Source organism: Streptomyces sp. NPDC050549 (assembly GCF_040655035.1).
Taxonomy (GTDB): domain Bacteria; phylum Actinomycetota; class Actinomycetes; order Streptomycetales; family Streptomycetaceae; genus Streptomyces.
The window spans coordinates 57282-113839 of sequence record NZ_JBFAJD010000030.1; the positions used below are offsets into that span (position 1 = coordinate 57282).

General features: G+C 69.7%; 52 protein-coding genes and 1 tRNA gene. 14 read left to right on the top strand and 39 right to left on the bottom strand.

Features of this window, described 5'->3' with window-relative positions:
* Positions 1-101 precede the first annotated feature (101 nt).
* Both meaB and AB0I51_RS33950 read right to left on the bottom strand, forming a co-directional pair.
* Positions 102-1058 carry a methylmalonyl Co-A mutase-associated GTPase MeaB gene (meaB, locus tag AB0I51_RS33945; protein WP_362981956.1) on the bottom strand — a complete coding sequence of 319 codons (957 nt, stop codon included), beginning with the start codon at positions 1056-1058 and terminating at the stop codon, positions 102-104.
* A gap of 40 nt (positions 1059-1098) precedes the next feature.
* Complete coding sequence (locus AB0I51_RS33950) at positions 1099-2301, bottom strand: acetyl-CoA C-acetyltransferase (protein WP_362981868.1); 1203 nt, start codon at positions 2299-2301, stop codon at positions 1099-1101.
* A 149-nt stretch (positions 2302-2450) separates the two neighbouring features.
* Between AB0I51_RS33950 and mce the strand changes: the two genes are divergently transcribed.
* The 3 genes from mce (at position 2451) to AB0I51_RS33965 (ending at position 8078) form a co-directional block, all read left to right on the top strand.
* A complete protein-coding gene (gene mce / locus AB0I51_RS33955; protein ID WP_033285428.1) occupies positions 2451-2891 on the top strand; it encodes a methylmalonyl-CoA epimerase in 441 nt (146 codons plus the stop codon).
* 209 nt (positions 2892-3100) lie between these two features.
* Positions 3101-6949 carry a polarized growth protein Scy gene (gene scy / locus AB0I51_RS33960; RefSeq protein WP_362981870.1) on the top strand — a complete coding sequence of 1283 codons (3849 nt, stop codon included), beginning with the start codon at positions 3101-3103 and terminating at the stop codon, positions 6947-6949.
* Between the two features lie 193 nt (positions 6950-7142).
* Complete coding sequence (locus AB0I51_RS33965) at positions 7143-8078, top strand: cellulose-binding protein (protein WP_019073154.1); 936 nt, start codon at positions 7143-7145, stop codon at positions 8076-8078.
* Positions 8079-8132: 54 nt separating this feature from the next.
* On the opposite strand, the gene AB0I51_RS33970 is transcribed toward AB0I51_RS33965, so the two are convergent.
* Positions 8133-8699 carry a TetR/AcrR family transcriptional regulator gene (locus AB0I51_RS33970; protein WP_362981872.1) on the bottom strand — a complete coding sequence of 189 codons (567 nt, stop codon included), beginning with the start codon at positions 8697-8699 and terminating at the stop codon, positions 8133-8135.
* An 87-nt stretch (positions 8700-8786) separates the two neighbouring features.
* Here AB0I51_RS33970 and AB0I51_RS33975 point away from each other — a divergent pair, with 87 nt between their 5' ends.
* The 5 genes from AB0I51_RS33975 to AB0I51_RS33995 all read left to right on the top strand — a co-directional run bounded on the left by AB0I51_RS33975 (position 8787) and on the right by AB0I51_RS33995 (position 14218).
* Positions 8787-10139: an MDR family MFS transporter gene (locus tag AB0I51_RS33975; protein WP_362981874.1), complete on the top strand. Its 1353-nt coding sequence runs from the start codon at positions 8787-8789 to the stop codon at positions 10137-10139.
* Between the two features lie 9 nt (positions 10140-10148).
* Positions 10149-11120 carry an ABC transporter ATP-binding protein gene (locus tag AB0I51_RS33980; protein ID WP_362981876.1) on the top strand — a complete coding sequence of 324 codons (972 nt, stop codon included), beginning with the start codon at positions 10149-10151 and terminating at the stop codon, positions 11118-11120.
* Between the two features lies 1 nt (position 11121).
* A complete protein-coding gene (locus AB0I51_RS33985; protein WP_362981878.1) occupies positions 11122-11892 on the top strand; it encodes an ABC transporter permease in 771 nt (256 codons plus the stop codon).
* Between the two features lie 125 nt (positions 11893-12017).
* A complete protein-coding gene (locus tag AB0I51_RS33990; RefSeq protein ID WP_362981880.1) occupies positions 12018-13349 on the top strand; it encodes an ABC transporter ATP-binding protein in 1332 nt (443 codons plus the stop codon).
* Positions 13346-14218: an ABC transporter permease gene (locus AB0I51_RS33995; RefSeq protein WP_362981882.1), complete on the top strand. Its 873-nt coding sequence runs from the start codon at positions 13346-13348 to the stop codon at positions 14216-14218. The genes AB0I51_RS33990 and AB0I51_RS33995 overlap by 4 nt, the downstream gene beginning before the upstream one ends.
* 13 nt (positions 14219-14231) lie before the next feature.
* On the opposite strand, the gene AB0I51_RS34000 is transcribed toward AB0I51_RS33995, so the two are convergent.
* A complete protein-coding gene (locus AB0I51_RS34000; RefSeq protein WP_362981884.1) occupies positions 14232-14564 on the bottom strand; it encodes an ATP/GTP-binding protein in 333 nt (110 codons plus the stop codon).
* A gap of 221 nt (positions 14565-14785) precedes the next feature.
* On the opposite strand from AB0I51_RS34000, the gene AB0I51_RS34005 reads away from it, so the two are divergent.
* Positions 14786-15814 carry an LLM class flavin-dependent oxidoreductase gene (locus tag AB0I51_RS34005; protein WP_362981886.1) on the top strand — a complete coding sequence of 343 codons (1029 nt, stop codon included), beginning with the start codon at positions 14786-14788 and terminating at the stop codon, positions 15812-15814.
* Positions 15815-15892: 78 nt separating this feature from the next.
* On the opposite strand, the gene AB0I51_RS34010 is transcribed toward AB0I51_RS34005, so the two are convergent.
* Positions 15893-16285 carry an SCO5389 family protein gene (locus tag AB0I51_RS34010; RefSeq protein ID WP_362981888.1) on the bottom strand — a complete coding sequence of 131 codons (393 nt, stop codon included), beginning with the start codon at positions 16283-16285 and terminating at the stop codon, positions 15893-15895.
* Between the two features lie 253 nt (positions 16286-16538).
* Between AB0I51_RS34010 and nucS the strand changes: the two genes are divergently transcribed.
* Positions 16539-17210, top strand: coding sequence for an endonuclease NucS (nucS, locus tag AB0I51_RS34015; protein ID WP_362981890.1), 672 nt, complete (start codon positions 16539-16541; stop codon positions 17208-17210).
* Positions 17211-17286: 76 nt separating this feature from the next.
* Here nucS and AB0I51_RS34020 read toward each other — a convergent pair whose 3' ends face one another.
* From AB0I51_RS34020 to AB0I51_RS34030, 3 genes are all read right to left on the bottom strand, one after another.
* Positions 17287-19773, bottom strand: a complete 2487-nt coding sequence (locus tag AB0I51_RS34020) for an ATP-binding protein (RefSeq protein WP_362981892.1) — start codon at positions 19771-19773, stop codon at positions 17287-17289.
* Positions 19774-20067: 294 nt separating this feature from the next.
* Positions 20068-20391, bottom strand: a complete 324-nt coding sequence (locus AB0I51_RS34025; RefSeq protein WP_362981894.1) for an STAS domain-containing protein — start codon at positions 20389-20391, stop codon at positions 20068-20070.
* A 145-nt stretch (positions 20392-20536) separates the two neighbouring features.
* A complete protein-coding gene (locus AB0I51_RS34030; RefSeq protein ID WP_019073166.1) occupies positions 20537-21385 on the bottom strand; it encodes a 3-hydroxyacyl-CoA dehydrogenase family protein in 849 nt (282 codons plus the stop codon).
* Positions 21386-21579: 194 nt separating this feature from the next.
* Between AB0I51_RS34030 and AB0I51_RS34035 the strand changes: the two genes are divergently transcribed.
* Positions 21580-22152, top strand: coding sequence for a cob(I)yrinic acid a,c-diamide adenosyltransferase (locus tag AB0I51_RS34035; protein ID WP_362981897.1), 573 nt, complete (start codon positions 21580-21582; stop codon positions 22150-22152).
* Here the strand turns inward: AB0I51_RS34035 and AB0I51_RS34040 are convergent.
* Genes AB0I51_RS34040 through AB0I51_RS34055 form a run of 4 tightly spaced genes read right to left on the bottom strand, consistent with a single transcriptional unit; the run spans position 22149 to position 24956 of the window.
* The gene (locus AB0I51_RS34040) at positions 22149-22358 is read right to left on the bottom strand and encodes a hypothetical protein (protein ID WP_362981899.1); all 210 of its coding nucleotides are present in this window, start codon (positions 22356-22358) and stop codon (positions 22149-22151) included. The genes AB0I51_RS34035 and AB0I51_RS34040 overlap by 4 nt on opposite strands.
* Entirely contained in the window at positions 22358-22747 is a 390-nt protein-coding gene (locus AB0I51_RS34045; protein WP_362981901.1) for a hypothetical protein, read from the bottom strand. The genes AB0I51_RS34040 and AB0I51_RS34045 overlap by 1 nt, the downstream gene beginning before the upstream one ends.
* Before the next feature lie 50 nt (positions 22748-22797).
* Positions 22798-24264: a HAMP domain-containing sensor histidine kinase gene (locus AB0I51_RS34050; RefSeq protein WP_362981903.1), complete on the bottom strand. Its 1467-nt coding sequence runs from the start codon at positions 24262-24264 to the stop codon at positions 22798-22800.
* Positions 24261-24956: a response regulator transcription factor gene (locus tag AB0I51_RS34055; RefSeq protein WP_362981905.1), complete on the bottom strand. Its 696-nt coding sequence runs from the start codon at positions 24954-24956 to the stop codon at positions 24261-24263. Before AB0I51_RS34055 ends, AB0I51_RS34050 begins: the two co-directional genes overlap by 4 nt.
* 341 nt (positions 24957-25297) lie before the next feature.
* Between AB0I51_RS34055 and AB0I51_RS34060 the strand changes: the two genes are divergently transcribed.
* Together AB0I51_RS34060 and AB0I51_RS34065 are read left to right on the top strand one after the other, a co-directional pair.
* Complete coding sequence (locus AB0I51_RS34060; RefSeq protein WP_362981907.1) at positions 25298-27130, top strand: glycoside hydrolase family 18 chitinase; 1833 nt, start codon at positions 25298-25300, stop codon at positions 27128-27130.
* A 230-nt stretch (positions 27131-27360) separates the two neighbouring features.
* Positions 27361-27570 carry a hypothetical protein gene (locus tag AB0I51_RS34065; RefSeq protein ID WP_362981909.1) on the top strand — a complete coding sequence of 70 codons (210 nt, stop codon included), beginning with the start codon at positions 27361-27363 and terminating at the stop codon, positions 27568-27570.
* Here AB0I51_RS34065 and AB0I51_RS34070 read toward each other — a convergent pair.
* The 27 genes from AB0I51_RS34070 to AB0I51_RS34200 all read right to left on the bottom strand — a co-directional run bounded on the left by AB0I51_RS34070 (position 27557) and on the right by AB0I51_RS34200 (position 55762).
* Positions 27557-28003 carry a DUF2550 domain-containing protein gene (locus AB0I51_RS34070; RefSeq protein ID WP_362981911.1) on the bottom strand — a complete coding sequence of 149 codons (447 nt, stop codon included), beginning with the start codon at positions 28001-28003 and terminating at the stop codon, positions 27557-27559. The two genes, AB0I51_RS34065 and AB0I51_RS34070, sit on opposite strands and share 14 nt — an antisense overlap.
* Positions 28004-28143: 140 nt before the next feature.
* The gene (locus AB0I51_RS34075) at positions 28144-28518 is read right to left on the bottom strand and encodes a F0F1 ATP synthase subunit epsilon (protein WP_355912071.1); all 375 of its coding nucleotides are present in this window, start codon (positions 28516-28518) and stop codon (positions 28144-28146) included.
* Between the two features lie 110 nt (positions 28519-28628).
* The gene (gene atpD / locus AB0I51_RS34080; protein ID WP_362981914.1) at positions 28629-30065 is read right to left on the bottom strand and encodes a F0F1 ATP synthase subunit beta; all 1437 of its coding nucleotides are present in this window, start codon (positions 30063-30065) and stop codon (positions 28629-28631) included.
* Positions 30065-30982 (bottom strand): F0F1 ATP synthase subunit gamma, encoded by a 918-nt coding sequence (locus AB0I51_RS34085; protein WP_362981916.1) that lies wholly within the window; start codon positions 30980-30982, stop codon positions 30065-30067. Before AB0I51_RS34085 ends, atpD begins: the two co-directional genes overlap by 1 nt.
* Positions 30983-31003: 21 nt before the next feature.
* On the bottom strand, positions 31004-32593 hold the full coding sequence (gene atpA, locus AB0I51_RS34090) for a F0F1 ATP synthase subunit alpha (RefSeq protein ID WP_352180585.1): 1590 nt from the start codon (positions 32591-32593) through the stop codon (positions 31004-31006).
* Positions 32594-32723: 130 nt separating this feature from the next.
* Positions 32724-33539, bottom strand: coding sequence for a F0F1 ATP synthase subunit delta (locus AB0I51_RS34095; protein ID WP_362981958.1), 816 nt, complete (start codon positions 33537-33539; stop codon positions 32724-32726).
* Positions 33540-33541: 2 nt separating this feature from the next.
* On the bottom strand, positions 33542-34084 hold the full coding sequence (locus tag AB0I51_RS34100; RefSeq protein WP_362981918.1) for a F0F1 ATP synthase subunit B: 543 nt from the start codon (positions 34082-34084) through the stop codon (positions 33542-33544).
* A 41-nt stretch (positions 34085-34125) separates the two neighbouring features.
* Complete coding sequence (locus AB0I51_RS34105) at positions 34126-34362, bottom strand: ATP synthase subunit C (protein ID WP_019060721.1); 237 nt, start codon at positions 34360-34362, stop codon at positions 34126-34128.
* Positions 34363-34436: 74 nt separating this feature from the next.
* A complete protein-coding gene (gene atpB, locus AB0I51_RS34110; RefSeq protein ID WP_362981960.1) occupies positions 34437-35273 on the bottom strand; it encodes a F0F1 ATP synthase subunit A in 837 nt (278 codons plus the stop codon).
* Between the two features lie 210 nt (positions 35274-35483).
* A complete protein-coding gene (locus AB0I51_RS34115) occupies positions 35484-35897 on the bottom strand; it encodes a hypothetical protein (protein WP_026179236.1) in 414 nt (137 codons plus the stop codon).
* Positions 35898-36191: 294 nt separating this feature from the next.
* Entirely contained in the window at positions 36192-37511 is a 1320-nt protein-coding gene (locus AB0I51_RS34120; RefSeq protein WP_362981921.1) for an MraY family glycosyltransferase, read from the bottom strand.
* Between the two features lie 129 nt (positions 37512-37640).
* The gene (gene glyA, locus AB0I51_RS34125; protein ID WP_362981923.1) at positions 37641-38879 is read right to left on the bottom strand and encodes a serine hydroxymethyltransferase; all 1239 of its coding nucleotides are present in this window, start codon (positions 38877-38879) and stop codon (positions 37641-37643) included.
* Positions 38880-38994: 115 nt separating this feature from the next.
* A complete protein-coding gene (locus AB0I51_RS34130) occupies positions 38995-39153 on the bottom strand; it encodes a hypothetical protein (protein WP_362981925.1) in 159 nt (52 codons plus the stop codon).
* A gap of 36 nt (positions 39154-39189) precedes the next feature.
* The gene (locus AB0I51_RS34135) at positions 39190-39858 is read right to left on the bottom strand and encodes a low molecular weight phosphatase family protein (RefSeq protein WP_026179237.1); all 669 of its coding nucleotides are present in this window, start codon (positions 39856-39858) and stop codon (positions 39190-39192) included.
* On the bottom strand, positions 39855-40502 hold the full coding sequence (locus AB0I51_RS34140) for an L-threonylcarbamoyladenylate synthase (RefSeq protein ID WP_019060715.1): 648 nt from the start codon (positions 40500-40502) through the stop codon (positions 39855-39857). Before AB0I51_RS34140 ends, AB0I51_RS34135 begins: the two co-directional genes overlap by 4 nt.
* A gap of 55 nt (positions 40503-40557) precedes the next feature.
* On the bottom strand, positions 40558-41403 hold the full coding sequence (prmC, locus tag AB0I51_RS34145) for a peptide chain release factor N(5)-glutamine methyltransferase (protein WP_362981927.1): 846 nt from the start codon (positions 41401-41403) through the stop codon (positions 40558-40560).
* A 55-nt stretch (positions 41404-41458) separates the two neighbouring features.
* Positions 41459-42535, bottom strand: a complete 1077-nt coding sequence (prfA, locus tag AB0I51_RS34150; RefSeq protein ID WP_093629136.1) for a peptide chain release factor 1 — start codon at positions 42533-42535, stop codon at positions 41459-41461.
* 109 nt (positions 42536-42644) lie between these two features.
* Positions 42645-42869: a 50S ribosomal protein L31 gene (gene rpmE / locus AB0I51_RS34155; protein WP_019073185.1), complete on the bottom strand. Its 225-nt coding sequence runs from the start codon at positions 42867-42869 to the stop codon at positions 42645-42647.
* Positions 42870-43038: 169 nt separating this feature from the next.
* Entirely contained in the window at positions 43039-44181 is a 1143-nt protein-coding gene (locus tag AB0I51_RS34160) for an LCP family protein (protein ID WP_362981930.1), read from the bottom strand.
* 197 nt (positions 44182-44378) lie between these two features.
* Positions 44379-46220 (bottom strand): trypsin-like serine protease, encoded by a 1842-nt coding sequence (locus AB0I51_RS34165; protein ID WP_362981932.1) that lies wholly within the window; start codon positions 46218-46220, stop codon positions 44379-44381.
* 150 nt (positions 46221-46370) lie between these two features.
* Positions 46371-48416, bottom strand: coding sequence for a transcription termination factor Rho (gene rho, locus AB0I51_RS34170; protein WP_362981934.1), 2046 nt, complete (start codon positions 48414-48416; stop codon positions 46371-46373).
* A gap of 402 nt (positions 48417-48818) precedes the next feature.
* Complete coding sequence (thrB, locus tag AB0I51_RS34175; protein WP_362981936.1) at positions 48819-49760, bottom strand: homoserine kinase; 942 nt, start codon at positions 49758-49760, stop codon at positions 48819-48821.
* A gap of 269 nt (positions 49761-50029) precedes the next feature.
* Positions 50030-51088, bottom strand: a complete 1059-nt coding sequence (thrC, locus tag AB0I51_RS34180; RefSeq protein WP_359602207.1) for a threonine synthase — start codon at positions 51086-51088, stop codon at positions 50030-50032.
* Positions 51089-51094: 6 nt separating this feature from the next.
* Positions 51095-52387 (bottom strand): homoserine dehydrogenase, encoded by a 1293-nt coding sequence (locus AB0I51_RS34185; protein ID WP_362981938.1) that lies wholly within the window; start codon positions 52385-52387, stop codon positions 51095-51097.
* 152 nt (positions 52388-52539) lie between these two features.
* Positions 52540-53937: a diaminopimelate decarboxylase gene (gene lysA / locus AB0I51_RS34190; RefSeq protein WP_362981940.1), complete on the bottom strand. Its 1398-nt coding sequence runs from the start codon at positions 53935-53937 to the stop codon at positions 52540-52542.
* A gap of 72 nt (positions 53938-54009) precedes the next feature.
* Positions 54010-55104, bottom strand: a complete 1095-nt coding sequence (gene nrtL / locus AB0I51_RS34195) for an ArgS-related anticodon-binding protein NrtL (RefSeq protein ID WP_362981942.1) — start codon at positions 55102-55104, stop codon at positions 54010-54012.
* Positions 55105-55246: 142 nt separating this feature from the next.
* Complete coding sequence (locus tag AB0I51_RS34200) at positions 55247-55762, bottom strand: response regulator (protein ID WP_362981944.1); 516 nt, start codon at positions 55760-55762, stop codon at positions 55247-55249.
* Between the two features lie 140 nt (positions 55763-55902).
* Between AB0I51_RS34200 and AB0I51_RS34205 the strand changes: the two genes are divergently transcribed.
* Positions 55903-55974: transfer RNA gene (locus tag AB0I51_RS34205), tRNA-Arg, on the top strand.
* Positions 55975-56558 lie beyond the last annotated feature (584 nt).

A 56558-nucleotide genomic window follows, 5' to 3' on the forward strand; every position in this document is an offset into this window, starting at 1 on the left:
GAAGCGGCGACCGCTGCCGTGCGCGGGCCGGGGCCGGCCCTATGCCAAGAGGAGGAACACGGAGTCAACGTACCAACGAGGCATGGCCGTTGACCATCGCGTCAGCTCTCCGTGATCCCCGCGATCAGCTCGTCCGCCGCGCGGTACGCGTCCAGCTCCCCCGCCACCACCCGCTCCGCGAGCGCGCCGACGCGGCGGTCTCCGTGCAGGTCGCCGATGCGGGCGCGCAGGGCGGTGACCGCGATCGTCTCGATCTCGCGGACCGCCCGCGCCGCCCGGCGTTCCGCCAGGACGCCGTGTTCCTCCATCCATGCCCGGTGTTTCTCCAGGGCCTCCACGACCTCGTCGATGCCCTCGGAGCGCGAGGCGACCGTCTTGACGATCGGGGGGCGCCAGTCGCCGGGACCTCGGGACTCGCCGAGGCCGAGCATGTGGTTCAGCTCGCGGGCGGTCGCGTCGGCGCCGTCGCGGTCGGCCTTGTTGACGACATAGACATCGCCGATCTCCAGGATTCCGGCCTTCGCCGCCTGGATGCCGTCGCCCATTCCCGGCGCCAGCAACACCACGCTGGTGTCGGCCTGGGAGGCGATCTCGACCTCCGACTGGCCTACCCCGACCGTCTCCACCAGGATCACTTCGCAGCCCGCCGCGTCCAGGACGCGGATCGCCTGCGGGGCCGACCAGGCGAGGCCGCCGAGGTGGCCGCGGGTGGCCATCGAGCGGATGTAGACGCCGGGGTCGGAGGAGTGGTCCGACATCCGGACCCGGTCGCCGAGCAGGGCGCCGCCCGAGAACGGCGAGGACGGGTCGACGGCCAGGACGCCGACCCGCCTGCCCTGCTTGCGGTACGCCGTGACCAGCGCGGACGTCGAGGTCGACTTGCCTACGCCCGGTGATCCCGTGAGGCCCACGACATACGCCCCGCCGGTCAGCGGCGCCAGGGCCGCCATGACCTCCCTGAGCTGGGGGGACGCCCCCTCCACCAGGGAGATCAGCCGGGCCACGGCCCGCGGCCGGCCTTCCCTGGCCTGGGCCACCAGCGAGGCGACGTCCTGCATCACGGCTCCGTTCCCTTGCAGAAATGCGGAAAAGTACTGCTCAGGCCTTGGGCACCCGCACGATGAGCGCGTCACCCTGACCGCCGCCGCCGCACAGTGCCGCCGCGCCGACTCCGCCGCCGCGCCGCTTGAGCTCCAGGGCCAGGTGCAGCACGAGACGGGCGCCGGACATGCCGATGGGGTGGCCCAGGGCGATGGCTCCGCCGTTGACGTTCACCTTTTCCGTGGACACCCCGAGGTCCTTCATTGACTGCACCGCGACGGCGGCGAAGGCCTCGTTGATCTCGATCAGGTCGAGGTCCTCGACCTCCAGGCCCTCCTTCTTGAGGGCGTGCAGGATCGCGTTGGAGGGCTGTGACTGGAGCGAGTTGTCGGGTCCCGCCACATTGCCGTGGGCGCCGATCTCGGCGATCCACTGGAGGCCCAGCTCCTGCGCCTTGGTCTTGCTCATCACGACCACGGCCGCCGCACCGTCCGAGATCTGCGAGGAGGTGCCCGCGGTGATCGTGCCGTCCTTGCTGAACGCGGGGCGCAGCTTGCCGAGCGATTCGACCGTGGTCTCCGCGCGGATGCCCTCGTCCTTGCTGAAGACGACCGGCTCGCCCTTGCGCTGGGGGATCTCGATCGGGGTGATCTCCGCTTCGAAGACACCGTTCTGCTGCGCTGCCGCGGCCCGCTGGTGGGACAGGGCGGCGACCTCGTCCTGCTCCGGGCGGGCGATGCCGAGGCGCGTGTTGTGCTTCTCCGTGGACTCGCCCATGGCGATGTTCTCGAAGGCGTCGGTCAGGCCGTCGTGGGCCATCGCGTCGAGCATCTCGATCGCGCCGTACTTGTGGCCCTCGCGGGACTTGGGAAGCAGGTGGGGGGCGTTGGTCATGGACTCCTGGCCGCCCGCGACGACGATCTCGAACTCACCTGCACGGATGAGCTGGTCGGCGAGCGCGATGGCGTCGAGGCCCGAGAGACAGACCTTGTTGATGGTGAGCGCGGGGACGCTCATGGGGATGCCCGCCTTGACGGCGGCCTGGCGTGCCGGGATCTGCCCTGCCCCGGCCTGGAGCACCTGGCCCATGATCACGTACTGCACCTGGTCGCCACCGATACCCGCACGGTCGAGGGCGGCCTTGATCGCGAAGCCGCCGAGGTCGGCTCCGGAGAAGGTCTTCAGGGAGCCCAGCAACCGTCCCATGGGCGTCCGGGCGCCCGCGACGATCACCGAGGTCGTGCTGTTCGTTCCAGACATGAGGTGCGATCCCCTTCCAGCGTGTTTCAGCTGAGGAGTGAACGAGGGTTTACTTGAAATGTACTGAGCGGTAGACCACTCCGTCATCGGGCCGTCGGTGTGATCGCGCGCACGTTGCGTAACCACCCGGCGAGCGCTGCACTACATACATGCTGACGCGAATCGACCACATCGGGATCGCCTGCTTCGACCTCGACAAGACAGTCGAGTTCTACCGGGCCACGTACGGCTTCGAGGTGTTCCACTCCGAGGTCAACGAGGAACAGGGCGTACGCGAGGCCATGTTGAAGATCAACAACACGGACGACGGCGGCGCCTCCTACCTCCAGCTCCTCGAACCCACCCGCGAGGACTCCGCCGTGGGCAAGTGGCTGGCCAAGAACGGGGAGGGGGTCCACCACATCGCCTTCGGCACGGCCGACGTCGACACGGACTCGGAGGACATCCGGGGGAAGGGCGTGCGCGTTCTCTACGAGGAGCCCCGGCGCGGCTCCATGGGGTCACGGATCACGTTCCTGCACCCAAAGGATTGCCATGGCGTACTGACAGAACTGGTCACTTCGGCGCCTGTTGAGTCACCTGAGCACTGACCCTCGTACATATGGGCCGGTAGGGTTGGGGTCGGTCGTCGCTCGCAACCAGGGCAACGGCATGCCGGGGTCCGGTTTCGGGGGGCGAGCGTCGGGGCAGCAGCCCGTGCTCCGCCGTTGATCTGACACCATTCCCCGGGAGCACCGTTCGGCGGATGGACGGAGCTCGTTGGAGTAAACCGCGACCAGGGGACGGATGGGACCGCGCAGTGCGGGGCTACGAACGCCAGGAGCGAGAGCCGGCGGCTGACGTCGACCACCTCTCTCGGTTCGAGGCCGAGATGGAGCGGCTGAAGACCGAGCGGGAAAAGGCGATCCAGCATGCCGAGGACCTCGGCTACCAGGTCGAGGTGTTGCGCGCCAAGCTCCACGAGGCGCGCCGCACCCTCATGTCCCGGCCCGCGTACGAGGGCGGCGACATCGGCTACCAGGCCGAGCAGATGCTCCGCAATGCCCAGATCCAGGCCGACCAGCTGCGCCAGGACGCCGAGCGGGAGCTCAGCCAGGCCCGCGCGCAGACCCAGCGCATCCTCCAGGAACACGCGGAGAACGCGGCCCGCCTCCAGGCCGAGCTGCACCAGGAGGCCGTGACCCGGCGCCAGCAGCTCGACCAGGAGCTGGGCGAGCGCCGGCAGACCGTCGAGTCGCACGTCAACGAGAACGTGGCGTGGGCCGAGCAGCTGCGCGCCCGCTCCGAGGCGCAGGCCCGCCGGCTCGTCGAGGAGTCCCGCGCCGAGGCCGAGCAGGCCCTGGCCGCCGCCCGCGCCGAGGCCGAGCGGGTCGCAGCCGAGGCCCGGCAGCGGCTGGAGATGGACGCCGAGGCCGCCCGCTCGGAGGCCGAGGCACTGCTGCGGCGCGCCCGCACGGACGCCGAACGCCTGCTGAACGCCGCCTCCAGCCAGGCCCAGGAAGCCACCGACCACGCCGAGCAGCTGCGCAGCTCCACGGTCAACGAGTCGGATTCCGCCCGCCGCCAGGCCACCGAGATGAGCCGGGCCGCCGAGCTGCGGATGGCCGAGGCCGAAACCTCACTGCGCGAAGCGCGCATGGAGGCCGAGAAGGTCCTCACCGAGGCCAAGGAGGCCGCGGCCAAGGCCCTCGCGAGCGCCGAGTCGGCCAACGAGCAGCGCACCCGGACCGCGAAGGAACAGGTCGCCCGGCTGGTCACCGAGGCCACCAAGGAGGCCGAGACCACCAAGGCGGACGCCGACCAGGTCGTCGCCGAGGCCAAGGCCAAGGCCGAGAAGATCATCGCGGAGGCCGAGGAGAACGCCCGCAGCCTCACCGCCGAGGAGACCGCCTCCCAGCTCGCCAAGGCCGCCCGGACCGCCGAGGACGTCCTCGACAAGGCGTCCGAGGACGCCAAGAACACCACGAAGGCCGCCGCCGAGGAGGCCGAGCGGATCCGCTCCGAGGCGGAGGCCGAGGCCGACCGGCTGCGCGCCCAGGCGCACGACATCGCCGAAGGACTCAAGGGCGCGGCGAAGGACGACACCAAGGAGTACCGGGCCAAGACGGTCGAGCTGCAGGAGGAGGCGCGCCGGCTGCGCGGCGAGGCCGAGCAGCTGCGCGCCGACGCGGTCGGCGAGGGCGAGCGCATCCGCGCCGAGGCCCGCCGCGAGGCCGTCCAGCAGATCGAGGAGGCGGCCAGGACCGCCGAGGAGCTGCTGTCCAAGGCCCGGGCGGACGCCGACGAGCTGCGCCAGACCGCGACCACGGACAGCGAGAAGGTCCGCACCGAGGCCATCGAGCGCGCCACCACCCTGCGCCGGCAGGCCGAGGAGACCCTCGACCGCACCCGCAAGGAGGCCGAGCGGCACCGCGCGGAGGTCATCGAGCAGTCCGAGGGCATCAAGGCGGACGCCGAGCAGGCCGCGCGCGATCTGCGCGACGAGACCGAGCGGGCCATAGAGGCGCGCCGCGAGGAGGCCGCCGAGGGCCTGACGCGGCTGCACAACGAGACCGAGGAGCGGCTCGCCGCGGCCGAACAGGCCCTGACCGACGCCCGCGAGGAGGCCGAGCGGATCCGCCGCGAGGCCACCGAGGAGACAGAGCGCCTGCGCGGCGAGGCCGCCGACCGCATCCGCTCCCTCCAGGCTCAGGCCGAGGCGGAGGCCGACCGGCTGCGCAACGAGGCAGCCGCCGACGCGTCCGCCTCCCGCGCCGAGGGCGAGGCCATCGCCGTACGACTGCGGTCGGAGGCGTCCGCCGAGGCCGAGCGGCTCAAGACCGAGGCGCAGGACACCGCCGACCGGGTCCGCGCGGAGGCGCAGGCCGCCGCCGAGCGGCTGGCCATCGAGGCGTCGGAGACGCTGGCCGCCGCCCAGGAGGAGGCCGTACGGCGTCGCCGGGAGGCCGAGGAGCTGCTCGGGTCGGCCCGCGAGGAGGCCGGGCAGGAGCGCGAGCGGGCCCGCGAGCAGAGCGAGGAGCTGCTCGCCTCCGCCCGCAACCGGGTGGAGGAGGCGCAGGCCGAGGCGGTCCGGCTGGTCGAGGAGGCCGACCGGCGCGCCACCGAGATGGTGTCGGGCGCCGAGCAGCACGCCCAGCAGGTACGGGAGTCCGTGGCCGGGCTGCACGAGCAGGCCCAGGAGGAGATCCAGGGGCTGCGGTCGGCCGCCGAGCATGTCGCGGACCGGGTCAGGCGCGAGGCGCAGGAGGAGGCGGACCGGGTCCGCGCCGACGCCTACAGCGAGCGGGAGCGGGCCACCGAGGACGCCAACCGCATCCGGCGTGTGGCCGGCGAGGAGACCGACGCCGCCAAGGCTCTTGCGGAGCGCACCGTCGCGGAGGCGATCGCGGAGGCCGAGCGGATGCGTTCGGAGTCCGCCGAGCACCTCCAGCGGGGGCGCACGGAGGCGGCGGACGCGATCGCGCAGGCCGACCAGGACGCGGCGCGGGCCCGGGCGGACGCCCGCGAGGACGCCAACCGGATCCGTTCGGACGCGGCGACGCAGGCCGACACCCTCATCACCGAGGTGACGGCGGAGGCGGAGCGGCTCCAGACGGAGACGGCCAACGAGGCCGAGCGGGTGCGTTCGGAGGCTGTGGCCAAGGCCGAGAAGCTGATCTCGGACGCGACCGGGGACGCGGAGCGGCTGCGTGCCGAGGCCGCCGAGACGGTCGGGGCCGCGCAGCTGCACGCCGAGCGGACCCGGGCCGAGGCCGCGCGGCTGCGAGCGGACGCGGAGGCGGAGGCCGAGCGGGTCACCACCGCGGCGCGCGAGGAGTCCGAGCGGACTCTGGACGAGGCCCGCAAGGAGGCCAACAAGCGCCGCTCGGACGTCGCCGAGCAGGTCGACACGCTCATCACGGAGACCGCGGCCGAGGCCGACAAACTTCTCAGCGAGGCGCAGCAGCAGGCGCAGAAGACCACGGCGGACGCCGAGGCGCAGGCCGACTCCATGGTGGGCGCGGCCCGCAAGGAGGCGGAGCGGCTGGTGTCCGAGAGCACCGTCGAGGGCAACTCCCTGGTGGAGCAGGCCCGTACGGACGCGGACGAGCTGCTGGTCGGCGCGCGCCGGGACGCCACCGCCATAAGGGAGCGGGCCGAGGAGCTGCGCGACCGCATCACGAACGAGATCGAGAGTCTGCACGAGCGGGCCCGCCGTGAGTCCGCGGAGACGATGAGGTCGGCCGGCGACCGCTGCGACGCGCTCATCAAGGCGGCCGAGGAGCAGCTCGGCAAGGCGCAGATGAAGGCCAAGGAGCTGGTCTCGGAGGCCAACTCCGAGGCGGGCAAGGTCCGTATCGCCGCGGTGAAGAAGGCGGAGGGTCTCCTCAAGGAGGCCGAGCAGAAGAAGTCCACGCTGATCCGTGAGGCCGAGGACCTGAAGGCGGAGGCGATCCGTGAGGCCCGGCGCACGGTGGAGGAGGGCAAGCGCGAACTCGACGTGCTGGTCCGCCGCCGCGAGGACATCAATGCCGAAATCTCCCGTGTCCAGGACGTCCTTGAGGCGTTGGAGTCTTTTGAGGCCCCGCCGGCGGCCAAGGACGGCGCGGTCAAGGCCGGCGCCGCCGCGGGCGCAACTCGTTCGGGTGGCAAGTCGGTTGAAGGCTAGCGAAGCTTAAGAACCTGCTGTGAGGTTCGGGCGTTCTGGTGCCTTTGTCCCGGTCTTTGGCAAGCGGTCGGACGGTTAGCCACTCAAAAGGGGTGTCATTCTCCAGATCAAACACGCATCCGCTCGATGACACACCGCTTCGGCCCCTAGGATTCCACCTATCACCTCACCGGTCTCATTCGACAGGAACCCCATGAGCGACACTTCCCCCTACGGCTTCGAGCTTGTGCGGCGTGGGTACGACCGCGCTCAGGTGGACGAACGCATCTCGAAGCTCGTCTCCGACCGTGACAGCGCTCTGGCTCGTATCACTGCTCTTGAAAAGCGCATCGAGGAGCTCCACCTCGAAACGCAGAACGCCCAGGCCCAGGTCAGCGACGCGGAGCCGTCGTACGCCGGCCTCGGCGCGCGGGTCGAGAAGATCCTCCGCCTCGCCGAGGAAGAGGCCAAGGATCTGCGCGAGGAGGCCCGGCGCGCGGCCGAGCAGCACCGCGAACTCGCGGAGTCCGCGGCGCAGCAGGTCCGCAACGACGCAGAATCGTTCGCTGCGGAGCGCAAGGCCAAGGCGGAGGACGAGGGCGTCCGGATCGTCGAGAAGGCCAAGAGCGACGCCTCTCAGCTGCGCGGCGAGGCCCAGAAGGACGCCCAGTCGAAGCGCGAGGAGGCCGACGCCCTCTTCGAGGAGACCCGCGCCAAGGCCGCGCAGGCCGCCGCCGACTTCGAGACGAACCTCGCCAAGCGCCGCGAGCAGTCCGAGCGCGACCTGGCGTCCCGTCAGCAGAAGGCGGAGAAGCGTCTCGCGGAGATCGAGCACCGCGCGGAGCAGCTCCGGCTGGAGGCCGAGAAGCTGCGCACGGACGCCGAGCGCCGCGCCCGGCAGACGGTGGAGACGGCTCAGCGTCAGGCCGAGGACATCGTGGCCGACGCGAACGCCAAGGCCGACCGCATCCGTTCGGAGTCCGAGCGCGAGCTGGCCGCCCTCACCAACCGCCGCGACAGCATCAACGCGCAGCTGACGAACGTGCGCGAGATGCTCGCCACGCTCACCGGCGCCGCGGTGGCCGCCGCGAGCTCGCCGGTCGAGGACGAGCCCATCTCCCGTGGGGTTCCGGCTCAGCAGTCCCGGTAGTCACGCGGTAGTTCGCACGGCTGAGGCCCGCATTCCCTTCGAGGGGTGCGGGCCTCAGCCGTGTCCGCGCAGCAACGGCAGGTAGACGTCGTCGACGATCCCGACGAGGGTGGAGTCGGCGACCGGGTCGCGGGACAGGATCATCTCGTAGCGCAGCAGCTGGGCGGGGACGGTGACGGCCCGTGGGGGAAGGTCGGCGGTGGGGATCTCGCCGCGCGCGACGGCCCGCCGAAGCAGGGTCAGCAGGATGTCGTACATGATCCCGAACACCTTCGGGTCCAGCTCGTGCGCCTCCGCGAGCAGTCCCCGGATGACGTCGGGCCCGATCTCCCGCTGCCGCTCGACCATCAGCCGCAGCACGGCGAGCACGTCCTCACGCAGGTCCCCGGTGTCGGGCAGTTGGTCGGCGAGGTAGCCGGTGCGGCGCGGCATGGCCGCCTTGACGAGTTCGGCGCGGTTGGCCCAGCGCCGGTAGAGGACCTGTTTGCCGGTGCGGGCGCGGGCCGCGACGCCCTCCATGGTGAGGCGGGCGTAGCCGACCTCGGCCAGCTCCTCCCACACGGCGTCCAGGATGTCGGCCTCCAGAGCGGCCCCGCGCCGCCGCGTGCTGTCACCGGGCACCGGCCACCTCCTTAAGAGACCTTGCGTCTCCTATCCCGTCCACCCTATCGTGCCCTTAAGAGACGCACCGTCTCCAAAGGGGGAACCATGTCGACCACCACGACCCGCCTCGACCCCGCCGTCCGCAAACTCGCCGGCATCCTCGTTCTCGGCGCCCTCGCCCCACTGCTCGACAGCACGATCGTCTCCATCGCCCTGCACACCCTCGGCCACGACCTCGGCGCCTCGACGGCGAGCCTGCAATGGGTCAGCACCGCGTATCTCCTGGCCCTCGCCACGGTCGTCCCGGTCTCCGGCTGGGCCGTCGAACGCTTCGACTCCCGACGCGTCTGGCTCGGCGCACTGCTCCTCTTCCTAGCCGGATCCCTGCTCTGCGGGCTCGCCTGGAACATCGGCTCGCTGATCGCCTTCCGCGTCCTCCAGGGCATCGGTGGCGGACTGCTGCTGCCGGTCCTGCAGACCCTGGTCATGCGCGCCGCCGGCGGCCGCGGCCTCGGCCGCCTGATGGGGGCGATCACCTTGCCCGCCATGGTCGTACCGATCCTCGGCCCGGTCCTCGGCGGCCTGATCGTCGGCCACCTCAACTGGCGCTGGATCTTCTACGTCAACCTGCCCGTCTGCCTCCTCGCCCTCGCCCTGGCCTGGCGCGGCGTCCCGAAGGACACCCCCCGCCCCGACCACCACCTGGACCTGACCGGCCTCCTGCTCCTCTCCCCCGGCCTCGCCACCCTGGTCTACGGCCTGTCCGAGACCGGCGCCGCCCGGGCGGGCGCGATCCCGGCGGGCGCCGTACTGATCGCCCTGTTCACCCGGCACGCGCTGCGCGTCCGTGAACCCCTCGTCGACCTCCGGCTGTTCCAGGACCGCGCCTTCGCCCTCTCCTCGGCGCTGACGTTCCTGAGCGGGCTCGCCCTCTTCGGCGGGATGTTCCTGCTCCCCCTCTACTACCAACAGGTGCGCGGCGAAGGCGTGATCGCGGCCGGGCTGCTGCTGGCGCCGCAGGGACTGGGCAGTCTGCTGGCCCGGGCCAGCGGACCGCTCACCGACCGTCTCGGGCCCCGCCCGGTCGTGGTGTCGGGCATGGGGCTGTGCGCGCTGGGCACCGTCCCCTTCCTCCTCCCCCACCCGGGCGCCGCACTGCTGGCCGTCGCCCTGGTCGTGCGCGGGCTCGGGATGAGCGCTGCCAACATGGCCGTCATGGTGGGCGCCTACCAGGGGCTCGACCGGGCCCGGATCCCGCACGCCAGCACCAGCATCCGGATCGTGCAGCAGCTGGGCGGCGGCGTCGGCACCGCCGTACTGGCGACGGTTCTCGTACACGGGAGCGGCACCACGGCGTTCCCGCACGCGTTCGCCTGGGCGACGGCGTTCACGGTTGTTGCCTGCGGCGTCGGGCTCTGTTTGCCCGTTCGGGTGGCATCCGCCGAACTGCCGTCTTAGCGTGGCCGCATGATCGAGCTCTCGGGGCTGACCAAGCGGTACGGCGAGAAGGTGGCGGTGAACAACCTCACGTTCGCCGTCCGGCCCGGAATCGTCACGGGCTTCCTCGGCCCGAACGGGGCCGGCAAGTCGACGACCATGCGCATGATGCTCGGGCTCGACCGGCCGACCGCCGGTGACGTGCGCATCGACGGCCAGCACTACGACCAGCTCAAGGACCCGCTGAAGTACATCGGCGCGCTCCTCGACGCCAAGGCCATGCACGGCGGGCGCAGCGCCTTCAACCATCTGCTGTGTCTCGCGCAGAGCAACGGCATCCCGAACAGCCGGGTGCACGAGGTCCTCGACACCGTCGGGCTCACCACCGTGGCGAAGAAGAAGGCCAAGGGATTCTCCCTGGGCATGGGCCAGCGGCTCGGCATCGCGGGCGCGCTGCTCGGCGATCCCCGCATCCTGATGTTCGACGAGCCGGTCAACGGGCTCGACCCCGAGGGCATCCACTGGATCCGCAACCTGATGAAGTCCCTTGCCGCACAAGGCCGTACGGTCTTCGTCTCCTCGCACCTGATGAGCGAGATGGCGCTGACGGCCGATCACCTCGTCGTCATCGGACAGGGCCGCCTCCTCGCGGACACCTCCATGGCCGACTTCATCCAGCAGAACTCGCGGTCCTACGTCCGGATCCGCACCCCGAACCGCGAGCGGCTGCTCGACGTGCTGCACCAGGCCGGGATCACCGTCGTCGAATCCGGCAACGGAACCCTGGAGGTGGACGGCGTCAAGTCCGAGCAGATCGGCGAACTGGCCGCGCAGCACCAGCTCGTGCTGCACGAGCTGAGTCCCCAACAGGCCTCCCTGGAGGAGGCGTTCATGCAGTTGACCGCGGAGTCGGTGGAGTACCACGCGCATTCCGACGCACCACTCCCCGTCGCACCTGCCGAGCAGCGGCAGGGCTGGGGCGACGGCTGGAAGAAGGACTGACATGGCGGTGACCCAGGTCATCCGGTCGGAGTGGACCAAGATCCGTTCCGTGGCGTCGACGGTGTGGACGCTCTCGCTCGCCCTGGTGGTGACGATCGGGCTCGGCATGCTGATCTCGGCGCTGTCGAAGAGCCAGTTCGACGACATGAGCGCCAAGGACAAGCTGTCCTTCGACCCGACCTTCATCAGCTTCGCCGGGATGAGCCTCGGGCAGCTCGCGATGATCGTGTTCGGAGTGCTCGTCGTGTCGAACGAGTACAGCACCGGCATGATCCGCACCTCGCTCGCGGCGGTCCCGCAGCGCGGCACCTTCCTGTTCGGCAAGATCGCGGTGGCCACCGGGCTCTGTCTCGTCGTCGGGCTGGTGACCAGCTTCGTCACGTTCTTCCTCGGCCAGGCGATGCTCGGCTCCCACAGGGCGGAGATCGGCGACTCCGGTGTGCTGCGCGCGGTGATCGGCGGCGGCCTCTACATGACCCTGATCGCGATGTTCTCCATGGGCATCGCCTCGATGCTGCGCTCACCGATGCTGTCGCTGGGCATCCTGATGCCGTTCTTCTTCCTGATCTCCAACATCCTCGGCAACGTCTCCGCGACGAAGAAGATCGGCCAGTACCTGCCCGACCAGGCCGGCAGCAAGATCATGCAGGTGGTCACACCGCTGGACGACTCCGCGCCGTACGGGCCCTGGGGCGGGTTCGCAATCATGGCGCTGTGGGTGGCGGCGGCGCTGCTCGGCGCCTACGTGCTGTTGAAGCGGCGGGACGCGTAGTCGGGGGCACAGCCACGGCCACGGCTTTACTTTCTCTTGAGCGGAACCGTCAGCGCCCCGATATCCTCCTAACCCTTACGGGGGCGTGTGCCCTGCTGTCCTGATCCTTTCGATGGGTGCGGAGCATGATCGAGGCTGTCGGCCTGACCAAGCACTACGGCGACAAGACCGCCGTGTACAACCTTTCCTTCCAGGTGCGGCCCGGTGCCGTCACCGGTTTCCTCGGGCCCAACGGCTCGGGCAAGTCGACGACGATGCGCATGATCCTCGGCCTGGACAACCCCACGTCGGGACAGGTGACGATCGGCGGCTTCCCCTACCGCAAGCTGCCGAACGCCCCCAGACAGGTCGGCGCCCTGCTCGACGCCAAGGCCGTCCACGGCGGCCGGAGCGCCCGCAGCCATCTGCTGAGCCTGGCCCAGCTCTCGGGCATCCCGGCCCGGCGGGTGGACGAGGTGCTCGGCGTGGTTGGCCTCCAGGACGTGGTGAGAAAGCGCTCCAAGGGCTTCTCGCTCGGCATGGGCCAGCGGCTCGGCATCGCCGCCGCGCTGCTCGGCGACCCGCAGGTGCTGCTCTTCGACGAGCCGGTCAACGGGCTCGACCCCGAGGGCATCCTCTGGGTGCGGAACCTGATGAAGGCGCTCGCGGCGGAGGGCCGTACCGTCTTCGTCTCCTCGCACCTGATGAGCGAGATGGCGCTGACGGCGGACCATCTGATCGTGATCGGGCGCGGACAGCTGCTCTCGGACATGAGCGTGCGGGACTTCATCTCGGCCAACTCCGCCGACTTCGCGCGCGTACGCACCCCGGACACCGAGCCCCAGTTGCGCGAGAAGCTGACCTCCGCACTGACCGAGGCGGGCGGCCATGTGCTGCCCGAGCAGGACGGCGGGCTGCGTGTCACGGGGCTGCCGCTGCCCCGCATCAGCGACATCGCGCACGACTCGGACGTACGGCTGTGGGAGCTGTCCCCGCATCAGGCCTCGCTGGAGGAGGCGTACATGCGGATGACGCAGGGCGCGGTCGACTACCGCTCGACGATCGACCAGAAGGCCGGTCTGATGCAGCCGCTGCCGCCGGGCGCGCAGCCGCCGATGCCGGTGCCGGGGCAGGGCCAGCCGGGCTGGTACGCGCCGCCGTCTCCGGCGCAGGGCGGGCAGCCGTTCGCGATGGGGCAGCCGCCGGCGAATCCTTACGGCGCGCCAAACCCGTATGCCGCTCCTGCGGCGCCCGGCGGGGGTGCGCCGGGCCCCTACGGGGCTCCGGCCCCCGTGGCCCCGCAGGCGCCGCCACAGCCGCCCCAGGCTCCGGCTCAGGGTGCGTCGGCGGTTCAGGCCCCGGCCGCCGCCCCCGCTCCGGCCGCCCCGGCTGTGGACGCGGCTGCGGCCGCTCCCGCCTCCACCGAGCCCTCCCCCGCCCCCGCCGCCGACCCGACCAAGCCCGAGGACGCCCGATGAGTACGCCCCAGCTTCCGACGCCGCAGGCAGCCGTGCCCGACTGGCGGGCGGCGGCCGGTCCTTCGTACGGCGGGTACACCTCGCCGATCCCCGTGGTGCGGACGCATCTCGGGCATGCGCTGGCCTCCGAGTGGACGAAGATCAAGTCGGTGCGCTCGACGATCTGGACGCTCGGGGTGTTCGTGGTCCTGGTGCTCGGCATCGGGCTGCTCGCCGCCGTCGTGGTCAGCAACTCCTCGTCCGAGATGAATGGCGAGAACCCGCTCTCCCTGGGCTTCTTCGGACTGCTGCTCGGGCTCATGTGCATCATCACGCTCGGCGTGCTGACCACGGCCTCCGAGTACGGCACCGGCATGATCCGCACGACGATGACGGCGTGCCCGAGCCGGGCCCGCGTGCTCGCGGCGAAGGCGATCGTGTTCTTCGCGGTCGCGTTCGTGGTGACGCTGGTGGCCACGTCGTTCGTCGCCTTCGTGGACGCCTCGCTGCTGAAGGACAACGGTGCCAAGGACCCGTCCGCCGGCGAGTGGCTGAAGGGGACCGTCGGGGTCTCGCTCTACGTCGCGCTGCTCGGGCTGCTCTCGCTGATCGTCGGCTCGATCATCCGGCACTCCGCGGGCGCGATCACCATCATGATCGGCGCCGTGCTCGCCCCGCTGGTCGTCGCCCTGTTCATGTTCTCGCAGTCCCTGGAGAACGTGCGGCAGGCGCTGTTCGAGTACTCGATCCCGAACCAGCTGAGCGTCTTCTACTCCAACTCCCTCAGCGAGTCCGGCCCTTCGGGCTGGGATCCGCTGTGGATCATCGTGGGGGTGACGGCCGTCGCGTTCGCGGGCGCCGTCGCACTGCTGGAGAAGCGGGACGTGTGACCAGTACCACTTACTAGAACTTCGGCGCGTTCCTGGACCGCTGCACCCTTGTGGTGCGGCGGTCCTTCGCGTTCCAGCACGCCTTGTGCCAGTGCCGGCGGTCGTCGACGCCCGCGTGCTCCGGCCAGGCCACGACATGCGGGACACCGGAGGGAATCTGCTGGTCGCAGCCGGGGCAGCGGTACGTCTTGCCCTCGGCGCTGGCCCCGGCGACATGGCGCACGCTCCACTCCTCGCCCTGCCAGTGCTCCGTGGACTGCCAGCCGCCGTAGCGGCCCGAGCGTTCCTCGTCGGCACTCTGGCCGGAGAGACCGGACTCCTTGGGTCGATTGCGACGCGGGGACACAGAACACCTCACGGGGCTATACAGGAGGCACGGGCTGTGTCCAGCGTACGTGCCCCACGCAGGGGTATGCGAAGGGCACCAACCCACATAAGTCCCCCTCAGGGCCGCACGTTCTGCAGACAATCCGCAAATCTCTCCGCGAGGCCGTGCCCTAGGCACGTGTCGGACGGTTATGCCCGGTGGGGGAGCTCCGTGTCGGAGCCGAGGAAGCAGGAAGAACCATGCGCGTCGGAAGTTTTGTGTTGGCGGCCCAGTTCCCGGGGCAGGGCCAGGGGGAGGCGCTGCACCGCGCGGTCCGCTCGGTGGAGCTCGCCGAAGAAGCCGGTCTCGACACGGCCTGGCTGGCCGAACACCACTTCGTGCCCTACGGCACCTGCCCGTCCGCGGTCACCCTGGCCGCCTTACTGCTGGGCCGTACCCAGCGCATCCGCGTCGGCACCGCGGTCAGTGTGCTGCCCACCGTCCATCCGGTCGCCCTGGGCGAGCAGGCCGCGCTGCTGCATGTGACGAGCGGGGGGCGCTTCTCCCTGGGCGTGGGGCGCGGCGGGCCGTGGGTCGACCTGGAGGTGTTCGGCGCGGGCCTCGCCGCGTACGAACAGGGGTTCCCCGAATCACTGGATCTGTTGATGAGCTGGCTGCGCGAACCGTCGGTCGCCGGCACCGGTGACCGCTACGCGTTCCGTGAAGTCCCCGTCGTACCAAGGCCGTCGGAGGCACTGTCGGACGCGCCCGGCCCCGAGGTCGTCGTCGCCTGCACCTCGCCCGCGAGCGTTCGGCTGGCGGCCGAGCGGGGCCTGCCGATGCTGCTCGGCATGCATGTCGGGGACGAGGAGAAGGCCGAGATGGTCGCCCTGTGGCGGCAGTTGGCGCGGGCGGCCGGGCGGCCGACGGAGGAGATCCGGGGCGCGGCCCATGTGTCGGCCGGGGTCTGCCAGATCGCGGACAGGCGTGCCGACGCCGTGGAAGCGCTCGTGAAGGCGATGCCGGGCTGGCTGAAGCAGGGGCTGGACGCCCATGTCACCGTGGACGACCGCGAGCGCCGCATGCGCGACCCGCTGGCGTACACCGAACTTCTCTGCGGGCTGCACCCGGTGGGCACCCCGCGGCTGTGCGTCGACCGGCTCGCGGCGACCTCGGAGCGGACCGGCATCTCCCGCTTCGCGCTGCTCGTCGAGGGCTCCGGGGACCTGGCGTCGACCGAGGAGAACGTACGGCGGCTGGGTGCCGAGGTGCTCCCGCACCTCGGCTGAGCAACCTGCGGGAGCTTGCCGCCCCAGTACAGAAAGCACCTCCCGCGTACGGAGCGGCAAGCAATGCGCATCGCCTCGTCAGCAGTCCCTGAACTCCGGGGACTGGTTCAGAAGTTGGCTGCGCACCGAGGTGAAGCGAGCCAGCGTGTCGTCGACCGAGCCGTCCAACGGGAACACCGCCACCCGGTGGCAGTTCTGGAAGGCCAGCCGCACACCGAAGTGCCGCTGCAGCGCGCCGCGTATCGCGTCACTCGCGAGCGCACGCAGCAACTGACCGCGTGCCTGCTCGTCCGGCGGCGGCGTCTGGTTGTCGGCGAACGCACCGCCGTCGACCTTCAGCTGAGCCACCAGGGAGCTGATCATCTCCCATGCGTAAGGCAGGGAGGTCCGGACGCAGTCGACGAATTCAGCTTCGTCGACCTCGCCTCGCTCGGCCTTTTCGAGTAGGGCCGGTGAGACGTCGAGCGACATGGGTTCTCCTCTCGCACCCCCAACACGCGGGGGTTGCCGGACAGATAAGGGAGTCCGCGATTACGAACACGCTGCGTACACGCCTCGCGACCTCCCGTTTATACGGTAGGCAACGGAAGGTGGCGGCACCAGGAGAATGCGCTCATAGGGAACTCTCAATAGGCCCACAATCGGCCATGAATGAACAAGGGGCGTCACGGGTCTTCCAGGGCGAATCGCGTGCACCCACGCCCGTCGAGTAGCGTTGCCGACCATGCGTCTCGTCATTGCCCGGTGTTCCGTGGACTACGCGGGCCGGCTCACCGCCCACCTCCCCTCCGCCCCCCGTCTGATCCTGGTGAAGGCGGACGGCAGCGTCTCGATCCACGCGGACGACCGGGCCTACAAGCCCCTCAACTGGATGTCGCCGCCCTGCACGCTGAAGGAGGGTTCCGGGGACGACGAGGGCGTCTGGACCGTCATCAACAAGGCGGGCGAGAAGCTCATCATCACGATGGAGGAGATCCTCCACGACTCCTCGCACGAACTCGGCGTGGACCCCGGCCTGATCAAGGACGGCGTGGAAGCGCACCTCCAGGAGTTGCTGGCCGACCGCATCGACACCCTCGGCGACGGCTACACCCTCATCCGCCGCGAGTACATGACGGCCATCGGACCGGTCGACATCCTGTGCCGGGACGGCGAGGGCCAGACCGTCGCGGTCGAGATCAAGCGGCGCGGCGAGATCGACGGGGTGGAGCAACTCACGCGCTACCTTGAGCTGTTGAACCGCGATCCGCATCTCGCCCCGGTGCGTGGCATCTTCGCCGCCCAGGAGATCAAACCGCAGGCCCGTGTCCTCGCCACCGACCGCGGCATCGGCTGCGCGGTCCTGGACTACAACGCCCTGCGCGGCATCGAGGACGACAAGCTCCGCCTGTTCTGACCGACACCGATTCCACTACGCCGAAAAGGGCCGGTTCCGATCATCGGAGCCGGCCCTTTCGGCATCGTACGGAGGGTCAGATCACGGTCCCCGAGGCGGCACTGCTCGCGGGGGCGGCGGAACTGGTCGTGTCGACGGGGGCACTTGAGGAGGCGATGCCGCTCGCCGAGGTTCCCGTGGACGGGGTGCTCGACGGCGTGGGCGTCGGTGTAGGTGTCACGGACTCAGAGGGAGTGCTCGACGGTGTCTGTGAAGGAGACGCCGAATGCGACGGCGTCGAACTCGGCGAATGCGACGGGGACCTGGACGGTGTCGGCGGCTTCGTCCCGCTCGTCCCGCTCGGCTTGCCCGAAGGCGTGCTGCTCGACAGCGGGGTCGGGTCGTCCGATGTGCCGTAGGTGCCGTCGGGGCCCGGGTCGGTCGGACGGCTCGAGGCCGTGCCGGTGTCGCCGTTGTCGCCCTTCTTCGCCGGGTCGGCACCGAGGCTGTCGTCGGAGTTGCCCTGGCTGGCGGACGGGTTGACGCCGACCTTGTCGGACGGGTTGTCGGCGTTGTTGTTGGACGTGGCGCCGAGGGTCACGACGGTGCCGAGGACGGCGGCGAGCAGCGCGCCCGCGCCGGCCGCGACGAGGTTGCGCCGGGCGTAGCCGCGCAGGCCGCCGCGGGCCTTGTTGTGGGGCGTCGGGGTGGACGAGGCCTGGTGGGCGACGAGGGTGTAGGTGTCGCCGGGGGGCTGGAGCGGCGGGAAGGGCGTCGGTGTCCCGCCGGGCGGCGAGGCGGACTCCTCGTAGCGGGCGTCGGGCACTTCCTCGCCGGCCGCGGCGCCGAGGCCGATGGTGATGCCGGAGCGGTCGGCGACCAGGGCGAGGGCGCGCCGGCCCGCGACGGTGCCGCGCTTGTCGGCGGCTTCGCGCAGGCCGATGGAGGACGCCAGTTCGGCCCGGGCCCGGTCGAGGTCGCCCTCACAGAGCGCGAGGACGCCCAACTCGTGCTGGAAGTAGGCCTGTTCACTCGCGTTGCCGGCGAGCTGGGCGGCCTCGGCGCCGGAGCGCAGCGCCCGTTCCCAGGCGCTCCAGTGGAGTCCGGCGGCGAACGCGGGGGCCGCCGTGCGGGCCAGTTCGACGGTGGCGCTCTCCTCGCCCTCGCCGGGCGGGGTCGTCGTCGGTACGAGGACGGTGAGGGCGGCGAGCAGCGCGTCCGCCTCGGCGCACACCCGCTCGGGAGTGACCGAGGGATGTCCGGCCCACCAGGAGTAGTGCAGCCCGGCGATGAGGGCGCTGGCCTCGATCTCGTCGCCGTATCCGGCGGCCTCCAGCTGGGTCTGTACGCCGGCGGCGAGCCGGTAGCGGGAGCCGACCGGGGAGACCAGTCCGCAGGCCGCGAGTTCGCCGAGGGCGGCGTCCGCGTGGGTGTCGCCGACGAGGGCGGGCAGGTGGGCCTGGTGCGGCACCTCGCCGCCGAGCGCGACGGCGAAGCGCAGGGTGGCGCGGGCCGAGGCGCTGAGCCGGGAGGCGAGCAGCGGGGCTGGCGCGGCTGCCTCGCCGAGGGACGGCAGGGGTACGGCGTCGTCCCCGTCGGAGTCGAGGGTCGTGATGGGGGGCGCGTCGGCCGGGACCATGTCCTGGAAGACGCCGAACTCCTCCACGGCGCTGGTGCCGATGCGCAGTTCGTCGCGCTGCCGGAGCAGGGCGCCGGCCTGGACGAAGCGCAGGGGCAGGCCCTCGGACTCGAAGTAGAGGTCGCCCGCCCAGTTCGCCTCCTCCTCGGTGAGGACGCGGCCCACGGCGTGCTCCAGGACCTCCACGGCACCGGCCCGCTGCAGGCCGCCGAGGAAGACCTCCTCGATGACGGAGTCGGCGGCCGGTGCGGGGATCTCGGGGGTCGCGGCGACCAGGAAGGCGCACTCGGGGGTCGCGTCGAGGAGTTCCTCCAGGGCGGCGCCGCCGAACTCGATGTCGTCGAGGACGACGACCGCGCCGATCTCCCGCACCAGGGCGAGCAGTTCGTCCCGGGCGGGCCGGTGCAGGGGGGCGTCGTAGACGGCGTAGAAGAGGTCGTGGAGGAGGTCGGTGGCGGTGCGGTGGAAGCCGGTGAGGCGGATCACGCCGTCGGGGGCGAGGTCGAGGCAGTCCTCGGCGACGAGGTCGAGGAGGCTGCTGCGGCCCGAGCCCGAGGGGCCGGTGAGGCGTACGGAACGGCCGCGGGCGAGCAGTCGTACGAGGCGCTCGCGCTCCTCCTGGCGTTCCAGGAGCGGGAGTGCGGGCCGGTTCAGGCCGGGCGGGGCGGGCGGTTTGGCCGCGCGGGCGGTCTCGGCGCGCTCGGCGGCGGTGAGCTTGGCAGGCAGGCCGGGCCGCCGACCGGGCGGGCAGGCCTCGATCTCGCTGCCGTCGACGGGGTTGACGGTGAGCAGGAAGTCACCGGTGACCAGCTGCACGGTGCGGGCGAGTGCGGGTGTGTGCTGGCCGAAGTCGGGTGTGAGGGGTTCCCGGGGCTGGCGCTGGCGCGACGACGTGTTGTCGCCGTCCTGGCCGTACTCCTCGGGTTCCCGGTTGATCGGGTCCATAGGTCCAAGCCCCCCAAAAGCGTCGTGTGCGGGTCGACAGGACCCAGGCCCCTCCCGGCCTTGCTGCACACCGCGCTGTCGCTTCTGGTCCGGGCCCGCTCGAAGGGTTGTCACACAGCGGGCGACCGAACCCTAAACCTTCGCACAGTATCTACGACAGCCCGGGGTACCGCGCCGTCCGAGACGTCACAGTCTCATGAGGATTGTGCGCGTCGGGTGTTTCGCGGGCGTCCGACCGGGCCTCTTTGAAAAAGTGTGCCACTTTCGGTGGAAGTGACACACTTTCAAAACTGGTCACACCCGGGGCAGGCACTCCGCCCCGATGCCGCCCTCGATGGCGAGGATGCGGTGCAGCCGGGTGGCCACGAGCAGGCGCTGCATCTGCGGCGGTACACCGCGCAGCACCAGGCGTCGGCCGCAGCGGCCGGCCCGTCGATGGGCTCCCATGATGACGCCGAGGCCGGTGGCGTCCCAGGAGTCGAGCTCGGACAGGTCGAGCACCAGATCGCCGGCTCCGTCGTCGACGGCCGAGTGCAGGACCGTACGGGCGTCCGCCGCGCTGCGGACGTCGAGGCGGCCCCCGACGACCAGCTCGACGTGGTCGCCCCTGATGTACATATGCGCTCCCCGTGAGTGCGGTGGCGTACTCCGTGATGTGGGTGATGCAACCTCTGACTGCATGAAGTGCCGAGAGGTTGCCGTCTGTGAGCGAACCGATACCGAATTCACCCCTGGGTGTGATGCCGCAGGGGCGTGTGCGGTTTCAGTGCTTGTAGAAGCCCTGCCCGCTCTTGCGGCCGATGTCACCGGCGTCCACCATTCGGCGCATCAGCTCCGGCGGGGCGAACTTCTCGTCCTGTGACTCGGTGTAGATGTTGCTGGTCGCGTGGAGCAGGATGTCGACGCCGGTGAGGTCCGCGGTGGCCAGCGGGCCCATCGCGTGACCGAAGCCCAGCTTGCAGGCGAGGTCGATGTCCTCGGCGGTGGCGACACCCGATTCGTACAGCTTCGCCGCCTCGACGACGAGCGCCGAGATGAGACGGGTCGTCACGAAGCCGGCCACGTCACGGTTGACGACGATGCAGGTCTTGCCGACGGATTCGGCGAACTCCCGCGCGGTGGCGAGGGTTTCGTCGCTCGTCTTGTAGCCGCGCACGAGTTCGCACAGCTGCATCATCGGCACCGGCGAGAAGAAGTGCGTGCCGACGACGCGCTCCGGACGCTCCGTCACGGCCGCGATCTTCGTGATCGGGATGGCGGAGGTGTTGGAGGCGAGGACGGCGTCCTCGCGCACGATCTTGTCCAGCGCGCGGAAGATCTCGTGCTTGACTTCGAGCTTCTCGAAGACGGCTTCGACGACGATGTCCGCGTCGCCGACCGCGTCGAGATCGGTGGTCGCCGTGATCCGTCCCAGGGCCGCGTCGGCGTCGTGCGCCTCCAGCTTCCCCTTGCTCACGAACTTGTCGTACGAGGCCTTGATGCCGTCGGTGCCACGCTTGAGGGCTTCGTCGGTGACATCGCGCAGGACGACGTCCCAGCCCGCCTGCGCGGAGACCTGGGCGATACCGGAACCCATGAGTCCGGCGCCGATGACGGCAAGCTTCCGTGCCACTGTGCGACTCCCCTTTGAAACGCTTACAGCGTGTATCCGTATGCCTCTCGGCGGACACTAGCGAAGGTGCGGCGCTGTGTGACCGGTAAGTAACGCGCGTCACGTCTCATCTGACGGACATCACACCGGCGCGGGTCATTCGACCGCCCGTACGGCCTAGTTGAGCGCCGCCCGGCCCTGACTACGCTGGCCGTATGGTCAATCTGACGCGCATCTACACCAGGACCGGCGACCAGGGCACCACCGCCCTCGGCGACATGAGCCGGGTCGCCAAGACGGACGTCCGGATCTCGGCGTACGCCGACGCCAACGAAGCGAACGCGGCGATCGGCACCGCGATCGCGCTGGGCGGCCTGGACGAGGAGATCGTGAAGGTCCTCGTCCGCGTCCAGAACGACCTCTTCGACGTGGGTGCGGACCTGTCGACACCGGTGGTGGAGAAGCCCGAGTTCCCGCCGCTGCGGGTCGAGCAGTTCTACATCGACAAGCTGGAGGCGGACTGCGACCACTTCAACGAGCGGTTGGAGAAGCTCCGTTCCTTCATCCTCCCGGGCGGCACGCCGGGCGCGGCCCTCCTCCACCAGGCGTGCACGGTCGTACGACGGGCCGAGCGGTCGACGTGGGCGGCCCTGGAGGTCCACGGTGAGGTGATGAACCCCCTCACCGCGACCTACCTGAACCGCCTGTCGGACCTCCTCTTCATCCTGGCCCGCACCGCCAACAAGGAGGTCGGGGACGTGTTGTGGGTGCCCGGCGGTGAGCGCTAGCGGTTCGTGTCCTGGGCCGCGTCCTTGTCGGCCTGCGTGAGCGCCGACTCGGCCGCGGCCACCTTCTGCTCCATCTGCGTGTACCCGGAGGGGGTGGCCGAAGGAGTGCCCGCGGGGGACGTGTCCGCCGTGTCCCCCCGACCCGCGCAGCCTGCCGTGAGCCCCGCGAGGAGGGCGGTCGCGACCGCCGCGGTCTTCAGGCGCATCAGCTCGCGCCCTGGTCGTTGTCCTGGCACCACGTCTTCACGTCGGTCAGGTCCTTCTGCCGCTGCTGGAGCGCCGGCACCAGGGACGTGCGGAAGTCCAGCCGGTCCTGGAGATACGTGACGATCGCGTCGTCGCCGGCCGACTTGGCGTTGTCCACACGCTTCTGCAGGCGGGCGATCGAACCGCGGGTGCCGACCCCGGCGTTCAGGCGCGTCAGCGCGCGGTCGATCCGGTTGTCGAGCTTCGGCAGCCGCTTGCAGAGCGCCCGGGCGCCGTCACCGGTCGGTGTCGGCGCGGGGGTGCTGGCGGCCGTGGCCGCCGTGGTACCGCCCACCAGCAGGGCCGCCGCGGCGAGCCCCACGAACAGGCGCCTTCCCCGTGCGTGCATGTCCTTCTCCGTTCCCGGACGGTCCCGTCGGCCGTCCGACGCCTCGGAGGCTAGGAACCTTCTTTGGGGAAAGTCTGTGACCGGTTTGTCCCGGCTGTGCCGATCAGCCAGTCGCGGCGGCCCGGCAGGTCTCCGCCGGTCGACGGCAGCCGCACCTCGAAGCGGGCGCCCACGCCGGACGGGCACTCCGTCACCGTGACGCTTCCCCGGTGCAGGGCCGCCTGCTGGGCCACCAGCGTCAGGCCGAGCCCGGAGCCCGAGCTGCCGGGACCGCGCCGGAAGCGCTCGAAGACGCGGGTGCGGGCCTCCGGGGGCACGCCGGGGCCCTGGTCGTCGACCGTGATCACGACCTGTTCCCCCGCCCGCCGCACCCCTACCGCCACCGTCGCCCGGCCCCGCGCGTCCCGCCCGTGCGCCAGCGCGTTGGCCACCAGGTTGTCGAGGAGGAGCCGGATGCCGGGCTCCCAGCCGTGGACCGTGAGCCCGGGTGCCGCGTCCAGGCTGATGCGCGCGTCGGGAGCCCGCCGCCGGGCCTCCGACACCGACGCGTCCGCCGCCTCCGTCACGTCCACGGTCCGGAAGGCCTCCGCCTCCACCAGGTCCCCGCGGCCCAACTCCCGCAACATCACCAACAGGCCCAGCAGGCGGGCGTGTTCACCGCACAGGTCGGCCAGGACCTCCGCGCGGTCCGGTTCGGGCAGGTCGGGGTGGCCGACGAGGATGTCGAGGTTGGTGCCCATACTCATGAGCGGCGTGCGGAGTTCGTGGGAGGCCGCGGCCGAGAAGGACCGGGCCGTGTCGAGTGCCTCGGCGGTGCGGGCGGCCTGTTCGTCGTAGCGGGCGAGGACCGTGCGGAGGGTGGCCGCGAGTTCGTCGACCTCGGTGACGCCGGTCGGTTCGTCGGGCGGCCGGGCGGCGCTGGTGCGCGGGTCGAGTCCGGCGGTTCGGCGGCCGAGGCGGCGCAGGGGGCCGGTCGCGCCGGTGGCGATGCCCCAGGCGAGCAGGCCGGACAGCGGTGCCGCGAGCAGGGAGGTCACGGCCACCCGCCGCCGGACAAGGCGGAGTTGGGCCTGGTCGGCCGCGTTGGGCGAGAAGACCCACAGCGTGCCCGAGCCGCGCACGGTGGTGACCTGCACCGACAGCGCGCGCCAACTGGTGCCGCCGGAGCGGACGGTGACCGGTCGTCCCGAAGTCCCCTTCGGCAGCGGGACGTCGGCGGCCGGCTGCGGTCCGTCGGTCAAGGTGGCGTCGGGCCCGACGACCCGTACGCCGACATCGAGGGCCGCGCTGAACAGCCGCCGCTCCCGGGTGTCGGCCGCCTTGGGCCGGTCGGCGGCGGAGACGCGCAACAGGGCACGGGCGTCCGGGGTCACGGCCGTGGCCCGGGCGAGCAGATGGTCGTCCTCGGCGTTGCGCAGGTCGCGGTCGACCAGCCGCAGCAGAAGCCAGCCGGAGGCCAGCACCAGCAGCGGTACGGTCAGACCGACCGCGAGGCCGATCCGGGTCGACAGCCTCATGACGGTCCGTCCCGCAGCACGAAACCCACCCCGCGCACGGTGTGCACCAGCCGCGACTGCCCGTCCGCCTCCAGCTTGCGGCGCAGGTAGCTGACGAACGTGTCGACGGCGTCCGTGCGTACGTCGAAGTCGTAGCCCCAGACCCGTTCCAGGAGCTGGTCGCGGGTGAGGACCAGCCCGGCGTTGCGGGCGAGCACCTCGAGGAGTTCGAACTCGCGCCGGGTCAGCTCCAGCGGCCGTCCGTCGCGCAGTGCCGTACGGGCCGCCGGGTCGATCACCAGTCCCGCCACCCGCAGCGCCTCTCCCGCCGGCGGACGGCGCCGCAGCAGGGCACGCAGCCGCAGCACCAGTTCCTGCAGGGCGAACGGCTTGACCAGATAGTCGTCCCCGCCCGCCTGGAGCCCGGCGATGCGGTCGGCGGTCTCGTCGAGTGCCGAGAGCATCAGCACGGGGAGATCCCGGCCGTCGTCACGCAACCGTGTGCACACCTCGATGCCGCTCATTCCGGGCATCGACACATCGAGGACGAGGACGTCGGGCGGCGCCTCCTGGACCGCGTCCAGCGCCTCACGCCCGTCGTCCGCCGTCCGCACCCGGAAGCCACTCAGCCGCAGCCCGCGCTCCAGCGACCGGCGGATGGCCGGATCGTCGTCCACCACCAGCACCGCTCCGACGCGGGTCCTGTCACTCATCCGGTCAGCGTACGGCGCTCTGCCGTGCGGATGGCAACGGTGACCGGGGCCTTCTCGGGCCGGATCGGACAGGTCGGCGCGATCGGCTCGTGGATCCCGACGACGCGTAGCGCCGCCCACGGGAAGCAGGCGTGTGGCGCGTGCGTCCTGTGGGACGGCGAAGTTGGAGCTGCGGAACCGGGCAAGCGGCGTTACTGGCCGAGGAGTTGGGGATCTAGCACACGGAAGCAAAGTGGTCCAGACCTATTGACCCGTGGTCCAGACCTTTCTATTCTCGCGGCACTGTGGGTGCGAAGGCTCAGTCGCGCCCCGACATCCCCGACACCCCGAGGAGGCGCTCAATGCGCTTCAGACATCGAGCAGTTGCCGGGTTCGCGACCCTGCTGCTTCCGCTCGCGGCTCTCGTCGGTCTGGCGGCCCCGGCCCAGGCCGCATCGACCGCCACCGCCACGTTCACCAAGTCCAGCGACTGGGGTACCGGCTTCGGCGGTCAGTGGACCGTCAAGAACACCGGTACCAGCGCGATCACTTCGTGGACGGTCGAGTGGGACTTCCCCTCCGGTACGTCCGTCACCTCGGCCTGGGACGCGGACGTCACCAACTCCGGCAACCACTGGACCGCGAAGAACAAGTCGTACAACGGCACCATCGCCGCGGGCGCCTCCGTCTCCTTCGGCTTCAACGGAGCCGGCTCCGGCGCACCCTCCAACTGCCTCCTGAACGGCGGCAGTTGTGACGGCGGCAGCACGGTCCCTGGTGACGCGGCCCCCTCCGCGCCCGGCACCCCCACCGCCTCCGGCATCACCGACACCTCGGTGAACCTCTCCTGGAGCGCGGCCACCGACGACAAGGGCATCAAGAACTACGACGTGCTGCGCGACGGCACCAAGGTCGCCACGGTCACGACCACGTCGTACACGAACACCGGCCTGACCGCCGGCACCGACTACTCGTACACCGTGCAGGCCCGGGACACCGCCGACCAGACAGGGCCGGTCAGCGGCGCGGTCGCCGTGCACACCACGGGCGGTACGACCACTCCCCCGACCACCGGCTCCAAGGTCAAGCTCGGGTACCTCACCGAGTGGGACACCTACGTGCGCAACTACCAGGTCAAGAACCTGGTGACCTCCGGCTCCGCCGCGAAGATCACGCACATCAACTACGCCTTCGGCAACGTCACCAACGGCCAGTGCGCGATCGGTGACGCCTACGCCGACTACCAGAAGACGTTCACCGCCGACCAGTCGGTCAGCGGTGTCGCCGACACCTGGGACCAGCCGATCGCCGGCAACTTCAACCAGCTGCGCGAGCTGAAGGCCAAGTACCCGAACATCAAGATCCTGTGGTCCTTCGGCGGCTGGACCTGGTCCGGCGGCTTCGGCCAGGCCGCGGCCAACCCGACCGCGTTCGCCGACTCGTGCTACAACCTGGTCGAGGACCCGCGCTGGGCCGACATCTTCGACGGCATCGACATCGACTGGGAGTACCCGAACGCCTGCGGTCTCTCCTGCGACACCAGCGGCGCCGCGGCCTACAAGAACCTGATGGCGGCGCTGCGCGCCAAGTTCGGTTCCAGCAACCTGGTCACCTCCGCCGTCACCGCCGACGCGACCTCCGGCGGCAAGATCGACGCGGCGGACTACGCGGGCGCGGCCCAGTACGTCGACTGGTACAACGTGATGACGTACGACTTCTTCGGTTCCTTCGGCGCCACCGCCACCGGCCCGACCGCCCCGCACTCCCCCCTCACCTCGTACACCGGCATCCCGACGCCCGGCTTCACCTCGGCCGACGCGATCGCCAAGTTCAAGGCGAAGGGGGTCCCGTCGAGCAAGCTGCTGCTCGGCATCGGCTTCTACGGCAGAGGCTGGACCGGCGTCACCCAGGACGCCCCGGGCGGCACGGCCACCGGCCCGGCGACCGGCACCTACGAGCCGGGCATCGAGGACTACAAGGTCCTCAAGACGTCCTGCCCGGTCACCGGCACCATCGCGGGCACCGCGTACGCCCACTGCGGCACCAACTGGTGGTCCTACGACACCCCGAGCACCATCGCCGGAAAGATGAGCTGGGCCAAGACCCAGGGTCTCGGCGGCGCGTTCTTCTGGGAGTTCAGCGGCGACACCAGCAACGGTGAGCTGGTGAGCGCCATCAACAGCGGGCTGAGCTGATCCCCACGCTGCTCAGTACGCCGCCGCGGGCAGACCTCTCCGGTCTGTCCGCGGCGCGTTGCGTAGGGCCTTGTCGCGAAGGGCGCGTTGTATGCGGCGCGCGCCCCCAGCGTGCACCTTGGAGGGCCCTTCGGCCCTGGGCGGAGGCCGGTTGGCGCCCGTAGGAAGCCACTGGCCTGGGCATCTTGGTCCTACAACAGCAAGCGGAACACCGCACTACGGGGGAAACCATGAAGCCCAGGACCACCACGTCCCGCACCAGCAAGAGGCCCGTCCACTCCTGGGCCGCGCCGGCCGGCGCCCTTGCCACGGCGGCTGCCGCCGCTCTCATATCCGCCTGTCCGGTGGACGTCACCGTGACACTCGGCTCCCCGCCCCACGCGGTGGTCGTCAGCCAGGCCGACGTACCCAACCCGGTGTGTCCGATCAGGCCACGTTGACCCGCTGGCCGGGGGGTGCCGCTTCCAGCCACGCCAGGAAACCCGTCAACGCGTCCTCGCTCATGGCCAGTTCGAGACGAGTGCCCCGGTGCAGACAGGTCAGCACGATCGCGTCGGAGAGCAGCGCCAGCTCCTCCTCGCCCTCGGGGAGACGGCGGCCGGCCACCTCGATCGCCGAGCGTTCCAGGGTGCGACGCGGGCGATAGGCGTAGGAGAAGACGCGGTACCACTCGATGCGGTCGCCGTTGTAGCGGGCGACGCCGTAGCTCCAGCCCTTGCCGTTGGTATCGGGTTTCTCCGACACGTCCCAGCGGAGCGAACAGTCGAAGGTGCCGCCGGAGCGCTGGATGAGTCTGCGGCGCAGGCCGAAGACGAACAGCCCCACCACCACAAGGGCGACAGCGATTCCGCACACAGTCAGAGCGAGGACCATCGACACCGACCTCCTCGTCTCCTAGGCAAAACAAGTAACGGAACGGAAAAAACACCCACATTCGCCTCAGCCGCGGCTGGGTCCGGATTCCTCCGGTCCCAGCCGCGGCTGAGTCACGTCATCGCGTGGTGCGCCAGGTTTCAGTTGGTCGCCACCGCACGCAGTCGGACGTCCGCACGACGCTCGGCGGAGGCATCGCCCTCCGCCTTCGCCTGCTCCAGCTCGCGCTCCACGCGCTGGACGTCGATCTCGTCCGAGAGCTCGGCGATCTCGGCGAGCAGCGACAGCTTGTTGTCCGCGAACGAGATGAAACCGCCGTGCACCGCGGCGACGACCGTTCCACCATCGCTCGTACGAATGGTCACCGGGCCCGACTCCAGCACACCGAGCAGCGGCTGGTGGCCGGGCATGACGCCGATGTCGCCGGACGTGGTGCGCGCGACGACCAGGGTGGCCTCGCCGGACCAGACCTGGCGGTCCGCGGCGACGAGCTCGACATGCAGCTCAGCAGCCAAGGTGGGCTCCTCGGGTCACCACCCGGCGGTCGTGCCGGGTGTGGGTTCAATTCTAGTAGGCGTGAAAGAGGGGGTGGGACACGCCCCACCCCCTCAGGTGAAGCAGGGGGTCAGGAGACGCCCAGCTCCTTCGCGTTGGCCTTCAGGTCCTCGATACCACCGCAGAGGAAGAACGCCTGCTCCGGGAAGTGGTCGTACTCGCCGTCGATGATCGCGTTGAAGGCCACGATCGACTCGTCCAGCGGGACGTCCGACCCGTCGACGCCGGTGAACTGCTTGGCGACGTGGGTGTTCTGGGACAGGAAGCGCTCCACACGACGGGCACGGTGGACGGTGAGCTTGTCCTCCTCGCCCAGCTCGTCGATACCGAGGATCGCGATGATGTCCTGAAGGTCCTTGTACTTCTGCAGGACCGTCTTGACGCGCATCGCGGTGTTGTAGTGGTCCGCCGCGATGTACCGCGGGTCCAGGATGCGGGACGTGGAGTCCAGCGGGTCCACGGCCGGGTAGATGCCCTTCTCGGAGATCGGACGGGAGAGAACCGTCGTCGCGTCGAGGTGGGCGAAGGTGGTGGCCGGGGCCGGGTCGGTCAGGTCGTCCGCGGGGACGTAGATCGCCTGCATCGAGGTGATCGAGTGACCGCGGGTCGAGGTGATGCGCTCCTGGAGGAGACCCATCTCGTCGGCCAGGTTCGGCTGGTAGCCCACCGCGGAGGGCATGCGGCCGAGCAGGGTAGAGACCTCGGAACCGGCCTGCGTGAAGCGGAAGATGTTGTCGATGAAGAACAGCACGTCCTGGTTCTGCACATCGCGGAAGTACTCCGCCATGGTCAGACCGGCCAGGGCCACGCGCAGACGGGTGCCCGGGGGCTCGTCCATCTGGCCGAAGACAAGCGCCGTCTTGTCGATGACGCCCGAGTCGGCCATCTCCTCGATGAGGTCGTTGCCCTCACGGGTGCGCTCGCCGACACCGGCGAACACGGAGACACCGTCGTGGTTGTTGGCGACGCGGTAGATCATCTCCTGGATGAGCACCGTCTTGCCGACGCCGGCACCGCCGAACAGGCCGATCTTGCCACCCTTGACGTACGGGGTGAGCAGGTCGATGACCTTGACGCCGGTCTCGAACATCTCGGTCTTCGACTCGAGCTCGTCGAAGCGCGGGGCCTTGCGGTGGATGGACCAGCGCTCGCCCTCGTACTTCTCCTCACTGTTCAGCACCTCACCGAGGGTGTTGAACACCTTGCCCTTGGTGAAGTCGCCGACCGGGACGGTGATGCCGTCGCCGGTGTCGGTGACCGGGGCCTGGCGGACCAGACCGTCGGTGGGCTGCATCGAGATCGTGCGGACCAGGCCGTCACCCAGGTGCTGGGCGACCTCCAGGGTCAGCGTCTTCTTCGCGCCGTCCAGGGCCGGGTCGGCCACCTCGACGTGCAGAGCGTTGTAGATCTCCGGCATCGCGTCGACGGGGAACTCCACGTCGACGACCGGGCCGATGACCCGGGCGACGCGGCCCGTGGCAACGGCCGTCTCAACTGTCGTCGTCATTACTTGTCACTCCCCGCGGTCGCGTCGGCCAGGGCTGCGGAGCCACCGACGATCTCGCTGATTTCCTGGGTGATTTCGGCCTGGCGGGCCGCGTTGGCAAGACGGGAGAGCGTGGTGATCAGGTCTCCCGCGTTGTCGGTCGCCGACTTCATCGCGCGGCGGGTGGCGGCGTGCTTGGAGGCAGCCGACTGGAGCAGCGCGTTGTAGATACGGCTCTCGACGTACCGCGGCAGCAGGGCGTCCAGGACGTCCTCCGCCGACGGCTCGAAGTCGTACAGCGGAAGGATCTCGCCCTGGGGGGCGGCCTCCTCCGCGACCTCTTCGAGGCTGAGGGGCAGCAGCCGGCTGTCGACCGGCGTCTGCGTCATCATCGAGATGAACTCGGTGTAGACGATGTGGAGTTCGTCCACACCGCCCTCGGCCGTGTCCTTCTCGATGGCCTCGATGAGCGGACCCGCGACCCTCTTCGCGTCCGCGTAGGAGGGCTCGTCGGTGAAGCCGGTCCACTGCCCCGAGATCTTGCGCTCACGGAAGTTGTAGTGGGCGACACCGCGGCGGCCGACGATGTACGTGTCGACCTCCTTGCCCTCGGCCTCGAGACGTGCGGTCAGCTGCTCCGCGGCCTTGATGGCATTGGCGTTGAAGGCGCCGGCCAGACCGCGGTCGCTCGTGAGGAGCAGCACCGCGGAACGGGTCGGCGTCTCCGCCTCGGTGGTCAGCGGGTGCTTGGTGTTCGAACCCGTGCCGACCGCCGTGACCGCGCGCGTCAGTTCCTTCGCGTACGGCGTCGAGGCCTGCACCTTGCGGTGCGCCTTGACGACACGCGAGGCGGCGATCATCTCCATCGCCTTGGTGATCTTCTTGGTCGCGGTGACGGATCGGATGCGACGCTTGTAGACCCGGAGCTGGGCTCCCATGAGTCAGGTCCCTTCCTTACGTCACTTGGCCGCGGCCGGGGCGTCCTCGCCGAGGAGCTTGCCGTCCGAGGTCTCGAACTGCTTCTTGAACTCGGTGATCGCGTCCGCGGCGGCGGTCAGGGTGTCGTCCGACATCTTGCCGCCCTCCTTGATGGAGGTCATGAGGCCCTGCTCCTTGCGGTGCAGGTACTCCAGGAGCTCCTTCTCGAAGCGGCGGATGTCCTCGACCGGTACGTCGTCCATCTTGCCGGTGGTCGCGGACCACACGGAGACGACCTGGTCCTCGGTGGGCATCGGCTGGTACTGCGGCTGCTTGAGCAGCTCGACCAGACGCTGACCACGCTCCAGCTGGGCCTTCGACGCGGCGTCCAGGTCGGAACCGAAGGCGGCGAACGCCTCCAGTTCGCGGTACTGGGCGAGGTCGAGGCGCAGTCGGCCGGAGACCTGCTTCATCGCCTTGTGCTGCGCGGAACCACCGACTCGGGAGACGGAGATACCGACGTTCAGCGCGGGGCGCTGACCGGCGTTGAAGAGGTCCGACTCCAGGAAGCACTGGCCGTCGGTGATGGAGATGACGTTGGTCGGGATGAACGCCGAGACGTCGTTGGCCTTGGTCTCGACGATCGGCAGACCGGTCATCGAGCCCTTGCCCATCTCGTCGGAGAGCTTCGCGCAGCGCTCCAGCAGACGGGAGTGCAGGTAGAAGACGTCACCCGGGTAGGCCTCGCGCCCCGGCGGACGGCGCAGCAGCAGGGACACGGCGCGGTAGGCGTCGGCCTGCTTCGAGAGGTCGTCGAAGATGATGAGGACGTGCTTGCCGTCGTACATCCAGTGCTGGCCGATGGCCGAACCGGTGTACGGCGCCAGGTACTTGAAGCCGGCCGGGTCGGACGCCGGGGCGGCGACGATGGTCGTGTACTCCAGGGCGCCGGCCTCTTCGAGCGCACCACGCACGGAGGCGATGGTGGAGCCCTTCTGACCGATGGCGACGTAGATGCAGCGGACCTGCTTGTTCACGTCGCCCGAGCGCCAGTTGTCGCGCTGGTTGATGATCGTGTCGACGGCCAGGGCGGTCTTGCCGGTCTGGCGGTCACCGATGATCAGCTGACGCTGGCCACGGCCGATCGGGGTCATCGCGTCGACGGCCTTGTAGCCGGTCTCCATCGGCTCGTGCACCGACTTACGGGCCATGACGCCCGGAGCCTGCAGCTCCAGCGCGCGGCGGCCGGTGGTCTCGATCTCACCGAGGCCGTCGATCGGGTTGCCGAGCGGGTCGACGACACGGCCGAGGTAGCCCTCGCCGACGGCGACGGACAGGACCTCTCCGGTGCGGGTGACCGGCTGGCCCTCCTCGACGCCGCTGAACTCGCCGAGGATGACGGTACCGATCTCACGCTCTTCGAGGTTGAGCGCGAGACCGAGGGTGCCGTCCTCGAACTTCAGCAGTTCGTTGGCCATGGCCGAGGGCAGGCCCTCGACCTTCGCGATGCCGTCGCCGGCAAGGGTGACCGTACCGACCTCCTCGCGCGAGGCCGCGTCCGGCTTGTACGACTGGACGAAGTTCTCCAGCGCGTCCCGGATCTCCTCCGGCCGGATCGTGAGCTCCGCCATCTGGGTTCCCTGCTCTCCTTGTTGGGCCCGAAGTTTCACTTGGGGGGATGGGGGGACTCCCCCCTGGACGAGGTGAATCCTCTGCACGGCCCAACTCGGGCCGCCTTACTACGTCTTTGTTGTGGTGCTGCTAGCTCGCCATGCGGCGGGTGGCGTCATCGAGGCGGTCCGCGATGGAGCCGTTGATGATCTCGTCGCCGACCTGCACCCGGATCCCGCCGAGGACCTCGGGGTCCACGTCGATGTTCAGGTGCATGTGACGGCCGTAGAGCTTCGCGAGGGCGGCGCCCAGGCGCTGCTTCTGCGGGTCGCTCAGCGGGACCGCCGTGGTGACGACCGCGACCAGGCGACTGCGGCGGTCAGCGGCGAGCTTGGACAGGGACTCGAGTCCCGCTTCCAGGCTACGTCCCCGGGGCGCGGTCACAAGGCGCGTCATCAGTCGCTCGGTGGCCGGCTTGGCCCGGCCGCCGAGCAGGCTGCTGAGCAGCTCGCTCTTGGCCGTGGTACCCGCCGCGCGGTTGGTCAGCGCGGCGCGCAGCCCGGTGTCCGAGGCGACGATCCGGCCGAACCGGAACAGTTCGTCCTCGACGTCGTCGAGCTGGCCCGACTGCTGGGCGGCGGTGAGGTCGGCGGTGGCCGCCAGCTCCTCCAGCGCGTCCACCAGGTCGCGGGACTGCGACCAGCGGGAGCGCACCATGCCGGACAGCAGGTCGAGGGCGGTGCCGCCGACCTGGCCGCCGAGCAGGCGCTCGGCCAGCTGGGCCTTGGCCTCGCCGTCCTGCGCCGGGTCGGTGAGGACCCGACGCAACGACACCTCACGGCCGAGCAGCGCGGTGACGGCGGCCAACTCGTCGGCGAGCTGCGTCGCGTTCACGGACGTGGAGTCCGTCAGCGCGTCGAGACGCTCACGTGCGGCTGCCAGGGCCTCGCGGCTCGCTCCGTGCATAGTCATCGAGCCGCCTCAGCCTTCTCCTCGAGCTCATCGAGGAAACGGTCGATGACGCGGCTCTGCCGGGCGTGGTCCTCGAGGGACTCGCCGACGAGCTTGCCCGCCAGGTCGGTGGCGAGCTTGCCCACGTCCTGGCGCAGCGCCTGCGAAGCGGCCTTGCGGTCGGCCTCGATCTGCGTGTGACCGGCGGCGACGATCTCCTCGCGCTGCCGCTGGCCTTCCGCGCGCATCTCGGCGATGAGCGTGGCGCCCTGCTCCTGCGCCTCCTGGCGCAGACGCGCGGCCTCGTGCCGGGCCTCGGCGAGCTGAGCCTTGTACTGCTCAAGCACGCTCTGGGCCTCGGTCTGGGCGGCCTCGGCCTTCTCGATACCGCCCTCGATGGCCTCGCGGCGCTCGTCCAGAACCTTGTTGATGTTCGGGAGGAGCTTCTTGGCGAGGAAGCCGAAGACGATGACGAAGGCGATCAGGCCGATGACGAGCTCGGGGATCGGCGGGACGAGCGGGTTCTCCTGCTCGGCCGCCAAAATGAGCAGCTGGCTCATGTCAGTGCCTTTCGTCTAGTGGGCTGTCGTGGATCCGCAGATCACTTGCCGTAGACGAACGGCATGACCAGACCGATGAGGGCGAGCGCCTCACAGAAGGCGAAGCCGAGGATCTGGTTGGCACGGATCAGGCCGGCAGCTTCGGGCTGACGGGCAAGAGCCTGGGTACCGTTGCCGAAGATGATGCCGACGCCGACGCCCGGACCGATGGCGGCGAGGCCGTAGCCGATGGAGCCGAGCGAACCGGAGACGGCAGCGAGGGTCTCAGTGGCAGCCATGCTGATTCTTCCTTATCTATACGGACCGGCGGGGGTTGGCCACCGGACGCTCAGGGGGTTCCAGAGGGGGGTGCTCAGTGGTGCTCGGCGAGCGCGCCCTGGATGTAGGTGCAGGTCAGGAGGACGAAGACGTATGCCTGCAGAGCCTGGATGAAGAGCTCGAAGGCCGTCATCACGATCGTCATGATGAAGCTGACGCCTGCGTAGGCGATACCGATGCCGTTCAGCAGGTACCAGCTGGCGATCGTGAAGAGCAGCAGCAGGGTGTGGCCCGCGAACATGTTGGCGAACAGTCGGACCGCGTGCGTGAACGGCCGGACGAGCAGGTTCGAGAAGAACTCGATCGTCATGGCGAGCGGCAGCACCGCGCCCAGCGACTTGTCGTAACCCGTGAAGTTCTTGAAGGCGCCGACGAATCCGTGTCGTTTGAAAGTCAGCGCGACCCAGAGGACGTAGACGATGATCGCGAGAACGGCCGGGTACGCGATGATCGAGGTCACCGGGAACTGGGCGACCGGAACGATCGACCAGAGGTTCATCATCCAGATGAAGAAGAAGAGCGAGACGACCAGCGGTACGTACTTCTCCCCTTCCTTCTTTCCGATGGTCTCGTAGACGACACCGCGGCGGATGAAGTCGTAGCCGGTCTCGGCGACCATCTGCAGCTTGCCGGGGACGACCTTCGGCTTGCGGAAGGCGGCCCAGAAGAAGCCGACGACGATGACCGAGCCGAGCAGCGCCAGCAGCATCGGCTTGTTGAAGTACACGTTGCTGTCGCCGTCCCCCAGGAGGGGCTTGAACAGGAACGAGTGCAGGCCGGGAGCCGGGAATCCACAGCCGTCGAAGATGTGGCAGTCGGTCTCGAAGGCGAGCACCTGCGTCGGGTCAGCACTCACCGCGGGCTCCTTCAGCGTGGCGCATAGGTACGGCAACCTCGTTGTGTCGGCGCGGCGCACAGCCGCGGTTCGGCACTGGACTGGTGTAACGGATGTGGGGGCGGCAGTGGGGCATCGAGCCTCGCGATTGAGCAGGCGTCAGCTCAGATGCCCGCGCCCGCGATGCCGCAGTTGGAACCGGACGATAGCAGGGTCGCTTACGTGCTCTTATCCCGGCCCTACCTCTCACGACGAGTGCCCCGACTTCTCGGGCTCGACGTAGAGGATTTTGGCCTTCATGTGGGCACGGGTCTGCGCGACGACCCAGATGATGGTTCCGGCGAGCAGGGTGAACGCGAAGGCCTTGGGATTGAACAGCGTGGTGTGCTTGAACGCGGCGAGGAAGATGAACAGCAGCAGAATCTGCGCCGCGAAGAGCATGAGGCCCATCGCCTGGAACAGGTGCGGAAGCGATTTGGCAGTGCGCTGCAGAACGTAGAGCCCGATTCCCATGAAGAGGATCACGATCAGCGTCGCAACGGCTGCCCCAATAGCTCCTTTGCCGCCGGCGACCACACCACTGACGACGGCGGCAATCGCGCCGACGGCAGCTGTGGGCACAGCGGCCTGAAGGAGAATCCGGGCGTCATTGGACGGCATGGCGGCAACTCCGCTTGCTAAGGGGGGCGTGTCGTCATGGACGAGCGTAGTCCCGGGATGAGAGAGAACCTCACGCCAAAGGACCGTCGCACTACGGTCCTTCGGCTCTGTCCCGGGTTCTCGTGAACCGTATCACAAACTATTTGATGTGGTCTTTACCTAGAAGGTGTGCTTGCTGTCACACATGAGAGTGACGCCGCGCGTCTGTGCAAAATAGCGGCCAACTTGTCTGGTATAGGGAGGCTTTGTCTGCCCACGAGATGGCAACGCTTTAGTCAGATTCTTACCTTGGCGTCAGCGCGAGGACTCGGCTTTACGTCCGTCCAGGAGACGCGAACGGGGGCCGACAGCGGTCGCCCCGTTGACTCCTGACACTCCGGCGACAACCGGAGGACGCGGGTCACGGTCTTCCTCCGCCAGCACCACGACAGGGTCAACTCCGGCCTTGCGACGGCGATATCGCGGCGGCACCAGGTGCTCGGCCCAGCGCGGCGCACGCGGCGTGAAGCGCGGCAGCAGGAGCAGCACCAGCCCGATCGCGCTCAGGAAGACGATGCCGAGGACGATCCACATCGACGCCGAGTTGACCGAGTAGGACAGCGCCCCGAACGCGATCAGCGCGGACCAGAAGTACATGATCAGCACCGCCCGGCTGTGCGAGTGGCCGATCTCCAGGAGCCGGTGGTGCAGATGGCCGCGGTCCGCGGCAAATGGCGACTGGCCCTTCCAGGTGCGGCGCACGACCGCCAGCACCAGGTCGGCGGCCGGCACCGCGATGATCGTCAGCGGCAGCAGCAGCGGGATGTAGACGGGCACCGTCGAGTGCACGGCCGCCTTCTCCGAGTGCAGGAACAGCTGCAGCGCGTCCGGGTCGACCTGTCCCGTGATGGAGATCGCACCCGCGGACAGCACCAGGCCGATCAGCATCGAGCCGGAGTCGCCCATGAAGATCCGCGCCGGGTGCATGTTGTGCGGCAGGAAGCCGACGCACATGCCCATCAGGATCGCCGAGAAGAGCGTGGCCGGGGCGGCGGCCTCGATGCCGTACGAGTACCAGATGCGGTAGGCGTACAGGAAGAACGCGGCGGCGGCGATGCAGACCATGCCGGACGCGAGGCCGTCGAGGCCGTCGACGAAGTTGACCGCGTTGATGGTGATGACAACCAGGGCGACCGTGAGCAGGGTGCCCTGCCACTGGGTCAGCGCCACGTTGCCGACGCCCGGGATGGGCAGCCACAGGATCGTCAGACCCTGCATGACCATCACGCCGGCGGCGATCATCTGGCCGCCCAGCTTGATCAGGGCGTCGATCTCGAACTTGTCGTCCAGGACACCGATCAGCCAGATCAGGGCGGCGCCGGAGAGCAGGGCGCGCGGCTCGTTCGAGTTCTGGAAGACCGAGCTGAGGTTGGTCAGATGGTCGGCGACCAGCAGGCCGGCGCACAGGCCGAAGAACATGGCGATACCGCCGAGCCGCGGAGTGGGTTCCCGGTGCACGTCACGGGCCCTGATCTCCGGCATCGCCCCGGCCACGATCGCGAACTTACGCACCGGCCCGGTCAGCAGATACGTCACCGCGGCCGTCACGCAGAGCGTCAGCAGGTATTCACGCACAGGCTTCCCCACAGGTCTCGCTGGCCATCACAGCCCCACACCCTAGCGAGGGACGCATATGGTTGGGGACTTCCGGGTAGCGACGATGGTTGCACGTGTGGCTGTGTACGTGGGTGCGGGTACCCCCGTTCAGCCCGGATACGGCAGGAATCCACCCACAAGATCCCGCACTTCGTCACGCGCCCGTTTGGCGTCGACCCGGCCGCGAAGTACACCCGCGAGGAGCGCCGCGATGCCCGCCATCTCGCCCTCCCCCATGCCCTGCGTGGTCACCGCGGCCGTACCGAGCCGCAGGCCGCGGGTGTCGCCGTGGGGCAGCGCGCAGCAGTCCAGGACCACTCCGGCGGCGGCCAGCCGGCCGCGCGCGGTGCGTCCGTCGACGCCCAGCGGCATCGGGTCGACGGTGATCAGATGGGTGTCGGTGCCCCCTGTGGTGACGATCAGCCCCTCCGCGGCCAGCCCCGCCGCGAGCACCCGGGCGTTGGCGACCACCTGATGGGCGTACGCCGTGAAGGCCGGCGCCGCCGCCTCGCCGAACGCGACGGCCTTCGCCGCGATGGTGTTCATCTGCGCGCCGCCCTGCGTGAACGGAAAGACGGCCCGGTCCACCCGTTCGGCCAGCTCGCTCCCGCACAGCAGCATCCCGCCGCGCGGCCCGCGCAGCACCTTGTGCGTGGTGGCGCAGACGACATCGGCGTACGGCACCGGGTTCGGCGCCGCTCCCCCGGCGACGAGACCGATGGGGTGGGCGGCGTCGGCGATGAGATAGGCGCCGACCTCGTCGGCGACCTCGCGGAAGAAGGCGTAGTCGATGTGGCGCGGGTAGGCGATGGAACCGCACACGATCGCCTTGGGGCGGTGCGTACGGGCGAGGGTGCGCACCTGGTCGTAGTCGATGAGCCCGGTCTCGGCATCGACCCCATAGCCCACGAAGTCGAACCAGCGGCCGGAGAAGTTCGCGGGCGCCCCGTGGGTGAGATGCCCGCCGTACGGGAGCCCCAGCGCGAGGACGGTGTCACCGGGCCGCAGCAGCGCGGCGTACGCGGCCAGCACGGCCGAAGAGCCGGAGTGGGACTGCACGTTGGCGTGCTCGGCGCCGAACAGCGCCTTCGCCCGGTCCACGGCGACGCGCTCGGCGACGTCGACGATCTCGCAGCCGCCGTGGTGGCGGGCGCCGGGGTAGCCCTCGGCGTACTTGTTGGCGAGCGGGGAGCCGAGCGCGGCCAGCACGGCGGGCGAGGTGAAGTTCTCGGCGGCGACGAGCTGGAGCGTCGTCGACTGCCGGGTCAGCTCCCCGAGCAGGATCTCGGCCAGCTCGGGGTCCTGCCGACGCAGGACATCGGCCTCAAGGACAGGGGTGACCGACATGGTGGACTCCGAGCCGTCGACGGTGACGTACGTCCAATGTAGGCCCGGCGCCGGCGGGACGCGCGGCTGTTGCCACGTCCGCGCGGTCACACCCACGAGAGCCACAACCGCCGGATCAAGTCCGCGCAGGCACACCCGTCAACGCCGTCACCACCGGATCGATCGCCTGGTTCAGCCACATCGGCCGCTCCGCGGCGGGCGTCGCCGACTCCGCGCGCCGGATCAGCCGCTCCACGGCGGCCCTCGCCGAACCCGCTCCCGTCGAATCAAGCACCCCGCGGTCACACCCACGAGAGCCACAACCGCCGGATCAAGTCCGCGCAGGCACACCCGTCAACGCCGTCACCACCGGATCGATCGCCTGGTTTATCTCGTCGCCGATGGAGCGGAAGAACGGGAGGGGGGCGCCGTAGGGGTCGAAGACCTCGTCGGCTTCCGCGGTGGGGGCCAGGAGCCAGCCGCGGAGGGCCGCTGCCGCGCGGACCAGGGCTCGGGCGCGGGCCACCATGCCGTCCTCCAGGGGTGGCAGGGTGGCCGGGTCGATCGCCTTCACCAGGCGGGTGAACTCCTTCAGGGTGAAGGTGCGCAGGCCCGCCGAGTGGCCCATGGAGATGACCTGCTGGCGGTGGTCCCTCGTGGCGGTCAGCACCAGGTCGGCGCGGATCACGTGGTCGTCGAGCAGCTCGCGGCCGGTGAACCCGGAGGGGTCCGCGCCGAAGTCGGTGAGGACGGTCGCCGCGTTGGTCTCCATGGGCGCGCCCTCGTGGCCCCAGGTGCCTGCGCTCTCCACGATGAGCCCGCCCCACAGCGGGTCGCCGAGCCGGTCCGCCAGGGCATGACGGGTCAGCCGCTCGGTGATCGGCGAGCGGCACACGTTGCCGGTGCTGACGTGGAGGATGCGGAAGCTGTCCATGGGAAGCCCGAAGGTCCCCGTCACTTCCCCGTTGCCTATGCCACGCCCCGCGTCAGGGGCTGTCAATTCGCCACCTCGAGGTCGGGTACGACCTTGCGCAGCTCCTCCGCCGAGATCGCGCCCGCACGCAGCAGCAGGGGCACCTCACGCGTGACGTCGACGATCGAGGACGGCACGTTGCCGGGGGTGGGACCGCCGTCGAGGTACACGGACACCGAGTCGCCGAGCATCTGCTGGGCCGCGTCACAGTCCTCCGGCGCGGGGTGGCCCGTGAGGTTGGCGGAGGACACGGCCATCGGGCCGACCTCGGTCAGCAGCTCGATGGCGACCGGGTGCAGCGGCATGCGCACGGCGACCGTGCCGCGGGTGTCCCCCAGGTCCCACTGCAGGGACGGCTGGTGCTTGGCGACCAGCGTGAGGGCGCCCGGCCAGAACGCGTCGACGAGTTCCCAGGCCAGCTCGGAGAAGTCCGTGACGAGGCCGTGCAGGGTGTTCGGGGAGCCGATGAGGACCGGCGTGGGCATGTTGCGGCCCCGGCCCTTGGCGTCCAGCAGATCGGCGACGGCCTCCGAGGAGAACGCGTCGGCCCCGATGCCGTAGACCGTGTCGGTCGGCAGGACCACGAGTTCGCCCCGGCGGACGGCGGACGCGGCCTCGCGCAGACCCGTCGTGCGGTCGGTCGCGTCATTGGTGTCGTATCGCCGTGCCATGTCTAGCGGGCCTCCTCGTACACGTACTGCTGCGGGTCGAAAGTCGGGGCGCCGGTCACGGCGTCGCCCTGCGGGCGGTCGCGAAGCGCGGGCGGTTGTTGAGGTCGGGGTGGTCGGCCGCGTCGGCCCAGCCACGCTCCTCGGTGAAGATCCACGGCACCTGGCCGCCCTGGGTATCGGCGTGTTCGATGACGACGACACCGCCGGGACGGAGGAGACGGTGTGCGGTGCGTTCGATGCCGCGGATCAGGTCGAGGCCGTCCTCGCCCGAGAACAGGGCGAGTTCGGGGTCGTAGTCCCGGGCCTCGGGGGCGACGTACTCCCACTCGGTGAGCGGGATGTACGGCGGGTTGGAGATGACCAGGTCGACATGGCCGTCGAGGTCGGGGAAGGCGTCCAGGGCGTTGCCCTGCCGCAGGTCGACCCGGGAGCCGTCCATGTTCTTGCGGGTCCACTGGAGGGCGTCCTCGGACAGCTCCACGGCGTGCACCCGGGAACGCGGGACCTCCTGGGCGAGCGCGAGCGCGATGGCGCCGGAGCCGGTGCAGAGGTCCACGATCAGCGGCTCCACGACGTCCATCGCGCGGACCGCGTCTATGGCCCAGCCGACCACCGACTCGGTCTCGGGGCGCGGCACGAACACCCCTGGTCCGACCTGGAGTTCCAGGTAGCGGAAGAAGGCGCGGCCGGTGATGTGCTGGAGCGGCTCACGCTGCTCGCGCCGGGCGATGGTCTCCCAGTAGCGGGCGTCGAAGTCCACGTCCTTCACGGAGTGCAGCTCGCCCCGCTTCACACCGTGCACGAACGCGGCGAGCTCCTCCGCGTCGTTGCGCGGCGAGGGCACGCCGGCGTCGGCCAGCCGCTGGGTGGCCTGGGCCACCTCTGCTAGCAGCAGGTTCACGCAAGTCCTCCGTGTCGTACTCGTCCGTGCCGAACGTGCCGTGCGTGCCGTCGTGTTACGCCGCCGCGAGCTTGGCGGCCGAGTCCGCGTCGACGCAAGCCTGGATCATCGCGTCGAGATCGCCGTCCAGGACCTGGTCCAGGTTGTACGCCTTGAAGCCGACGCGGTGGTCGGAGATGCGGTTCTCCGGGAAGTTGTACGTACGGATCTTCTCGGAGCGGTCGACCGTGCGGACCTGGCTGCGGCGGGCGTCGGCGGCGTTCTTCTCCGCCTCCTCCTGTGCCGCGGCGAGCAGCCTGGAGCGCAGGATACGCATCGCCTGCTCCTTGTTCTGCAGCTGGCTCTTCTCGTTCTGGCAGGACGCGACGACTCCGGTGGGAATGTGCGTGATGCGCACCGCGGAGTCGGTCGTGTTGACGGACTGGCCGCCGGGGCCGGACGAGCGGTACACGTCGATGCGGAGGTCGTTCGGGTTGATCTCGACGTCGACCTCCTCCGCCTCGGGGGTGACGAGAACACCGGCGGCCGAGGTGTGGATACGGCCTGCGGACTCGGTCGCGGGCACCCGCTGCACGCGGTGCACCCCGCCCTCGTACTTCAGCCGGGCCCACACGCCCTGGCCGGGCTCGGTGGCGCCGTTGCCGCCCTTGGTCTTCACGGCGACCTGGACGTCCTTGTAGCCGCCCAGCTCGGACTCGGTGGCGTCGATGATCTCGGTCTTCCAGCCGACGCGCTCCGCGTACCGCAGGTACATGCGCAGCAGGTCTCCGGCGAACAGGGCGGACTCGTCGCCGCCCGCGCCCGCCTTGACCTCGAGGATCACGTCCTTGTCGTCGTTGGGGTCACGCGGCACCAGCAGCAGCCGCAGCTTCTCCGTGATCTCGTCGCGCTGCTTCTCCAGCTCCTTGACCTCGGCCGCGAACTCCGGGTCGTCGGCGCCGAGTTCACGCGCGGTCTCGATGTCGTCGCCGGTCTGCTTCCAGGAGCGGTACGTGGCGACGATCGGGGTGAGCTCGGCGTAGCGCTTGTTCAGCTTGCGCGCGTTGGCCTGGTCGGCGTGGACCGACGGGTCGGCGAGCTTCTTCTCAAGGTCGGCGTGCTCGCCGATGAGGTCCTCGACAGCCTCGAACATCTTGGGCTCCTGAAATGCGGTGAAGAAAGGGAAGGCGGGCGACCAAAAACGCCGGTCCCGGCACGCCTGTGGAGAGGGCGTGGCCGTGGACCGGCGAAATTGAGGCTCGCTACTTCTTGGAGCCGGCGCCAGCCTTGCCGAAGCGGGCCTCGAAGCGGGCCACGCGGCCACCGGTGTCGAGGATCTTCTGCTTGCCCGTGTAGAACGGGTGGCACTCGGAGCAGACCTCGGCGCGGATGTTGCCGCTCGTGATCGTGCTGCGGGTGGTGAACGACGCGCCACAGGTGCAGCTGACCTGGGTCTCGACGTACTCGGGGTGGATCTCGCGCTTCAAGGTGTCTCCTAGGTTCGGGAGGGCACCGGGTCGCTCCGCGGGTTTGCGGGGCGTGAACCGGGGCCGACTGTCCAGTCTGCCAGGACTGGAGCCAACCTCCCAAACCGGGGGCCCAGGTGATCTATTCCCTGCGGGTGCTTGGGGGCTGGGCGCGCAGTTCCCCGCGCCCCTACGGGGCGCTGCTCACCACGCCCTTGGCTTCGCCTGTTGCCGTGCCCTTGGAGGCCGCCGCGGGTATCGGCCGGTCGTTCTTCAGGGCCGTCCAGACCAGCTGGGCCTTCGCCTTCTCGATGATCACGCGGTTGGGATTGGCCGGGTCGTACTCGACCGGCATCGTGACCATGTTCATGTTGGCGGAGCTGATGCCCTTGAGGCCGTTGGCGAAGGACGTGAGGGAGTTCACCGAGCCGAGGTCGGAGTCGGTGGTGACGGCCTTCGTGGCGGTGTTGGCGAGGTCGAAGAGCTTGGTCGGGCTGGTCAGGAGGCCGACGTGCTTGACCTGGTTGACCAGCGCCTTGATGAACGCCTGCTGGAGCTGGATGCGGCCGAGGTCGGAGCCGTCGCCGACGCCGTGCCGGGTGCGGACCAGGCCGAGGGCCTGCGTGCCGTTCAGCGTGTGCTCGCCGGCCTTGAGGTTCAGGTGGCTCTGCGAGTCCTTGATGTCCTTGGTGGTGGTGATCTGGACCCCGCCGAGCTCGTTGATGAGCTTCTCGAAGCCCGCGAAGTCGACTTCCAGGTAGTGGTCCATGCGCAGACCGGAGATGGACTCGACGGTCTTGACCGTGCAGGCGGCGCCGCCGGTCGAGTACGCCTCGTTGAACATCACGCCGGAGGCCGCGTCGTGCGTGACGCCCTTGGTGTCGGTGCACTCGGGGCGGTCGACGAGGGTGTCACGCGGGATCGAGACCACGCTGGCCTTCTTGTGGCCCTTGTAGACGTGGATGATCATCGCGGTGTCGGAGCGGGCGCTGCCGTCGTCGGTGCCGCCGCCCAGCTTCTTGTTGGTGCCGGAGCGGGAGTCGGAGCCCAGGACGAGGATGTTCTCGGAGCCGTTGTCGACCTTGACCGGCCGGTCGGTGCCGAGGGCCTGGTTGATGTCGACGCTCTTGATGTTGCCGTTGAGCTTGAAGTACACGTATCCGGCGCCGGTGCCGCCCAGCACCAGGACGCCTCCCGCGACCCAGGCCGTGATCATCAGGGCCTTCTGGCGGGGACTGTGGTTCTTCTGCTTGCGGCCTCCGGCGCGGTGGCGCGGGCCGCTGTTGCCGTTCTTACCCGGTATGCCGGGCTCCGGCGTGCTCTCGGCGGACATGGGCTCCTCGGTCTCTCGTCCGGTCGGTTACCCCCTGCTTTCAGGGTCAGGCGCGGTCAGTACCGCTCCATTTTCGCTCCGCCTGGTCAGACGGCGAAACTCGACAAAGGGTTGCACAACGCAGAGTGCCCATCGCGTACGGCGATGGGCACTCTGTGTAGTCGGGTCAGCGGGTCAGACCTCGCTCACCTGCGTTTTCACCCGAAGATGTCGTACTGCTGGAAACCGGTACCAAGCGACTTCGGTGTGCCGAAGATCTCGCTGGTCGCCTTGCCGGTGCCCGGGTACACGTACAGGGAGCCGCTCGCGTTGCGGATCAGGAGGTCCGCCTTGCCGTCGCCGGTGAAGTCGCCGACCGCGTCGAACGCGTTGTAGCTGGCCCAGCTGCGCACCTTGATGCGGGCCGCGAAGGCACCCGAGCCGGACTTGCCGACGCCCTTGTACAGGTAGACGGCGCCGGTGCTCTTGTTGCGGGCGATCAGGTCGGCCTTGCCGTCACCGTTGAAGTCGCCCTTGCCGACCAGCGCGTTGTACTGGCTCCAGCCCGCGCCGACCCGCGACGGCGAGCTGAAGGTGCCGTTGCCCTTGCCGGGGTAGATCCACAGGACACCGGAGCTGTCGACCGAGATCAGGTCGGGCAGGTAGTCGCCGGTGACATCGCCGGGGGCGACGATCCGGGTGCGGGTCTTCCAGTTGGTGAAGATCTTCGTGCTGACCCAACTGCCGTCGTCACGCGTGCTGTTGAGCACGAAGTGGTCCCAGTAGACCGCGCCGGCGGTGGTCCGGTAGACGTAGTCCTGGAAGCCGTCCCGGTTCAGGTCGGCGGACCGGACCAGGTTGACGCCGCTCCAGTCGCCCAGGGACTGGCGGGCGGCCAGCGAGGTGCCCTTGGAGTCCAGCTCGTAGCCCACCTTGGTGGAGGACTTGCGGGCGAAGATGTCGGCCTTGTTGTCGGTGTAGCTGAGGTTGCCGTCGTCGATCTGCGCGTAGGCCGCGCCGACGTACGCGCTGACCTTGGCGAAGACGCCGTAGGTGCCTTCGACGACACAGTCGTTGACAGTGGTGGCGTCACCGTCGTCGGCGCTCCAGGAGACGACACCGACGATCCGGCCGGCGACGACCAGCGGGCCGCCGGAGTCGCCGTTGCAGATGGCCGTCGTGGTGGCGTCGCTGCCGGTGGCGGCCTCGCCCGCGCAGACGTTGTGACCCTTGATGTACAGGCTGCCGTAGGCGGCGGCGCAGGTGGCGTCCGACTGGATCGGCAGCGAGGCCGTCTTCAGCGTCTCGGAGATGTCCTCCGACGAGGAGCTGGTACGGCCCCAGCCGTAGACCGTGGCGGTCTTGGCGGCCGTGCCCGTGTACGAAGTGGTGTCGGTGTTCGTCGTCAGGCGGATCGGGGTCGCCTTGACGGGGGCCGCCAGGGTGAGGACCGCCACGTCGTTGTCGATCGTGGCGGCGTTGTAGGACGGGTGGTTCCACTGGCGCAGGACCGCGGTGGCCTGGCCGCCGTGCAGGTCGGTGTTGCCGTCGGCGTCGGTGGTCGGCAGCACGGTGGCGCTGGTGACGACGACGCCGTTCTTGGCCCAGTTGTAGCCCTTGACGCAGTGCGAGGCGGTCAGGATCTTCGACGGCGAGACGACCGAGCCGCCGCAGAAGAAGCCGATGTCGTCGCTCTCGCTGGTGGTGCCCTTGTCGTCGTAGTACCAGAGCTGCGCCATGTACGGCGCGGTGCTGATGGTGGTCGTCGTGCCGCCGATGATCTTCGGGCTGGCGGTCGTGGCGGTGGTGCTCGCGCTGCGGGACGACTTCCTGGTCGTCTGGCCGGCGATGTCGTCACCGGCCTCGGCGCCCGCGATGCGCTTCTTCAGCGTGGCGAGCGACGGCTGGCTGACGACCGGCTTCGCGGTCGGTGTCGGCAGTGCGGTGGCGGCACCGGCGGACGTCGTCAGCACCGCGGCGGTCACGGCGGCGGCGATGCCGGCCGCGGCGACGGGCAGGGCGAAACGTATCCGGCGTCTGTGCCGACCGGCTCCAGGCATGGGCGTACCCACTGAAGTCCCCCCTCGGGATCGGAAGTTCGGACGAATGTCGAATGCGAGTCCGAAGAGCGCGATCGTACAGCGGTGCACCGACAACGCGGAGGGCCGCCCCCTCAACAGGGGGCGGCCCTCCGATAATGCCGACTTGCCTTAGTCGCCGTTGCCGGGCGTCGGGGTCGTCTTCTGGATCTGGAGCAGGAACTCCGCGTTCGACTTCGTCTGCTTCATCTTGTCGAGAAGCAGCTCGATCGCCTGCTGCTGGTCGAGCGCGTGCAGCACCCGGCGCAGCTTCCACGTGATCGCCAGCTCGTCGCTGCCGAGCAGGATCTCTTCCTTGCGGGTACCGGACGCGTCGACGTCCACCGCCGGGAAGATGCGCTTGTCGGCGAGCTTCCGGTCGAGCTTGAGCTCGGCGTTGCCCGTGCCCTTGAACTCCTCGAAGATGACCTCGTCCATGCGCGAGCCGGTGTCGACGAGCGCGGTGGCGAGGATGGTCAGCGAACCGCCGTCCTCGATGTTGCGCGCGGCACCGAAGAAGCGCTTGGGCGGGTACAGCGCCGTGGAGTCGACACCACCGGACAGGATGCGGCCGGAGGCGGGGGCGGCGAGGTTGTAGGCACGGCCCAGACGCGTGATCGAGTCGAGCAGCACGACGACGTCGTGGCCCAGCTCCACCAGGCGCTTGGCGCGCTCGATGGCGAGCTCGGCGACCGTGGTGTGGTCCTCGGCCGGGCGGTCGAAGGTCGAGGAGATGACCTCGCCCTTCACCGACCGCTGCATGTCGGTGACCTCTTCCGGACGCTCGTCGACCAGGACGACCATCAGGTGGCACTCGGGGTTGTTGTGCGTGATCGCGTTGGCGATCGCCTGCATGATCATGGTCTTGCCGGTCTTCGGCGGGGCCACGATCAGACCGCGCTGGCCCTTACCGATCGGCGCGACGAGGTCGATGATGCGGGTCGTGAGCACACCCGGGTCGGTCTCCAGGCGGAGCCGGTCCTGCGGGTACAGCGGCGTCAGCTTGTTGAACTCCGGCCGCCCGCGGCCGTGTTCGGGCGCCATGCCGTTGACCGAGTCGAGGCGCACGAGCGCGTTGAACTTCTCGCGGCGCTCGCCCTCCTTCGGCTGGCGGACCGCGCCGGTGACGTGGTCGCCCTTGCGCAGGCCGTTCTTGCGGACCTGGGCGAGCGAGACGTACACGTCGTTGGGACCCGGCAGATAACCCGACGTACGGATGAAGGCGTAGTTGTCGAGGATGTCGAGGATGCCCGCGACGGGGATCAGGACATCGTCGTCCGCGACCTGCGGCTCGCCGGCGCCGCCGGCGAACTCGTCACGGCCGCGACGGCCACGGCGGTCGCGGTAACGGCCGCGACGGCCACGGCGTCCGCCGTCGAAGTCGTCGTCGTCCTGCGGGCCGTTGTCGCGCGGCTGCCGGTCCTGACGGTCCTGGCGGCCACCGCTCTGCTGCTGGCCCTGCTGCTGGCGGTCCTGACGGCCGCCGCCCTGCTGACGGTCCTGCTGCTGGCCGCCCTGCTGCTCGTCGCCCTTGCGACGGTCGCCGCGGTCACGGTCCTGACGGCCACCGCGGTCACGGTCACGGCGGTCCCGGCGGCCCTGACGGCCGTCGTCACCGGCGTCGCCCCGGGCCTCGCCCTGCGCGGCGGCGGGCGTCTCGGTCCTCGGCTCGCTCTTGACCTCGGCGGTGATCGTCTCGGGGCTGCCGGCCTCGGCGGTGGCACGGCGCCGGCGGCGCTCCACAGGCGCGTCATCGCTGGCAGGCTGGCCAGGGATCTCGATCTGCTGCTGGGCCACGGCCTTCTCGGTGGCGACCTTCTCCGCCTTCTGCTCGGCCGGGGCCACGGCCTCGTCGCCGGTACGGGCCTTGGAGGTGGCGCGGCGCTTGGGCTTGGTCTCGGTGGCGGTCTCGGCCGGAGCACCGCCTCCCCCAGAGGGGGCACCCCCAGCCTGCGCCTCCTTGATGACCTCGATCAGCTGGCTCTTGCGCATACGCGCGGTGCCCCTGATGCCGAGGCCGGATGCGACCTGCTGCAGCTCGGCCAGCACCATGCCGTCGAGGCCGGTACCGCGGCGCCGCCGGGAGCCGGCACCGGTGGCAGGCGCGGAGGCGTCCGTGGCGGGCGCGGCAGCGGTCTCCTCGACACGTGCGCCCATCAGATCGGTGGTGTCGCTCACGAAGGGTCCTTCCCTGGAGCGGACGTCGGCCTGTCTGGCTCGGCGACCGGTTGTGCTGTCCGGCTTCGGTTCTTGCTGTGTGAACCGTGCCGGGGCGGTGGTCCGCCTAAGCGGCGGAAGAGATTTCTGGTGACGGCGCTTCCCAAAGCAGTGACACCGAGTGGCTGTGTCACGTTGCTTGGTCGCACCAATTCCGGAGCTTTCCCGGCTTCCGGAGCGTGCCCGGCGAACCACTCAGTGCCCGGACGGAACAGAGTGTGGTTTGGGAGGCTCCCGGAAGAATGTCTGTCCCTGACGGGGACAACAAGCACCTCGCCATGGTGGGGTCGGGTGCAGACTTGAGATTAACACTACCGGATCCAACAAACATTCCCCCTCTCGAAATCCGGCGACGGTATGTAGTCAATTGCTGCTCGGAGCGCTGCTCGGGGCCGCGAGCGGAAGGACGCACGCGCCCTGTTCGTCGAGGTCGAGCCGGTTGGCGGCCCAGCCCTCGCCGGCGAGATGGGCGACCTTGTCGGCGTTGTCTGCGTCGACCAGTGCCAACACGGTGGGCCCCGCACCGGAGATGACGGCCGGCACCCCGTCCGCGCGCAGCCGCTCCACGAGTGCCGCGCTCTCGGGCATGGCCGGCGCCCGGTACTCCTGGTGCAGCCGGTCCTCGGTGGCGGGCAGCAGCAGCTCGGGGCGGCGGGTGAGGGCCTCGACGAGCAGTGCGGCGCGGCCCGCGTTGGCGGCTGCGTCGACGTGCGGAACGTTGCGCGGGAGCAGGCCGCGCGCGGTCTCGGTGAGGACCGGCTTCCCGGGCACGAAAACCACCGGAACGATGGAATCGGCGGGATCCATCCTGATCGCCCGCGCGGCGCCGGCGTCCATCCAGGAGAGCGTGAAGCCGCCCAGCAGACAGGCCGCCACGTTGTCGGGGTGGCCCTCGATCTCGGTGGCGAGCTCCAGCAGGGCCGTGTCGTCGAGCTTGGAGTCCCCGCCTATGGTCACGGCGCGCGCGGCGACGATGCCCGCGCAGATCGCGGCGGAGGAGGAGCCCAGGCCGCGGCCGTGCGGAATGCGGTTGGCGCAGACGATCTCCAGGCCGCGGGGCTGTCCGCCGAGCAGGTCGAAGGCGGTGCGCAGGGACCGTACGAGGAGGTGGTTCTCGTCGCGCGGGAGGGTCTCGCTGCCCTCGCCCGCGATGTCGATGAGCAGCCCGGAGTCGGCGACACGGACGACGACGTCGTCGTAGAGCCCCAGCGAGAGGCCGAAGGCGTCGAAGCCCGGGCCGAGGTTGGCGCTGGTGGCGGGGACGCGCACCCGGACGGCGGCGGCGCGGAAGGCTGGACCGGCCATCGCTCGATGACTCTCCTTGAGCTGCGTGATTGTCGAAGACATTCGATGAAGTTCGATGACATCCGATAGGTACGTGGAGACCCTCGGGCCGTGGAGACGGCGCGTTGCCGAGCCATGCGCGCAGGCATATGCGGCGGGCGGGTTCAGTACAGCCTATCGAAGGAAGGTTCTGTGGCGACATAGGGCGCACAGGAGGCGCACGATGCGTGTCGTAAGCCCCCTGTGCACCCCCCTGGGGAGCTTCCCCGGGTGCCGTTCCGCTTGTGGGTCTACGCGAGTCCGAGTCGCTCGGCGGCCGTCGGCGCGTCGACCGGGATCGTAACGGGCTGCGGGGCGCCCGCGACGGCCCAGTCGGGGTCCTTGAGGCCGTTTCCGGTCACCGTGCAGACGATGGTCTGGCCCGGGTCGACCTTGCCCTGCTCGGCCGCCTTCAGCAGACCGGCGACGGAGGCGGCGGAGGCGGGCTCGACGAAAACGCCCTCCTGGGCGGCCAACAGCCGGTAGGCGCGCAGGATTTCACGGTCCGTCACCTCGTCGATGAACCCGCCGGACTCGTCCCGCGCGGCGAGCGCGTACTGCCAGGACGCCGGGTTGCCGATACGGATCGCCGTGGCGATGGTCGAGGGGTCCTTCACGATCTCGCCGCGCACGATGGGCGCGGAACCGGACGCCTGGAACCCCCACATGCGGGGCGTCCTCGCGGCGATGCCGTCGCCGGCGTACTCCTTGTAGCCCTTCCAGTACGCGGTGATGTTGCCCGCGTTGCCCACCGGCAGGACGTGGATGTCGGGCGCGTCGCCGAGCATGTCGACGATCTCGAAGGCGGCCGTCTTCTGGCCCTCGATGCGCACCGGGTTGACCGAATTCACCAGCGCCACAGGGTAGTTGTCGCTCAGTTCGCGAGCGAGGGTGAGGCAGTCGTCGAAGTTCCCGTCGACCTGGAGGATCTTCGCGCCGTGCACGAGGGCCTGGCCCATCTTGCCGAGCGCGATCTTGCCGCGCGGCACGAGGACGGCACAGACCATCCCGGCGCGTACCGCGTAGGCGGCGGCGGACGCGGACGTGTTGCCGGTGGAGGCGCAGATGACGGCCTGCGCGCCCTCCTCCTTGGCCCGCGTGATGGCCATGGTCATACCGCGGTCCTTGAAGGACCCGGTGGGGTTGGCGCCCTCCACCTTGAGGTGGACCTCGCAGCCGGTGCGCTCGGAGAGCACCTGCGCGGGCACGAGGGGCGTGCCGCCCTCGCGGAGGGAGACGACCGGCGTGCTGTCGGACACCGGGAGCCGGTCCCGGTACTCCTCGATGATTCCGCGCCACTGGTGGGTCATTGCTGGTTACTCTCCTTCAACCCGCATGATGCTGGCGACACCCCGCACGGTGTCGAGCTTGCGCAACGCCTCGACGGTCCCGCCCAGGGCGGCGTCGGACGCGCGGTGCGTGACGACGACGAGAGAGGCCTCGCCGTCCTTCCCCTGCTGCCGAACCGTATCGATCGAGACACCGTGCTCGGCGAACACGGTGGCGACCTGTGCGAGAACACCCGGTTTGTCGGCGACGTCGAGGCTGATGTGGTACCGCGTGACGACCTCGCCCATGCCCGACACGGGCAGTCCGGCGTACGCCGACTCCCCTGGCCCGGTGGTCGAGTTGAGCCGGTTGCGGCACACGGCGACGAGGTCGCCGAGCACGGCGGAGGCGGTGGGGGCGCCGCCCGCTCCGGGGCCGTAGAACATCAGCTGCCCGGAGGCGTCGGACTCGACGAACACGGCGTTGTAGGCGCCGCGTACGGAGGCGAGCGGGTGGCTGAGCGGGATCATGGCGGGATGCACGCGCGCGGTGACGGATCCGCCGTCCTCGGCGCGCTCGCAGATGGCGAGCAGCTTGATGGTGCAGCCCATGTTCTTCGCGGAGGCGAAGTCGGAGGCGGTGACCTCGGTCATCCCCTCGCGGTAGACGTCGTCGAGACGCACGCGTGTGTGGAAGGCGATTCCGGCGAGGATGGCGGCCTTGGCGGCGGCGTCGAAGCCCTCGACGTCGGCGGTGGGGTCGGCCTCGGCGTACCCGAGGGCGGTGGCCTCGTCGAGGGCCTCCTGGTACCCGGCCCCCGTGCTGTCCATCTTGTCGAGGATGAAGTTGGTCGTCCCGTTCACGATCCCGAGCACGCGGTTGACCTTGTCGCCGGCAAGGGACTCACGCAGCGGCCGGATCAGCGGAATCGCGCCGGCGACGGCGGCCTCGTAGTACAGGTCCCTGCCCTGCCGCTCGGCGGCGGCGTGCAGGGCGGCACCGTCCTGGGCGAGCAGCGCCTTGTTGGCGGAGACGACGGAGGCGCCGTGCTCGAAGGCGGTGGTGATGAGGGACCGGGCGGGCTCGATCCCCCCGATGACCTCGACCACGACGTCGATGTCGCCGCGTTTCACCAGAGCCGTCGCGTCCGTGGTGACAAGGGCGGGGTCGATGCCTTCGCGGACCTTGGAGGGCCGTCGTACGGCGACGCCCGCGAGCTCGATGGGAGCGCCGATACGGGCGGCGAGGTCGTCGGCGTGCGTCGTCATGATGCGCGCCACCTCTGAGCCGACCACTCCACAGCCCAGCAGCGCCACCTTCAGCGGACGCGTACGCATCATCCGACCTCGTTTCCTCATACCGTCTTCGGTTGGACCAGTCTCACTCACCGGACGGGACTTTCTATCCATAGTCCGGATCGTGAGACATCGATTTCATTTTCACGGGGGTGGAAGACGGGAGATCTTCCACCCCTGTTTATGTCGGGTACGGCTCAGCCGACGTCGAGCCGGAGCAGGTCCTCCTCGGTCTCCCGGCGGACGATGACCCGCGACTCGCCGTCCTTCACGGCGACGACCGGCGGCCGGAGCACATGGTTGTAATTGCTGGCCATGGAACGGCAGTACGCGCCCGTTGCCGGTACGGCGATCAGGTCACCGGGAGCCAGGTCCGCCGGCAGGAACGCGTCCTTCACCACGATGTCCCCGCTCTCGCAGTGCTTGCCGACGACCCTGGCGAGCATCGGCTCGGCGTCGGAGCGGCGGGACACGAGGGCGACGCTGTACTCGGCGTCGTAGAGCGCCGTCCGGATGTTGTCGGACATGCCGCCGTCGACCGACACATACGTCCGCAGTCCGTCGAGCAGCTTGATCGTGCCGACCTCGTAGAGGGTGAACGCGGTGGGCCCCACGATGGCGCGCCCTGGCTCGACGGAAATCCGAGGAGTCCGCAGCTTGGCCGAATCGCACTCACGGGTGACGATCTCGGTGAGCGCCTTGGCGATGTCGTGGGGTTCACGAGGGTCGTCATCACTGGTGTAGGCGATACCGAGGCCGCCACCGAGGTCGATCTCAGGCAACTCGACGCCGTGCTCGTCGCGAATATCCTTCAGCAGCCCGACAACGCGATGGGCGGCGACCTCGAACCCGGACATGTCGAAGATCTGCGACCCGATGTGGCTGTGAATCCCGATGAGTTCGAGCCCGTCGAGCTGGAGGGCGCGACGCACGGCTTCGGCGGCCTGCCCCCCGGCGAGCGGAATCCCGAACTTCTGGTCTTCGTGGGCGGTGGCGATGAATTCGTGCGTGTGCGCCTCGACGCCGACCGTGATCCGAATCTGTACGCGCTGCCGCTTGCCGAGGGACTGCGCGATGTGGGCGACGCGGACGATCTCCTGGAAGGAGTCGAGGACGATACGTCCGACACCCGCCTCGATGGCCCGGGTGATCTCGCTCACGGACTTGTTGTTGCCGTGGAAGGCGATGCGGTCGGCGGGCATGCCGGCGGAGAGGGCGGTGGCGAGCTCTCCCCCGGAACACACATCGAGATTGAGCCCCTCCTCGTGCAACCACCGCACGACGGCACGGGACAGGAACGCCTTGCCGGCGTAGAAGACGTCGGCGTCGTGCCCGAAGGCGGTACGCCAGGCACGGGCACGCTGCCGGAAGTCGTCCTCGTCGAGAACGTACGCCGGGGTGCCGTGCCGCTCCGCGAGGGTCTTCACGTCGATACCGCCGACGGTGACGACACCGTTCGCGTCGTCGTCGCGGGTGACGGTCTGTGCCCACACCTTGGGGTCGAGTTCATTGAGATCGGCGGCGGGACCGGAGTAGTGCCCCTCGGGCAGGACATCGGCGTGACGGGGTCCGGCGGGATGTGCGGAACGGCTCATGTCGTGTTCTCTTCTGTCTCTTCCTGGCGCTGGGATCGGGGGGACTTCTCGGTTCTGGCTTGATCCTGGCACTCAGAGGTGTTCGGGTGCGTCGATGCCGAGCAGGGAGAGGCCACCGGCCAGCACCGCCCCGGCGGCTTCGGCGAGCGCGAGCCGGGCACGGTGGGCGGCCAAGGGTTTCTCGTCCCCGAGCGGAAGCACCGCGGGGAGGAGAACGAGGGTCGCGTCCGCTACGGCGACCAGGTGACGGGCGAGCAAGTCGGGGGCGCGGTGGGTCGCTGCGCGGGCCAGGACTCGCGGGTGGTCGGCGAGGAGGGAGGTCACCCCTGCTCGTACGTCGCCGGGTTGGGCGGTGAAACCGAGGTCGACGGCATTGCGGCTGACGGCCCGGGTGCGGGCGTAGGCGTAACGGACCCGGAAGAGGGGATTCACCTCGCGCTGCACGAGGTGGTCGGCGGTGGGACGGGGCCGGTCGTGGGCGGCGGGAAGGAGAAGGGCCCAGCGGGCGGCGTCGCGGCCGAGGGTGAGGAGAGGGGCGAGGTCGGGGGTGGAGACCGGGACTGGTCGTACGACTTCGACTTCGAGGTCGAGCGGGGTGGGTTCCTGGAGGTCGACACTGTCGGCACTGCCGACACCGAGAACGGTCGCCCAGGCGGGCTCGGGTGGCCCGGTCTCGCAGCTGGTGCGGACGTGGGCGCCCTGTGAGCGCAGGAGGCGGGCGATGACGTCCATGACGACGAGGGCGCGGGGCTCGTGGGGGGTGTGGAGGCGTACGAGGTGAGTGGTTGGGGCGTTTGGAACGTCATCGCCGCTGGTGGGGCCGTCGACGAACCCGTACCGCGGTCCGCGTCGCAGGATCTCCGCGACGAGCGAGGTGGACGCCGAACTCCCCAGACTGATGTTGAGAAAACCGGGCCCGGTGATCTCGACACCGCTGACGCCCTGCGCGCCGGCCAGATGCGGCAGCAGCAGTTCGGCGACGCGACGGGGGGTCTCTCTGGCGGGACGGGCGAGTTGAAGGGCGATGTTGGTGGCGTAGTCACCGCAACCGCCGGCTCCTGGCACGGTCACCGAGACCTTCTCCGGCACGACCACACTCAGCTCCCCGCCCTCGACAGCACGGCGCACCGCGCGCAGCACGGTACGGGAGAGCTCGACGGGGGTCACGGGACAAGCGTAGGGGAGGAGGGGGGTGGGTAGGCCAGCCGGTTTGGCCGGGGTCCGGGATGTGGACGCGGGGGTTGCGCGGGGCTTGGGGTGAGCGGGGCACAGGGATGAGGAGACCTACGCACAGGAACTGGGGGGACCGTCAGCCCCCGGCCCGGCCGCCCCGTCCGGCGCGTTCGGCCTCGCCCGCGCCGAAGGGGCCGCCGATGGACAGCCCGCCCGTCGCGTCACGCCGCCCGCGCTCGATCAACTGCCGTACGAGCGCGATGAGTTCGGAAGGTTCGAAGGGCTTGGCGAGAAACGCGTCGACGCCGACGTCGAGTCCGCTCTCGACCTCGTGGTGGGTGCAGGCGCTGACGATGGCGAGGGGCAGATCACGGGTACGGGGATCGCTGCGCAGCCGAGCGGCGGTACGCAGTCCGTCCAGCCGGGGCATGACGACATCGAGGGTGACCACATCCGGCCGCACCTGGTGAATGACGTCCAGACACTCGGCACCATCGGCCGCGGTCACGACCTCGAGACCCTCCAGCTCGAGATTGACCCTGATCAACTGCCGGATGACCTTGTTGTCGTCCACAACAAGCACCCGACCCGACGCGCCTGGCACAACTCGAGAGTAGGTCCGGACCGGCCACCGCGTCCGGGTTTTCCCCACTTCCACCCCCTGCGAGGGACCGGGGACACCTCCCGGACCGCCTCTCCTCCGACCTCTCTGACCACCGGGAAACCTGTTCATGAACACCGGTATGGAGCTGGTAGGGTTCTACCCGTCGCCGCGAACACCGCGACCGACACGCCCCCGTAGCTCAGGGGATAGAGCAACGGCCTCCGGAGCCGTGTGCGCAGGTTCGAATCCTGCCGGGGGCACTCCGGAAAAAACTCCTGACCTGCAGAAATACAGGTCGGGAGTTTTTGCGTTCGCGTCAAAACGCATACGGTCTTTTGACCGTTGCTCTTTTCGCGTCGCGCAACGCTCTCTGTGCCGAAGTCCGCCCCTGCAGTTGAGATGTCTCCGCAGGTCAAAGGACGTTCACCCGGCACCTGTTGACTTCGGTTTCCGCCGAATCGGCGATCGCAACGCGGACCGGGGACTGGAGCGTCATCACGTCACGAAATCCCCCTCTGACCTGCCTAAATGTGGCCGATGCCGCATGGAAAAGCACACGGTCTGGTGGGTCGTTGCTTTTGGGCTCAAATACGGCAGGTCGGCAACACTCTGGAGTGGACCGTCCCGCTCCCCGCCGGCACCGGCCGAACCTCCCCGAGTAAATTCCGGCACTCCGGGGACCGTTCGGCCCATGCGGCAGACGCACGTGGCGAGGGATGCTGGTACGTGGCGGGCCCGCGGTCCGCACCGCGCTCCGGCCAGGTGACAGCACGGCTCCCACGACGGAGCCGGCACCCCGACAACGTGCCGGTGCCCCCGTGGTTCACGCGCCGCCGCCCCACCC

What these genes read in the sequence shown, in the direction of transcription:
- AB0I51_RS34070 (WP_362981911.1), bottom strand. Translation starts at nt 28,003, where the DNA reads ATGGTCCTCGCTCTGACTGTGTGCGGAATCGCTGTCGCCCTTGTGGTG.
- AB0I51_RS34160 (WP_362981930.1), bottom strand. Translation starts at nt 44,181, where the DNA reads ATGTCCGCCGAGAGCACGCCGGAGCCCGGCATACCGGGTAAGAACGGC.
- AB0I51_RS34055 (WP_362981905.1), bottom strand. Translation starts at nt 24,956, where the DNA reads ATGAGTGACAGGACCCGCGTCGGAGCGGTGCTGGTGGTGGACGACGAT.
- atpA (WP_352180585.1), bottom strand. Translation starts at nt 32,593, where the DNA reads ATGGCGGAGCTCACGATCCGGCCGGAGGAGATCCGGGACGCGCTGGAG.
- AB0I51_RS34085 (WP_362981916.1), bottom strand. Translation starts at nt 30,982, where the DNA reads ATGGGAGCCCAGCTCCGGGTCTACAAGCGTCGCATCCGATCCGTCACC.
- AB0I51_RS33995 (WP_362981882.1), top strand. Translation starts at nt 13,346, where the DNA reads ATGAGTACGCCCCAGCTTCCGACGCCGCAGGCAGCCGTGCCCGACTGG.
- AB0I51_RS34025 (WP_362981894.1), bottom strand. Translation starts at nt 20,391, where the DNA reads ATGTACATCAGGGGCGACCACGTCGAGCTGGTCGTCGGGGGCCGCCTC.
- AB0I51_RS34065 (WP_362981909.1), top strand. Translation starts at nt 27,361, where the DNA reads ATGAAGCCCAGGACCACCACGTCCCGCACCAGCAAGAGGCCCGTCCAC.
- AB0I51_RS34165 (WP_362981932.1), bottom strand. Translation starts at nt 46,220, where the DNA reads ATGCCTGGAGCCGGTCGGCACAGACGCCGGATACGTTTCGCCCTGCCC.
- AB0I51_RS34185 (WP_362981938.1), bottom strand. Translation starts at nt 52,387, where the DNA reads ATGATGCGTACGCGTCCGCTGAAGGTGGCGCTGCTGGGCTGTGGAGTG.
- AB0I51_RS34020 (WP_362981892.1), bottom strand. Translation starts at nt 19,773, where the DNA reads ATGGACCCGATCAACCGGGAACCCGAGGAGTACGGCCAGGACGGCGAC.
- prfA (WP_093629136.1), bottom strand. Translation starts at nt 42,535, where the DNA reads ATGTTCGAGGCTGTCGAGGACCTCATCGGCGAGCACGCCGACCTTGAG.
- glyA (WP_362981923.1), bottom strand. Translation starts at nt 38,879, where the DNA reads ATGTCGGTCACCCCTGTCCTTGAGGCCGATGTCCTGCGTCGGCAGGAC.
- AB0I51_RS34100 (WP_362981918.1), bottom strand. Translation starts at nt 34,084, where the DNA reads ATGAGCCAGCTGCTCATTTTGGCGGCCGAGCAGGAGAACCCGCTCGTC.
- lysA (WP_362981940.1), bottom strand. Translation starts at nt 53,937, where the DNA reads ATGAGCCGTTCCGCACATCCCGCCGGACCCCGTCACGCCGATGTCCTG.
- AB0I51_RS33985 (WP_362981878.1), top strand. Translation starts at nt 11,122, where the DNA reads ATGGCGGTGACCCAGGTCATCCGGTCGGAGTGGACCAAGATCCGTTCC.
- thrB (WP_362981936.1), bottom strand. Translation starts at nt 49,760, where the DNA reads ATGGCCGGTCCAGCCTTCCGCGCCGCCGCCGTCCGGGTGCGCGTCCCC.
- AB0I51_RS34010 (WP_362981888.1), bottom strand. Translation starts at nt 16,285, where the DNA reads ATGTCGCTCGACGTCTCACCGGCCCTACTCGAAAAGGCCGAGCGAGGC.
- AB0I51_RS34115 (WP_026179236.1), bottom strand. Translation starts at nt 35,897, where the DNA reads ATGCCGTCCAATGACGCCCGGATTCTCCTTCAGGCCGCTGTGCCCACA.
- nucS (WP_362981890.1), top strand. Translation starts at nt 16,539, where the DNA reads ATGCGTCTCGTCATTGCCCGGTGTTCCGTGGACTACGCGGGCCGGCTC.
- AB0I51_RS34040 (WP_362981899.1), bottom strand. Translation starts at nt 22,358, where the DNA reads ATGCGCCTGAAGACCGCGGCGGTCGCGACCGCCCTCCTCGCGGGGCTC.
- atpD (WP_362981914.1), bottom strand. Translation starts at nt 30,065, where the DNA reads ATGACGACGACAGTTGAGACGGCCGTTGCCACGGGCCGCGTCGCCCGG.
- AB0I51_RS34105 (WP_019060721.1), bottom strand. Translation starts at nt 34,362, where the DNA reads ATGGCTGCCACTGAGACCCTCGCTGCCGTCTCCGGTTCGCTCGGCTCC.
- mce (WP_033285428.1), top strand. Translation starts at nt 2,451, where the DNA reads ATGCTGACGCGAATCGACCACATCGGGATCGCCTGCTTCGACCTCGAC.
- meaB (WP_362981956.1), bottom strand. Translation starts at nt 1,058, where the DNA reads ATGCAGGACGTCGCCTCGCTGGTGGCCCAGGCCAGGGAAGGCCGGCCG.
- AB0I51_RS34140 (WP_019060715.1), bottom strand. Translation starts at nt 40,502, where the DNA reads ATGGCACGGCGATACGACACCAATGACGCGACCGACCGCACGACGGGT.
- AB0I51_RS34005 (WP_362981886.1), top strand. Translation starts at nt 14,786, where the DNA reads ATGCGCGTCGGAAGTTTTGTGTTGGCGGCCCAGTTCCCGGGGCAGGGC.
- AB0I51_RS34045 (WP_362981901.1), bottom strand. Translation starts at nt 22,747, where the DNA reads ATGCACGCACGGGGAAGGCGCCTGTTCGTGGGGCTCGCCGCGGCGGCC.
- AB0I51_RS33980 (WP_362981876.1), top strand. Translation starts at nt 10,149, where the DNA reads ATGATCGAGCTCTCGGGGCTGACCAAGCGGTACGGCGAGAAGGTGGCG.
- AB0I51_RS33965 (WP_019073154.1), top strand. Translation starts at nt 7,143, where the DNA reads ATGAGCGACACTTCCCCCTACGGCTTCGAGCTTGTGCGGCGTGGGTAC.
- AB0I51_RS34035 (WP_362981897.1), top strand. Translation starts at nt 21,580, where the DNA reads ATGGTCAATCTGACGCGCATCTACACCAGGACCGGCGACCAGGGCACC.
- AB0I51_RS33990 (WP_362981880.1), top strand. Translation starts at nt 12,018, where the DNA reads ATGATCGAGGCTGTCGGCCTGACCAAGCACTACGGCGACAAGACCGCC.
- AB0I51_RS34050 (WP_362981903.1), bottom strand. Translation starts at nt 24,264, where the DNA reads ATGAGGCTGTCGACCCGGATCGGCCTCGCGGTCGGTCTGACCGTACCG.
- AB0I51_RS33950 (WP_362981868.1), bottom strand. Translation starts at nt 2,301, where the DNA reads ATGTCTGGAACGAACAGCACGACCTCGGTGATCGTCGCGGGCGCCCGG.
- AB0I51_RS34060 (WP_362981907.1), top strand. Translation starts at nt 25,298, where the DNA reads ATGCGCTTCAGACATCGAGCAGTTGCCGGGTTCGCGACCCTGCTGCTT.
- AB0I51_RS33975 (WP_362981874.1), top strand. Translation starts at nt 8,787, where the DNA reads ATGTCGACCACCACGACCCGCCTCGACCCCGCCGTCCGCAAACTCGCC.
- AB0I51_RS34095 (WP_362981958.1), bottom strand. Translation starts at nt 33,539, where the DNA reads ATGCACGGAGCGAGCCGCGAGGCCCTGGCAGCCGCACGTGAGCGTCTC.
- thrC (WP_359602207.1), bottom strand. Translation starts at nt 51,088, where the DNA reads ATGACCCACCAGTGGCGCGGAATCATCGAGGAGTACCGGGACCGGCTC.